Annotated in this window: 54 protein-coding genes (1 of these 54 cut by a window edge); 35 read left to right on the top strand and 19 right to left on the bottom strand. The window is 60.7% G+C overall.

Annotated elements, in window-relative coordinates; genetic code table 11:
• Together BFQ00_RS18970 and BFQ00_RS18965 are read right to left on the bottom strand one after the other, a co-directional pair.
• Window positions 1–321, bottom strand: partial view of an EscU/YscU/HrcU family type III secretion system export apparatus switch protein gene (locus BFQ00_RS18970; RefSeq protein WP_065934385.1) — the 5' portion only. The gene continues 9 nt to the left of window position 1, outside the view; the window shows 321 of its 330 coding nt (coding positions 1–321); it begins with the start codon at window positions 319–321; its stop codon lies beyond the left edge, outside the window.
• Window positions 318–1,895 carry a flagellar hook-length control protein FliK gene (locus tag BFQ00_RS18965; RefSeq protein WP_065934420.1) on the bottom strand — a complete coding sequence of 526 codons (1,578 nt, stop codon included), beginning with the start codon at window positions 1,893–1,895 and terminating at the stop codon, window positions 318–320. Before BFQ00_RS18965 ends, BFQ00_RS18970 begins: the two co-directional genes overlap by 4 nt.
• 200 nt (window positions 1,896–2,095) lie before the next feature.
• Between BFQ00_RS18965 and ccmA the strand changes: the two genes are divergently transcribed.
• The 10 genes from ccmA (at window position 2,096) to BFQ00_RS18915 (ending at window position 9,441) form a co-directional block, all read left to right on the top strand.
• Window positions 2,096–2,731 carry a cytochrome c biogenesis heme-transporting ATPase CcmA gene (ccmA, locus tag BFQ00_RS18960; protein WP_065934384.1) on the top strand — a complete coding sequence of 212 codons (636 nt, stop codon included), beginning with the start codon at window positions 2,096–2,098 and terminating at the stop codon, window positions 2,729–2,731.
• Window positions 2,728–3,396, top strand: coding sequence for a heme exporter protein CcmB (ccmB, locus tag BFQ00_RS18955; RefSeq protein ID WP_065885198.1), 669 nt, complete (start codon window positions 2,728–2,730; stop codon window positions 3,394–3,396). The genes ccmA and ccmB overlap by 4 nt, the downstream gene beginning before the upstream one ends.
• An 84-nt stretch (window positions 3,397–3,480) precedes the next feature.
• Window positions 3,481–4,236 carry a heme ABC transporter permease gene (locus BFQ00_RS18950; protein ID WP_065934383.1) on the top strand — a complete coding sequence of 252 codons (756 nt, stop codon included), beginning with the start codon at window positions 3,481–3,483 and terminating at the stop codon, window positions 4,234–4,236.
• Complete coding sequence (gene ccmD / locus BFQ00_RS18945; RefSeq protein ID WP_065885174.1) at window positions 4,233–4,409, top strand: heme exporter protein CcmD; 177 nt, start codon at window positions 4,233–4,235, stop codon at window positions 4,407–4,409. Before BFQ00_RS18950 ends, ccmD begins: the two co-directional genes overlap by 4 nt.
• Window positions 4,406–4,861 (top strand): cytochrome c maturation protein CcmE, encoded by a 456-nt coding sequence (gene ccmE / locus BFQ00_RS18940; protein ID WP_065894757.1) that lies wholly within the window; start codon window positions 4,406–4,408, stop codon window positions 4,859–4,861. Before ccmD ends, ccmE begins: the two co-directional genes overlap by 4 nt.
• Window positions 4,862–4,864: 3 nt before the next feature.
• Window positions 4,865–6,850, top strand: coding sequence for a heme lyase CcmF/NrfE family subunit (locus BFQ00_RS18935; RefSeq protein WP_065934382.1), 1,986 nt, complete (start codon window positions 4,865–4,867; stop codon window positions 6,848–6,850).
• Window positions 6,847–7,383 (top strand): DsbE family thiol:disulfide interchange protein, encoded by a 537-nt coding sequence (locus tag BFQ00_RS18930; RefSeq protein WP_065885177.1) that lies wholly within the window; start codon window positions 6,847–6,849, stop codon window positions 7,381–7,383. The genes BFQ00_RS18935 and BFQ00_RS18930 overlap by 4 nt, the downstream gene beginning before the upstream one ends.
• Complete coding sequence (locus BFQ00_RS18925; protein ID WP_057722736.1) at window positions 7,380–7,853, top strand: cytochrome c-type biogenesis protein; 474 nt, start codon at window positions 7,380–7,382, stop codon at window positions 7,851–7,853. Before BFQ00_RS18930 ends, BFQ00_RS18925 begins: the two co-directional genes overlap by 4 nt.
• Window positions 7,846–9,030: a c-type cytochrome biogenesis protein CcmI gene (gene ccmI / locus BFQ00_RS18920; RefSeq protein ID WP_065934381.1), complete on the top strand. Its 1,185-nt coding sequence runs from the start codon at window positions 7,846–7,848 to the stop codon at window positions 9,028–9,030. The genes BFQ00_RS18925 and ccmI overlap by 8 nt, the downstream gene beginning before the upstream one ends.
• 15 nt (window positions 9,031–9,045) lie before the next feature.
• Window positions 9,046–9,441 (top strand): hypothetical protein, encoded by a 396-nt coding sequence (locus tag BFQ00_RS18915; RefSeq protein WP_065898045.1) that lies wholly within the window; start codon window positions 9,046–9,048, stop codon window positions 9,439–9,441.
• 164 nt (window positions 9,442–9,605) lie between these two features.
• On the opposite strand, the gene BFQ00_RS18910 is transcribed toward BFQ00_RS18915, so the two are convergent.
• Complete coding sequence (locus BFQ00_RS18910) at window positions 9,606–9,881, bottom strand: DUF6124 family protein (RefSeq protein ID WP_065934380.1); 276 nt, start codon at window positions 9,879–9,881, stop codon at window positions 9,606–9,608.
• Window positions 9,882–10,358: 477 nt separating this feature from the next.
• On the opposite strand from BFQ00_RS18910, the gene phnN reads away from it, so the two are divergent.
• From phnN to BFQ00_RS18895, 3 genes are all read left to right on the top strand, one after another.
• The gene (phnN, locus tag BFQ00_RS18905) at window positions 10,359–10,925 is read left to right on the top strand and encodes a phosphonate metabolism protein/1,5-bisphosphokinase (PRPP-forming) PhnN (protein WP_065934379.1); all 567 of its coding nucleotides are present in this window, start codon (window positions 10,359–10,361) and stop codon (window positions 10,923–10,925) included.
• A 128-nt stretch (window positions 10,926–11,053) separates the two neighbouring features.
• On the top strand, window positions 11,054–11,242 hold the full coding sequence (locus tag BFQ00_RS18900) for a type II toxin-antitoxin system HicA family toxin (protein ID WP_065934378.1): 189 nt from the start codon (window positions 11,054–11,056) through the stop codon (window positions 11,240–11,242).
• Window positions 11,243–11,253: 11 nt separating this feature from the next.
• Window positions 11,254–11,658, top strand: coding sequence for a type II toxin-antitoxin system HicB family antitoxin (locus BFQ00_RS18895; protein ID WP_065894766.1), 405 nt, complete (start codon window positions 11,254–11,256; stop codon window positions 11,656–11,658).
• On the opposite strand, the gene BFQ00_RS18890 is transcribed toward BFQ00_RS18895, so the two are convergent.
• The 9 genes from BFQ00_RS18890 to gcl form a co-directional block, all read right to left on the bottom strand.
• On the bottom strand, window positions 11,655–12,851 hold the full coding sequence (locus BFQ00_RS18890) for an MFS transporter (RefSeq protein ID WP_065934377.1): 1,197 nt from the start codon (window positions 12,849–12,851) through the stop codon (window positions 11,655–11,657). The two genes, BFQ00_RS18895 and BFQ00_RS18890, sit on opposite strands and share 4 nt — an antisense overlap.
• Window positions 12,852–13,029: 178 nt before the next feature.
• Window positions 13,030–14,034, bottom strand: a complete 1,005-nt coding sequence (locus BFQ00_RS18885) for a sulfate ABC transporter substrate-binding protein (protein ID WP_065934376.1) — start codon at window positions 14,032–14,034, stop codon at window positions 13,030–13,032.
• Between the two features lie 95 nt (window positions 14,035–14,129).
• Window positions 14,130–14,954, bottom strand: coding sequence for an ion transporter (locus BFQ00_RS18880; protein WP_065885187.1), 825 nt, complete (start codon window positions 14,952–14,954; stop codon window positions 14,130–14,132).
• Between the two features lie 31 nt (window positions 14,955–14,985).
• Window positions 14,986–15,864, bottom strand: a complete 879-nt coding sequence (locus tag BFQ00_RS18875) for an urea transporter (RefSeq protein WP_065934375.1) — start codon at window positions 15,862–15,864, stop codon at window positions 14,986–14,988.
• Window positions 15,865–16,000: 136 nt separating this feature from the next.
• Window positions 16,001–17,416, bottom strand: a complete 1,416-nt coding sequence (gene pyk / locus BFQ00_RS18870) for a pyruvate kinase (RefSeq protein WP_065934374.1) — start codon at window positions 17,414–17,416, stop codon at window positions 16,001–16,003.
• Complete coding sequence (locus tag BFQ00_RS18865) at window positions 17,406–18,686, bottom strand: glycerate kinase type-2 family protein (protein WP_065934373.1); 1,281 nt, start codon at window positions 18,684–18,686, stop codon at window positions 17,406–17,408. The genes pyk and BFQ00_RS18865 overlap by 11 nt, the downstream gene beginning before the upstream one ends.
• A 176-nt stretch (window positions 18,687–18,862) precedes the next feature.
• Window positions 18,863–19,753 carry a 2-hydroxy-3-oxopropionate reductase gene (locus BFQ00_RS18860; protein ID WP_065885190.1) on the bottom strand — a complete coding sequence of 297 codons (891 nt, stop codon included), beginning with the start codon at window positions 19,751–19,753 and terminating at the stop codon, window positions 18,863–18,865.
• 170 nt (window positions 19,754–19,923) lie between these two features.
• Entirely contained in the window at window positions 19,924–20,706 is a 783-nt protein-coding gene (gene hyi, locus BFQ00_RS18855) for a hydroxypyruvate isomerase (protein ID WP_065934372.1), read from the bottom strand.
• Window positions 20,707–20,716: 10 nt separating this feature from the next.
• Window positions 20,717–22,492 (bottom strand): glyoxylate carboligase, encoded by a 1,776-nt coding sequence (gene gcl, locus BFQ00_RS18850; protein ID WP_065934371.1) that lies wholly within the window; start codon window positions 22,490–22,492, stop codon window positions 20,717–20,719.
• A gap of 257 nt (window positions 22,493–22,749) precedes the next feature.
• Here gcl and BFQ00_RS18845 point away from each other — a divergent pair, with 257 nt between their 5' ends.
• On the top strand, window positions 22,750–23,190 hold the full coding sequence (locus tag BFQ00_RS18845; protein WP_065934370.1) for a GlcG/HbpS family heme-binding protein: 441 nt from the start codon (window positions 22,750–22,752) through the stop codon (window positions 23,188–23,190).
• A gap of 644 nt (window positions 23,191–23,834) precedes the next feature.
• Here BFQ00_RS18845 and BFQ00_RS18840 read toward each other — a convergent pair.
• Window positions 23,835–24,440, bottom strand: a complete 606-nt coding sequence (locus BFQ00_RS18840) for a TetR/AcrR family transcriptional regulator (protein WP_065934369.1) — start codon at window positions 24,438–24,440, stop codon at window positions 23,835–23,837.
• 135 nt (window positions 24,441–24,575) lie between these two features.
• Between BFQ00_RS18840 and BFQ00_RS18835 the strand changes: the two genes are divergently transcribed.
• The gene (locus tag BFQ00_RS18835) at window positions 24,576–25,490 is read left to right on the top strand and encodes a DUF808 domain-containing protein (RefSeq protein WP_065934368.1); all 915 of its coding nucleotides are present in this window, start codon (window positions 24,576–24,578) and stop codon (window positions 25,488–25,490) included.
• Between the two features lie 55 nt (window positions 25,491–25,545).
• Here the strand turns inward: BFQ00_RS18835 and BFQ00_RS18830 are convergent, their stop codons facing one another.
• A complete protein-coding gene (locus BFQ00_RS18830; RefSeq protein WP_065884221.1) occupies window positions 25,546–26,334 on the bottom strand; it encodes an MlaA family lipoprotein in 789 nt (262 codons plus the stop codon).
• Window positions 26,327–27,625, bottom strand: coding sequence for a serine/threonine protein kinase (locus tag BFQ00_RS18825; protein WP_057722697.1), 1,299 nt, complete (start codon window positions 27,623–27,625; stop codon window positions 26,327–26,329). The genes BFQ00_RS18830 and BFQ00_RS18825 overlap by 8 nt, the downstream gene beginning before the upstream one ends.
• A 235-nt stretch (window positions 27,626–27,860) precedes the next feature.
• On the opposite strand from BFQ00_RS18825, the gene BFQ00_RS18820 reads away from it, so the two are divergent.
• Complete coding sequence (locus BFQ00_RS18820) at window positions 27,861–28,241, top strand: hypothetical protein (RefSeq protein WP_065894782.1); 381 nt, start codon at window positions 27,861–27,863, stop codon at window positions 28,239–28,241.
• 77 nt (window positions 28,242–28,318) lie between these two features.
• Here BFQ00_RS18820 and BFQ00_RS18815 read toward each other — a convergent pair whose 3' ends face one another.
• A complete protein-coding gene (locus BFQ00_RS18815) occupies window positions 28,319–29,872 on the bottom strand; it encodes a glycoside hydrolase family 17 protein (RefSeq protein WP_065934367.1) in 1,554 nt (517 codons plus the stop codon).
• Window positions 29,873–30,204: 332 nt separating this feature from the next.
• Here BFQ00_RS18815 and BFQ00_RS18810 point away from each other — a divergent pair, with 332 nt between their 5' ends.
• The 3 genes from BFQ00_RS18810 to BFQ00_RS18800 all read left to right on the top strand — a co-directional run bounded on the left by BFQ00_RS18810 (window position 30,205) and on the right by BFQ00_RS18800 (window position 33,276).
• Window positions 30,205–31,056 (top strand): glycine betaine ABC transporter substrate-binding protein, encoded by an 852-nt coding sequence (locus tag BFQ00_RS18810; RefSeq protein ID WP_065934366.1) that lies wholly within the window; start codon window positions 30,205–30,207, stop codon window positions 31,054–31,056.
• A gap of 253 nt (window positions 31,057–31,309) precedes the next feature.
• Window positions 31,310–31,621: a DUF485 domain-containing protein gene (locus BFQ00_RS18805; protein ID WP_057014105.1), complete on the top strand. Its 312-nt coding sequence runs from the start codon at window positions 31,310–31,312 to the stop codon at window positions 31,619–31,621.
• Window positions 31,618–33,276, top strand: a complete 1,659-nt coding sequence (locus BFQ00_RS18800) for a cation acetate symporter (protein ID WP_032889152.1) — start codon at window positions 31,618–31,620, stop codon at window positions 33,274–33,276. Before BFQ00_RS18805 ends, BFQ00_RS18800 begins: the two co-directional genes overlap by 4 nt.
• 251 nt (window positions 33,277–33,527) lie before the next feature.
• Here the strand turns inward: BFQ00_RS18800 and gltA are convergent, their stop codons facing one another.
• Complete coding sequence (gene gltA / locus BFQ00_RS18795) at window positions 33,528–34,817, bottom strand: citrate synthase (RefSeq protein WP_012723087.1); 1,290 nt, start codon at window positions 34,815–34,817, stop codon at window positions 33,528–33,530.
• A 365-nt stretch (window positions 34,818–35,182) separates the two neighbouring features.
• On the opposite strand from gltA, the gene sdhC reads away from it, so the two are divergent.
• From sdhC to BFQ00_RS18740, 11 genes are all read left to right on the top strand, one after another.
• Window positions 35,183–35,557 carry a succinate dehydrogenase, cytochrome b556 subunit gene (gene sdhC / locus BFQ00_RS18790; RefSeq protein WP_065884229.1) on the top strand — a complete coding sequence of 125 codons (375 nt, stop codon included), beginning with the start codon at window positions 35,183–35,185 and terminating at the stop codon, window positions 35,555–35,557.
• Window positions 35,551–35,919, top strand: a complete 369-nt coding sequence (gene sdhD / locus BFQ00_RS18785) for a succinate dehydrogenase, hydrophobic membrane anchor protein (protein ID WP_065884231.1) — start codon at window positions 35,551–35,553, stop codon at window positions 35,917–35,919. The genes sdhC and sdhD overlap by 7 nt, the downstream gene beginning before the upstream one ends.
• 3 nt (window positions 35,920–35,922) lie before the next feature.
• Window positions 35,923–37,695, top strand: coding sequence for a succinate dehydrogenase flavoprotein subunit (sdhA, locus tag BFQ00_RS18780; protein ID WP_065884233.1), 1,773 nt, complete (start codon window positions 35,923–35,925; stop codon window positions 37,693–37,695).
• 11 nt (window positions 37,696–37,706) lie between these two features.
• Window positions 37,707–38,411 carry a succinate dehydrogenase iron-sulfur subunit gene (locus BFQ00_RS18775; protein ID WP_003172807.1) on the top strand — a complete coding sequence of 235 codons (705 nt, stop codon included), beginning with the start codon at window positions 37,707–37,709 and terminating at the stop codon, window positions 38,409–38,411.
• A gap of 261 nt (window positions 38,412–38,672) precedes the next feature.
• On the top strand, window positions 38,673–41,504 hold the full coding sequence (locus tag BFQ00_RS18770; RefSeq protein WP_065894785.1) for a 2-oxoglutarate dehydrogenase E1 component: 2,832 nt from the start codon (window positions 38,673–38,675) through the stop codon (window positions 41,502–41,504).
• A 44-nt stretch (window positions 41,505–41,548) separates the two neighbouring features.
• On the top strand, window positions 41,549–42,775 hold the full coding sequence (odhB, locus tag BFQ00_RS18765; RefSeq protein WP_065934365.1) for a 2-oxoglutarate dehydrogenase complex dihydrolipoyllysine-residue succinyltransferase: 1,227 nt from the start codon (window positions 41,549–41,551) through the stop codon (window positions 42,773–42,775).
• A gap of 99 nt (window positions 42,776–42,874) precedes the next feature.
• A complete protein-coding gene (gene lpdA / locus BFQ00_RS18760; RefSeq protein WP_057722679.1) occupies window positions 42,875–44,311 on the top strand; it encodes a dihydrolipoyl dehydrogenase in 1,437 nt (478 codons plus the stop codon).
• Between the two features lie 204 nt (window positions 44,312–44,515).
• Entirely contained in the window at window positions 44,516–45,682 is a 1,167-nt protein-coding gene (gene sucC, locus BFQ00_RS18755; RefSeq protein WP_003190011.1) for an ADP-forming succinate--CoA ligase subunit beta, read from the top strand.
• Entirely contained in the window at window positions 45,682–46,563 is an 882-nt protein-coding gene (sucD, locus tag BFQ00_RS18750) for a succinate--CoA ligase subunit alpha (RefSeq protein ID WP_065884237.1), read from the top strand. The genes sucC and sucD overlap by 1 nt, the downstream gene beginning before the upstream one ends.
• 433 nt (window positions 46,564–46,996) lie before the next feature.
• Window positions 46,997–48,310 carry a branched-chain amino acid transport system II carrier protein gene (gene brnQ / locus BFQ00_RS18745; RefSeq protein ID WP_065934364.1) on the top strand — a complete coding sequence of 438 codons (1,314 nt, stop codon included), beginning with the start codon at window positions 46,997–46,999 and terminating at the stop codon, window positions 48,308–48,310.
• Window positions 48,311–48,627: 317 nt separating this feature from the next.
• On the top strand, window positions 48,628–49,368 hold the full coding sequence (locus BFQ00_RS18740) for a DUF599 domain-containing protein (protein WP_065934363.1): 741 nt from the start codon (window positions 48,628–48,630) through the stop codon (window positions 49,366–49,368).
• 83 nt (window positions 49,369–49,451) lie between these two features.
• Here the strand turns inward: BFQ00_RS18740 and BFQ00_RS18735 are convergent, their stop codons facing one another.
• A complete protein-coding gene (locus BFQ00_RS18735) occupies window positions 49,452–49,721 on the bottom strand; it encodes a hypothetical protein (RefSeq protein ID WP_065934362.1) in 270 nt (89 codons plus the stop codon).
• 156 nt (window positions 49,722–49,877) lie between these two features.
• Here BFQ00_RS18735 and BFQ00_RS18730 point away from each other — a divergent pair, with 156 nt between their 5' ends.
• The 4 genes from BFQ00_RS18730 (at window position 49,878) to BFQ00_RS18715 (ending at window position 53,590) form a co-directional block, all read left to right on the top strand.
• Window positions 49,878–50,354: a PaaI family thioesterase gene (locus tag BFQ00_RS18730; RefSeq protein WP_065934361.1), complete on the top strand. Its 477-nt coding sequence runs from the start codon at window positions 49,878–49,880 to the stop codon at window positions 50,352–50,354.
• A complete protein-coding gene (locus tag BFQ00_RS18725) occupies window positions 50,351–50,815 on the top strand; it encodes a PaaI family thioesterase (protein WP_065934360.1) in 465 nt (154 codons plus the stop codon). Before BFQ00_RS18730 ends, BFQ00_RS18725 begins: the two co-directional genes overlap by 4 nt.
• Window positions 50,816–50,890: 75 nt before the next feature.
• A complete protein-coding gene (htpG, locus tag BFQ00_RS18720) occupies window positions 50,891–52,795 on the top strand; it encodes a molecular chaperone HtpG (protein ID WP_065934419.1) in 1,905 nt (634 codons plus the stop codon).
• 66 nt (window positions 52,796–52,861) lie between these two features.
• Window positions 52,862–53,590: a dienelactone hydrolase family protein gene (locus BFQ00_RS18715; RefSeq protein ID WP_065934359.1), complete on the top strand. Its 729-nt coding sequence runs from the start codon at window positions 52,862–52,864 to the stop codon at window positions 53,588–53,590.
• Between the two features lie 211 nt (window positions 53,591–53,801).
• Here BFQ00_RS18715 and BFQ00_RS18710 read toward each other — a convergent pair whose 3' ends face one another.
• Window positions 53,802–54,218: an OsmC family protein gene (locus BFQ00_RS18710; protein WP_065884248.1), complete on the bottom strand. Its 417-nt coding sequence runs from the start codon at window positions 54,216–54,218 to the stop codon at window positions 53,802–53,804.
• Between the two features lie 169 nt (window positions 54,219–54,387).
• On the opposite strand from BFQ00_RS18710, the gene BFQ00_RS18705 reads away from it, so the two are divergent.
• Window positions 54,388–55,380, top strand: coding sequence for an amidohydrolase family protein (locus BFQ00_RS18705; protein ID WP_065934418.1), 993 nt, complete (start codon window positions 54,388–54,390; stop codon window positions 55,378–55,380).
• Window positions 55,381–55,587: the final 207 nt, after the last annotated feature.

Below are 55,587 nucleotides of genomic sequence, written 5' to 3'. Positions count from 1 at the left end.
ATCCCCACGCTCGGTGACATCGCGCTCCACCGGCCCCGCATCCGGGTCGTATCCCACGGGGAACTTGCCTTTCAGGGTCCACGCGAACGCAATGATCTCTGCGACTGTGCGGTACAACTCCTCTGGAATGCTGTCGCCCAGCTCCATGCGCGCCAGCAGCTTCACCAACTCGGCATTTTCATAGATGGGCACTTCGTTTTCCCGCGCCAGCTTGAGGATCGCTTCAGCCAAGGCCTCGTCGCCCTTGGCGGTCAGGGTGGGCGCTTGTTGGCCATCGTACTTGAGGGCAATCGCCTGGCGGGGAGGGGTAGCGTTCTTCATGCGGTTTCATCCACCCAGCGTTGTTCCAGTCCGGTTTTTGGCCCGCGCGGCGGGCTGCCGAGGTGGCAATCCAGGTCGCCGACGTCGAGCCCGGATGCCACCAGACGCTCGCGCAGGCTGCCCAAGTGATTTTCGATCAGGCTGGCGGTGAAGGCGCGGGTCGCCCACAACTGGCTGGACAGTTTGCCCTGGGTCAATTGCGCCTGCACCTGCAACGGCCCCAGCGGTTCCATATCGAACGCCAGTTCGACGCGCCAGAGCATGTGTTTGGCGTCTTTGCGGTCTTTGTGCTCGGGTTGCTCCTTGTCGGGCGCCGGCTCCTCGCGCTGGAACTTCACCTGCAAGGGGACGATGTCCTGCAGGCTGCGCATCGGGATTTCCAGTTGCCAGGTGGTTTGCAGGCGGCCGTCGGCGGTGGTGCCGGTCTGTTCCAGGCTCGACAGCTGATGGCTCTGCAATCGGGCAATCGCCCCGGCGGCCAGGCGCAGCAGGTTTTCCAGGTCGCCTTCGCCTTCAAGCTTGGCCATCAGCCGCTCGGGCAGTGGAAAGCTGACCGGGGCCTGCCGCGCGCTGACCTGGCCCAGCGTGTTCAGTGGGCTGCGCACAAAGTTGGGCAATACATGGGCCAGCGTGTTGGCCGCAAGAATGGCGTTCAGGTTGGTACTGGCAGGCAGGGCGGGCAGTAAGTCCGCGACAAGGCGCAGCAGTGCGCCCTTCATGTCCAGTGGCGGTATCTGGGGATTCTGCCCGGCGAGTAATCTGGCTTCCAGAAAGGCGCCGCTGTTCTGGATCACTTGAGCCAGGACTTTGGGGTTACTGACCTGTGCCAGGTCGGGCAATGCAGCGAGCAGACGGTCGGCGGCGGCGCGCAGGTCGGCGGACGTGCTGTCGCCACGGGGCAGGTTTTGCAGGGCGGTGAAGACCGCATCCAGGGAGCCCTGGCGACTTTGCTGGGTCGACAGTTGCTGGGTGACCGCCAATTGATCCTTGAGCCCGCTCAGCGGCACGAAATTGAGGGTCTGCGCGTTCTGTACCACTGCGCTGAGCAAACTGCCCACGCGCAGCGGTTGTGGGCTTTCCACCGTCAGTGTCGCGCCGGCCAGGGCGTTATTCAGCACCGTCACCAACGAACGATAGATCGCCGGTTGCGCCGTGCCCTGAGGCAGCATCTGGGTGGTCAGTACCTTGGCTTGCAACAGCGTACCTTCCGGGACCTTGGCCGTATCGATGCGGGTGAGGGCGGCGATGTTGGCACTCAAGGCCTGTTGCAGGCTGAGGGTCAGGTTGCCCGTTGGCGTCTGGCTCACCGCCACATTGCTGCCCAAGGGCAAGGGCTGGGCGCTGCTGGCCTGCACCAGTGTCTGGCGGCCGCCGTCCAGGGTCAGCTTGAGCAGCAACTGAAAGGCTTCACCGCCTTGTTTAAGGGCAATGACTTCGGCATTCGCGGTTTTCCCAGGGTCGATCAGCCCGACCTGCGGCTCCAGCAGTTTGAGCAGTGCCCCAGGCGCAGGCGCAGGGCTTTGCCCGGCTGGCGGGGTGGGAGGAAGCGTAGGAAGGTTGATCTCGCCGGTCATGGTGCGCATCGTCTCTGGGGAAATTGCTCTCTTTAGCGTAAGGCATCGCATGTATAATGCCGCCCGTCTGCAAAGAGAGCGCTAAAAACCTCACAACTATTTGATCCAGCTCTCTAAAATCGGTCGCCAAAGCCGTTATTGTGCTCCTTTCTATAACGGCCGCTGCACCGCCGACTTGAACCGTAAAGGCCCGCGATCTCTTGACCAGCCCTCTTCTTGAAGCCGTAGCGCTCTCCTGTGAACGCGACCTGCGCCTGCTGTTCGAGCACCTCGACCTGCGCCTGGCGGGCGGTGACATGGTGCAGGTCAGCGGGCCCAACGGCAGCGGCAAGACCAGCCTGTTGCGCTTGCTGGCCGGGCTGATGCAGCCGACGGCCGGGGTTGTGCGCCTCAACGGCAAGCCTCTCGCCGAACAGCGCACAGAACTGGCGCGCAGCCTCGTGTGGATCGGCCATGCCGCCGGTATCAAGGACGTGCTCACGGCCGAAGAAAACCTCAGTTGGCTCAGCGCCCTGCATCACCGCGCCAGCCGTGACGCCATTTGGCAGGCCCTGGCTGCCGTGGGCCTGAAGGGCTTTGAAGATGTTCCCTGCCACACCCTGTCCGCCGGCCAGCAGCGCCGGGTGGCCCTGGCCCGTTTGTACCTGCCGGGCCCGCCGCTGTGGATCCTCGACGAACCCTTCACCGCGCTCGATAAACACGGGGTCGCCCAGCTCGAGGAGCACCTGGCGAGGCACTGTGAGCAGGGCGGTACGGTGCTGCTCACCACCCACCACAGCCTGACGCGCCTGCCCGCCGGTTACCGTGAGCTGGATCTGGGACGGTGGTCGGCATGAGCGTATTCGCCCTGTTGGTTGCCCGCGAAGCACGCCTGTTGTGTCGTCGCCCGGCCGAACTGGCCAATCCGCTGGTGTTCTTTGCCATCGTGATCGCCTTGTTCCCGTTGGCGGTCGGTCCCGAGACTAAACTGTTGCAAACCTTGTCCCCGGGACTGGTGTGGGTCGCGGCGCTTTTATCCGTGTTGCTCTCGCTGGACGGGCTGTTTCGCAGTGATTTCGAGGACGGCTCCCTGGAACAGTGGGTCCTTTCGTCGCACCCGTTGCCACTTCTGGTACTGGCCAAGGTGCTGGCACACTGGGCTTTTTCCGGCCTCGCGCTGGTGTTGCTTTCGCCGCTGCTGGCGCTGATGCTGGGCTTGCCCGTCGAATGCTTGCCGGTGCTGCTCCTGTCCTTGTTGCTCGGTACGCCGGTGCTCAGCCTGTTGGGGGCGGTGGGCGCAGCGTTGACCGTCGGTTTGAAGCGCGGTGGCCTGTTACTGGCCCTGCTGATTCTGCCTTTGTACATCCCGGTTTTGATCCTCGGCAGCGGTGCGTTGCAGGCCGCGCTGATGGGGATGCCGGTGACCGGTTACCTCCTGTGGCTTGGCAGCCTGGCCGCCCTGGCGGTAACCCTGACACCCTTTGCCATAGCGGCCGGCCTGAAGATCAGCGTCGGCGAATAATGAGGTCTGGCCAGGCGTTACACGCTTGGCCAGTAAAGACCCTACGCTTCTTGCCATGACAAGAAGCAACCGTGAGAAACAGCAATGAACTGGACCTGGTTTCACAAGCTCGGCTCGCCCAAATGGTTCTATGGCATCAGCGGCAAACTGCTGCCGTGGTTGAGCGTCGCCGCCGTGTTGCTGATCGGCATCGGTCTGGTCTGGGGCCTGGCCTTCGCGCCGCCGGACTACCAGCAAGGCAACAGCTTTCGCATCATCTATATCCATGTGCCCGCCGCCATGCTGGCGCAGTCCTGCTACGTGATGCTGGCGGTATGCGGCATCGTCGGCCTGGTGTGGAAGATGAAGCTTGCCGACGTCGCCCTGCAATGCGCCGCGCCCATCGGGGCGTGGATGACCGCCGTGGCGCTGGTCACCGGCGCGATCTGGGGCAAACCCACCTGGGGTTCGTGGTGGGTGTGGGATGCGCGGCTCACGTCGATGTTGATCCTGCTGTTCCTGTACTTCGGCCTGATCGCCCTGGGCAATGCGATCAGCAACCGCGACAGCGCCGCCAAGGCCTGCGCGGTGCTGGCGATTGTCGGCGTGATCAACATCCCGATCATCAAATACTCGGTCGAGTGGTGGAACACCCTGCACCAGGGCGCCACCTTCACTCTCACCGAAAAACCGGCAATGCCGGTAGAAATGTGGGCACCGCTGCTGCTGATGGTGCTGGGCTTCTACTGCTTCTTCGGCGCCGTGCTGCTGATGCGCATGCGCCTTGAAGTGCTCAAGCGTGAGGCTCGCACCAGCTGGGTCAAGGCCGAAGTTCAAGCCTGCCTGGGAGCGCGAGGATGAGTTTTGCTTCTTTCAGTGATTTTCTCGCCATGGGCCATCACGGCCTGTATGTCTGGACGGCCTATGGCATCTGCCTGGCGGTGCTGGCCCTCAACGTCGCCGCGCCGCTGCTGGCGCGCAAGCGTTACCTGCAACAAGAGGCGCGTCGTCTGCGCCGGGAGACCGAAAAGTGAATCCGCTGCGTAGAAAGCGTCTGTTGATCATTCTCGCCATCATGGCCGGCGTCGGCATTGCCGTGGGGCTGGCCTTGAGTGCCTTGCAGCAGAACATCAACCTGTTCTACACCCCGACCCAGATTGCCAATGGCGAAGCGCCGGTCGATACGCGCATCCGCGCCGGCGGCATGGTCGAAAAGGGCTCCTTGAAGCGTTCCGCAGACTCCCTGGATGTGAGTTTCGTGGTCACCGACTTCAGCAAATCCGTGACCATCACCTACCGTGGCATCCTCCCGGACCTGTTCCGCGAAGGCCAGGGCATCGTCGCCCTGGGCAAGCTCAACGCCAGTGGCGTGGTGGTGGCCGATGAAGTGCTGGCCAAGCACGATGAAAAATACATGCCGCCGGAGGTGACCAAAGCCCTCAAGGACAGCGGCCAATCCGCCCCAACCCCTGCCAAGGAGGGCTGAGTCATGAACGCCGCTTTGTTTATTCCCGAACTTGGCCAGTTGGCGATGATCCTCGCCCTGTGCTTTGCCATTGTCCAGGCCGTGGTGCCGTTGCTCGGCGCCTGGCGTGGCGATCGCCTGTGGATGAGTCTGGCGCAGCCGGCCGCCTGGGGGCAGTTCGCGTTCCTGCTGTTCGCTTTCGGTTGCCTGACCTACGCCTTTATGACCGACGACTTTTCCGTCGCCTATGTCGCCAATAACTCCAACAGCGCACTGCCCTGGTACTACAAGTTCAGCGCCGTGTGGGGCGCCCACGAAGGTTCGCTGCTGCTGTGGGCGCTGATCCTCGGCGGCTGGACCTTCGCCGTGTCGGTGTTCTCCCGCCAGTTGCCGCAGGTCATGCTGGCGCGGGTGCTGGCGGTGATGGGCATGATCAGCATCGGTTTTTTGCTGTTCCTGATCATGACGTCCAACCCGTTCAGCCGCATCCTGCCGCAGATCCCCGTGGACGGGCATGACCTCAACCCACTGCTGCAAGACATCGGCCTGATCGTGCACCCACCGATGCTCTACATGGGCTATGTCGGCTTTTCCGTGGCGTTTGCCTTCGCCATCGCCGCCTTGCTCGGCGGGCGTCTCGATGCGGCCTGGGCGCGCTGGTCGCGGCCATGGACCATCGTCGCCTGGGCCTTTCTCGGCATCGGCATCACCCTCGGTTCGTGGTGGGCCTACTACGAACTCGGCTGGGGCGGCTGGTGGTTCTGGGACCCGGTGGAAAACGCCTCCTTCATGCCCTGGCTGGTCGGCACCGCGCTGATTCATTCGCTGGCCGTCACCGAAAAACGCGGCGTGTTCAAGAGCTGGACCGTGTTGCTGGCCATCGCGGCATTTTCCCTCAGCCTGCTCGGCACGTTCCTCGTGCGTTCGGGCGTGCTGACGTCGGTGCATGCGTTTGCTTCCGACCCTGCGCGCGGCGTATTCATCCTGATTTTCCTGCTGTTTGTCGTCGGCGGTTCGCTGACGCTGTTTGCCCTGCGCGCGCCAGTGGTCAAGAGCCAGGTTGGCTTTAACCTGTGGTCGCGGGAAACCTTGCTGCTGGGTAACAACCTGGTGCTGGTGGTGGCGGCGTCGATGATTCTGCTCGGCACCCTCTACCCCCTGGTGCTGGATGCCTTGAGCGGCGCCAAGCTGTCCGTCGGCCCGCCGTACTTCAACGCCTTGTTCATTCCGTTGATGGGCCTGTTGATGGTGGTGATGGCGGTCGGTGTGCTGGTGCGCTGGAAAGACACACCGGTGAAATGGCTGGCCGGCATGCTGATGCCGGTGCTGCTGGGCAGTGTGGCCCTGGCCGTGATCGCCGGGGTTGCCTACGGCGACTTCAACTGGGCGGTGCTCGCCACCTTCCTGCTCGCGGCCTGGGTGTTGCTGGCCGGCGTGCGCGATATCGCCGACAAGACCCGCCACAAGGGCCTGATCAAAGGCCTGCCGACCTTGACCCGCAGCTACTGGGGCATGCAGATCGCCCATATCGGCATCGCCGTCTGCGCCCTGGGCGTGGTGCTGTCGAGCCAGAACAGCGCCGAGCGCGACCTGCGCCTGGCGCCCGGCGAGTCCATGGACCTGGGCGGTTATCAGTTCATTTTTGACGGCGCCAGACACTTTGAAGGGCCGAATTTCACGTCAGACAAAGGCACCGTACGCGTGGTGCGCAACGGTCAGGAAATCGCCGTGCTGCACCCGGAAAAACGCCTGTACACCGTGCAGAGTTCGATGATGACCGAGGCGGGTATCGATGCCGGTTTCACCCGTGACCTGTATGTAGCGTTGGGTGAACCCCTGGGCGACGGCGCCTGGGCGGTGCGCGTGCATGTCAAACCGTTCGTGCGCTGGATCTGGTTCGGCGGCTTGCTGACCGGGTTGGGTGGTTTGCTCGCAGCGCTGGACCGGCGGTATCGGGTCAAGGTCAAGAGCCGGGTGCGTGAAGCGCTCGGCATGGGAGCGGCGGTATGAAGCGTGGATTGATGGTGTTGCCGCTGGCGGCGTTCCTGGTGGTGGCGGTGTTTCTCTATCGCGGCTTGTACCTGGACCCGGCCGAGTTGCCGTCGGCCATGATCGGCAAGCCGTTCCCGGAATTCTCGCTGCCCACTGTGCAGGGCGACAAGCAACTGACCCGCGCCGACCTGCTGGGCAAGCCGGCGCTGGTCAACGTGTGGGGCACCTGGTGCATCTCCTGCCGCGTCGAACACCCGGTGTTGAACAAACTCGCCGAGAAAGGCGTGGTGATCTATGGCATCAACTACAAGGACGACAATGCAGCAGCCTTGAAGTGGCTGGCCGAATTTCACAACCCGTACCAGCTGGATATTCGCGATGAAGACGGCAACCTGGGCCTGAACCTCGGCGTCTATGGCGCTCCGGAAACCTTCTTTATCGACGCTAAAGGCGTGATCCGCGACAAGTACGTCGGCGTGATCGACGAGGTGGTGTGGCGCGAGCAACTGGCTGCCAAGTACCAGGCGCTGGTCGACGAGGCCAAACCATGAAGCGTCTGTTAGTCGCGGCTGTACTGGCGCTGGGCCTGGCCGGCGTGGCCCATGCCGCCATCGACACCTACGAATTCGCCAACGACGGTGACCGCGAGCGTTTCCGCGAGCTGACCAAGGAACTGCGCTGCCCCAAATGCCAGAACCAGGACATCGCCGACTCCAACGCGCCCATCGCCGCCGACCTGCGCAAGGAAATCTTCCGCATGCTGGGGGAGGGCAAGGACAACCAGCAGATCATCGACTTCATGGTCGACCGCTACGGTGATTTTGTGCGCTATAAACCGGCGCTTACCGGCAAGACCGCGCTGCTCTGGTTCGGTCCCGCCGGGCTGCTGCTGACCGGCGTGGTGGTGATGGCCGTCATCGTGCGCCGTCGCCGCGCCGCACCTGCCGATGGCAGCGACGCGCTGTCCCCCGAAGAGCGTAAACGCCTCGACCAACTGCTGGACACCAAGACCGATGATTGATTTCTGGCTCGCAGCCGGCCTGCTGCTGTTGATTGCCCTGAGTTTCCTGTTGATCCCTGTGCTGCGCGGCCGTCGTGCCCAGCGCGAAGAGGATCGCACCGCGCTGAACGTGGCGCTGTACCAAGAGCGCGTCGCCGAACTGCAAGTGCAGCGCGACGACGGCGTCCTGGATGCGGCGCAACTCGATACCGGCCGTGCCGAAGCTGCGCGTGAGTTGCTGGCCGATACCGAAGGCGTGGACAAACCGCGCGAATCACGCCTGGGCAAGCCGCTGCCATTGTTGGCGGCGTTTCTCGTGCCGGTGCTGGGCGTTGCGCTGTACCTGCATTACGGGGCGAGCGACAAGGTCGAGCTGACCCGCGAGTTCTCCCAGCCGCCGGTGTCGATGGCCGACATGACGCAGCGCCTGGAACGTGCCGCAGTGGCCCAGCCGGATTCAGCTGAAGGCCTGTACTTTCTGGGCCGCGCCTACATGGCCCAGGATCGCTCCGCCGATGCCGCCAAGGTGTTTGAACGCAGCGTTGCCTTGGCCGGTCGCCAGCCGGAGTTGCTCGGGCAGTGGGCCCAGGCGCAGTATTTTGCCGACAACAAACAGTGGTCGCCCAAGGTTCAGGCGCTGACCGACGAAGCCTTGAAGCTCGATCCAAAGGAAGTCACCAGCCTCGGCCTGCTCGGTATTGCCGCCTTTGAAGGTCAGCGCTATCAGGAGGCTATCGACTACTGGAACCGTCTGCTGGCGCAACTGCCACCCGAAGACAATTCCCGCGTTGCGCTGCAAGGCGGCATTGATCGCGCTGCGGAAAAACTCAGGGAGAGCGGCGGCGCTGTCGCGCAAAAGGCCGTGCTGAAAGTGCGCGTAGACCTGTCCGCCGAGGTGAAAGCCAAGGCCCTGCCAGGCGACAGCGTATTTATCTTCGCCCGCGCCGTCAGCGGCCCGCCTGCGCCGCTCGCGGCCAAGCGTGTCACCGTGGCCGAACTGCCTGTTACCGTGGAACTGGGCGATGCCGACGCGATGATGCCGCAGTTGAAACTGTCCAACTTCCCTGAAGTCCAACTGGTTGCGCGCATATCCCGGGCAGGTGTTCCAACCGCTGGCGAGTGGATCGGCCGCAGCCAACCCTTGGCCAGCAGCATGACTGCGTTGCAGCAGCTGACCATCGACAGTCCGGACAAGTAATTTAAGGAAACGCCCATGAACGCATTTGCACGTATGACCCTGCTCAGCCTCGTCGTGGGATTGAGCGCCTGTGCGGTTCACCGGCCACCTCCGGGCCCCACCGGCCCGACCATCCCACCGTCGGGCCCGTCGACCCAGCCCGACACCAAACCCTCCGGCCCGGTGACCCCGCCGCCCAAACCGCTGCCGAGCAAATCGCCGACCTTCGCCCCACCCCCAGGCGCCGCCAGCCACTGGGACGGCAAGATGCAGGTGTACGTCCTCGACGACCAGCCCGACACGTTCTACCGCCAGCGCACCTACTACCGCTGGAGCAACGGCTGGAGCCGCTCCATCAGCCCGAACGGGCCGTGGGAAGAGACCAGCGTGCAGGGCGTGCCACCAGGGTTGAGCAAGCAATACGCGCAATGACAAAAGGCCACCTTCGGGTCGCCTTTTTCTTGCCTCTGATTGATCGTTCCCACGCTCCGCGTGGGAATGCATCCCGTGACGCTCCGCGTCACCAGTGCGCAAAAAGCAGGACGCGGAGCGTCCAGAGCGGCACTCCCACGCGGAGCGTGGGAACGATCTTGTTATCAAGCTACAGGACACTCCCGGTTCAACGCCTCATTCACCAACAACTGTGCAATTTCCATCATCTGCACGATCGCCAGCACCTGCTTGCGGCCTGAGCCATCCAGATGCTCGGCGCAGTCGTACGCACAGACTGTCGCCGACTCCAGCATTTCGCTGGCATTGCTTAACGCCGCTTCGGTGCCGAGGCCGGGACGGACGGTGAAGATGAGGTTGGGTGAGGTTTGTGAAAGGTCATCCGAGCGGAATGATGGGGGATTTGGCGTAACCTTTTTCATGCAGTCAGTCTCCATTCAGTTGGAGCTCACCACATCCGCGACCAAGCAGAAGGGTGGCGAGCTGTACGCAGGTTGGTCGACCAGGGAATGGAAACCCGGCAGGGCCCTGAGCCCTCCCGCGCACAGCCCGCCATAACGCGAGCACAAGAATGCCGCTTGCGCGGCACTGTGCGCCATTCTAACCCAGGCGACCAAGCCTGATCGCTGATGAGCAGCGACTGCGAGAGGCTAACGGTGCGTTATAGCAACTGCAAGCCACGCAGATCGTAGGAAAGTTCCTGGCTGGCTCAAGCGTTGCGCCGTCTGAAATGAGACGAGGAAAGCAGCGCAGCCATCCACGTCTGTCATGGCTCACGCTTTCCCGGTAAGGTGACCACCGCCGGCCTGGTTGCCGGGCAATCGCTGGATATACTCTGCGGTACCGGGCAAACCGGCACAGGGCCAACCCGTGCGAAAACAAGCAAAGAGAGTGGTGTGATGGCAGGCAGGTTGATCTATCTCATCGGGCCATCGGGTTCGGGCAAGGACAGCCTGCTGGATGCCGCACGCCCTCGGTTGGCCGAGCGTGGCTGCCGCATTGTGCGCCGCGTGATCACGCGTTCGGCGGAAGCGGTGGGCGAGGCGGCGCAAGGCGTGAGCCCGGCGCAGTTTGCAGCGATGCAGGCGCAGGGCGCGTTTGCCCTCAGTTGGCAGGCCAATGGGTTGTCCTACGGCATTCCCAAGGAGATTGACGAGTGGCTGGCGGCCGGGGAGGACGTGCTGGTCAACGGCTCGCGCGCGTACCTTGCGCAAACCCGCGAGCGTTATCCGACGCTGCTGGTACTGCTGCTGACCGTTGATCAAGCCGTACTGCGCCAGCGCCTGGTCGCGCGCGGGCGTGAGTCCCTGCTGGACATCGAGGAACGCCTGGCGCGCAACGCGCAGTTCACCGAGGCGCTGATCGCCGCCAATGGCGCGGGTTTATTCGTGCTGGATAACTCCGGCCCGCTGGAACACACGGTCGCGCGCTTGCTGTGTTGCCTGGACCACGCGCACTCGGCTTGAGCCTGAAGCGGCGCCGAACCTCTCATCAATATCCGGTAAAACAACCGTCAGTCAGGCTTGGCCATTCTGTGCTTGAATAAATATAACTCTAGGGTTACGTTTATTCAGTCCGAGCCAAGGAGGCGACGGTGCAAAGCAGACTATTGATCAAGGAGTTGCTGGAAGCGGGCTGGGTGCTGGATAGGGTCACCGGCAGCCATCACCTTTTCACCCACCGCTATAACCCGTACACGATACCGGTGCCCCATCCGAAGAAGGATCTGCCGTTGGGCACTGTGAGAAGCATCAGGAAACGCGCCGGGCTGTTTCAGTTTTAAGGAGAGCATGCATGCAATACCCAATCTGTATCGAATGGGGCGATGACTTCACCGCCACCGGTATCCAGATCCCCGATATTCCGGGCGCCGTCACCGCCGGGGACAGTTTCGAAGAGGCCTACAACGCGGCCGTGGAAGTGGCGCACCTCATGCTGCAGGAGATTGCCGCAGAGGGCGGGGTGATTCCAATGCCAACCTCGGTTGCCACTCATCACGCCCATGAAGACTACGCCGGTATGGGCTGGGGCATGTTGGAGCTGGATATCTCGCCCTATCTGGGCAAGACCGAGAAGGTCAATGTGACCTTGCCCGGTTATGTGATCCAACGCATCGACCGTTACGTGCGTGAACACAACGTCAAAAGCCGCTCGTCATTTCTGGCGGATGCGGCTTTGGAGAAGTTGGTGCGTTCTTAAGCGTTGGCGACCGCTACCTGCCGCGACGCACTGAGGAACCGCAACAACGCCACCAGTGGGAAAGCACTGCCCACCAGCATCACGCCCAGCCAACCGCCGTGTTCGTACACGCTGCTGGCAATCGCCGAGCCGAAGGCACCGCCAATGAAGATGCTGGTCATGTACAGCGCGTTCAGGCGGCTGCGACTATGGGCGTCGAGGGCGTAGACGGCACGCTGGCCGAGGACCATGTTCATCTGCACGCAGAAGTCCAGTACGACGCCCGTTACCGCCAGGCCGATCACGCTGTACAGCGGGTGCACGAAGGCCGGCAGGAAACTCAGCGCGCCCAGCAGCATCGCCAGCAACGAGGCGCGGTGGGTGTGACCGGCATCGGCCAGCCGCCCGGCAATAGGCGCGGCGATGGCACCGATGGCACCGACCAGGGCGAAAATCGCGATCTGGGTCTGGCTGAGGCCGTGGTTGCGCACCAGTTCCAGTGGCGCGGCGGTCCAGAACAGGCTGAACGCGGCAAACATGCAACCTTGATAAAACGCACGCTGGCGCAATACCGGCTGCTCACGCAGCAAGGTACCCAGCGAACCCAGCAACTGGCCGTAACTGGCGCTGTGCGTCGGTTGGCGCTTGGGAATGGTCAGCATCAACACCACACTGATAAACGCCATCAATGCCGCCGCCGCCATGAACATCGCCCGCCAGCCGAAGTGGTCCGCCACCACGCTGGACACCGGTCGCGCCAGCAGAATGCCCAGCAGCAGGCCGCCCATGATGCTGCCGACCACCCGGCCACGGGACTCGGCAGGCGCCAGGTGTGCGGCCAACGGGATCAGGATCTGCACCGACACCGAACTGAAGCCGATCAGCAGCGACACCAGCAAAAACAGGTTGGGTTGCTCGGTGAACGCGGCGCCCAACAGGCTGGCGATGGCCACCACCGTGGTGATGATCATCAGCCTGCGATTTTCCAGCAGGTCCCCCAGCGGCACCAGGAAGAACAGGCCCAGGGCGTAGCCGATCTGCGTGAGCGACACGATCAGGCTGGCCATTGCCGGGGAGAGGCCGATGTCCGGCGCGATCAGTTCGATAATCGGCTGCGCATAGTAGATGTTGGCGACGATGGCGCCGCAGCAAAACGCAAACAGCATGACCATGCCTCGGGTCATGGTGCCGGCAGCGTGGGGGGTAGCATTCATGGGGTTCTCATGCAGGCGAAGGACGATGGGAGGAGAGAGTAAAGACATCGGCCGGCGCTGAGTAGGCCGCTTGTGATGATAACGGTCATGCCGCGAAATAATGATTCAACGCCAAACCAATGTGGGAGGGGGCAAGCCCCCTCCCACAGTTCTGACTGTGTTTATTCAGCCCGAACGTTTATTGACCGGTGTAAATCTGGTCAAACACCCCGCCATCGTTGAAGTGGGTTTTCTGTACGGTGCGCCAGTCACCAAAGGTCTTCTCCACCGACAGGAAGTCGACTTTCGGGAAACGGTCGGTGTACTTGGCCAGCACCTTCGGGTCGCGCGGGCGCAGGTAGTTGTTGGCGGCGATTTCCTGACCTTCCGGCGACCACAGGTACTTCAGATAGTCTTCGGCGGCCACGCGGGTGCCTTTTTTCTCGACCACTTTGTCCACCACCGATACCGGCGGCTCGGCTTCGGCGGACACGCTTGGATAGATCACTTCGAACTGATCGCGGCCGAATTCACGGGCGATCATTTCCGCTTCGTTTTCAAAGGTCACCAGTACATCGCCGATCTGGTTGGTCATGAAAGTGGTGGTGGCGGCCCGGCCACCGGTGTCGAGCACCGGCGCTTGTTTGAACAGTTTGCCGACAAAGGCCTTGGCCTTTTCTTCATCGCCGCCGTTCTTCAGCACATAACCCCAGGCCGACAGGTAGGTGTAGCGGCCGTTACCCGAGGTCTTCGGGTTGGGCACGATCACTTGCACGCCGTCCTTGAGCAGATCCGGCCAATCTTTCAGGGCTTTCGGGTTGCCCTTGCGCACGATAAAGACAGTGGCCGAGGTGAACGGCGCACTGTTGTTCGGCAGGCGGGTGACCCAGTTGTCCGGTACGAGCTTGCCGTTGTCGGCCAGGGCGTTGATGTCGGTCGCCATGTTCATGGTAATCACGTCCGCCGGCAGGCCGTCGATCACCGAGCGCGCTTGTTTGCTGGAGCCGCCGAAGGACATCTGCAGGGTCAGCTTGTCATTCGGGTGCTCGGCGTCCCAGTGCTTCTGGAAGGCGGCGTTGTAGTCTTTGTAGAAATCACGCATCACGTCGTAGGAGACGTTGAGCAGAGTGACCGGAGCCGCCTGGACGGCGCCGGCCAGGGCCAGGCCGGCGGCCAGGAGGGAGGCGCTGAGGATGTTTTTCACTGCTCATTCCTTGTTGTTCGAGAGAAGGGGGAGGCACAATGCCAGCGACTATAGCCGGGGCTGCATAGTCGCTTAAAGATTAAAAAGAACTTTGCTTATTCCACTTTCTTAAACAGGTTGCTGCCACAGCGTGAACAAAACGCCGCATTCGGCTCGTGGCTGTTCTTCTTGCACACCGGACAATCGGTCTGCAGCTGTTCACCGCGCATGGCACTGGCCAGCTCGGCCGTGAATATCCCGGTCGGCACGGCAATAATCGAGTAGCCGGTAATCATCACCAGCGAGGAAATCACCTGGCCCAGCGGGGTCTTGGGCACGATATCGCCAAAGCCCACGGTGGTGAGCGTCACGATCGCCCAATAGATGCCCTTGGGAATGCTGGTAAACCCGTGCTCCGGGCCCTCGATCACGTACATCAGGGTGCCGAACACTGTCACCAGGGTGCACACGCTGACCAGGAACACCACGATCTTCTGTTTGCTGCCGCGCAGCGCCGCCATCAGGTAGTTGGCCTGCTTGAGGTACGGACTGAGCTTGAGGACGCGGAAGATCCGCAGCATGCGGATGATGCGGATAATCAGCAGGTACTGCGCGTCGCTGTAGTACAACGCGAGGATGCCGGGCACGATCGCGAGCAGATCCACCAGCCCGTAAAAACTGAAGGCGTAGCGCAATGGCTTGGGCGAGCAGTACAGGCGCAGGCCGTACTCGATGGCGAAGATCAGCGTGAAGCCCCACTCGATATAGGCCAGCACGTCAGCGTAGTTCTGGTGAATTTCGTCGATGCTGTCGAGCATCACGATCACCAGGCTGGCGAGGATGATCAACAACAGGATGCCGTCAAAGCGCCGCCCGGCGACGGTGTCGCTTTGGAAAACCATCACGTAGAGCCGCTGGCGCCAGTCGTTGTTGCTGTCCATAAATCCCGCTCGAATTGAATATCGGCAAAGCCTAGGGGGATTCGTACGGACTGTCCATGCGCGGCTTGCGCAGTATTCGCTGGCTGGCGCGCACCAGCCAGCAGGTCAGAATGAAGGGCGCCGTCAGCGCCGGCAGGTGCAGGGCGGCGAAGCCGGGGGTGAGCATGATTGCCAGGACGATGCCGATCAGCGGCAACCAGGGCTCGCGGCGTGCCTGGCTCAGTGCCAGGGCGGCGAGCGCCGGGTTATAGCTGTGCAGGCCGAGCAGGGCGCCGCTGGGTTCGCCCAGCAGCAAGGCGACCGGCACGCCGGCGATGGCGCCGGTGAGTGCCCATACGGCGGCGCGCCGATCAGCCAGCAGCAGGCCGAGCGCAATCAAGGCTCCGGCCAGGGGCTGGTCCAACAGCATCGCTTGCGCCAGGCCGGTGAATGGCGCAGCGATTACCGTCAGGGGCTCGGGCTCGCTCAGGGCCAAGGTCGCGGGCGCGATGATGTTGCCCAGCAACAACCAGCCCAGGCCGACAAAGGGTGTGGTGTAGGCGGGCAGGTCCTGAGGTTGGGCGGCGTATTTCGACCACTGCCGCACCAGCATCGCGCTCAAGCCGCCACAGGCCAGGATCAGCGGCGGCACCAGGGCCGACCAGGCGAGATGCTGGCTGATCAACACACCCAGCAATACGCCGTTGTAGCTGTACAGCCCGGCCTGGCGTTCGGCCTTGGGGTAGCCCCGGCGCTGCGCCGTGAGCAAGCCTGCGACGCCACCCAGCAATGCGCCGCCGAGCAACCCCGGCGCGCCGATCAGGATCGCCAACAGGCACAGCAGGCCGCACAGCGGATGGCGCTGGAGAAAGATCTGGCTGAAGCCGTTGAGCAGGGCTTCGGCCCAGTCGGGGCAGGTTGGGTTGTGCATTGGGGGGCGTCAATGAGACCGAGTTGTGCCTATCGGGGGCAAGCCCCTCCCACATTGGCCTGCATTCACAATCGCAACTATGTGAACCCAATCAAGTGTGGGAGGGGGCTTGCCCCCGATGAGGCCCGAACAGACGTTAAATCAGGGTTTCGATACGCAAGGAATTGGTCGACCCCAACTGCCCGAACGGCACCCCCGCAGTAATCACCAACGTATCCCCACGCTGCGCCATGCCCTGAGCCTGGGCGATCTCAAGCGCGGTGGAACACACCTCATCCACCTGCCGAAGCCGATCATTGACCACCGAGTGCACCCCCCACGCCACGCTCAAGCGCCGCGCCGTGGACAGGTTTGGCGTGAGCGTGAGGATCGGCGCCACCGGCCGCTCCCGTGCCGCGCGCAGGCTGGAGGCGCCCGACTCGCTGTAGTTCACCAGCACCGCCACCGGCAGGATGCTGCTGATGCGGCGGATCGCGCAGCTGATGGCGTCCGACACCGTGGCATCCGCCCCGGGCCGGCTGACATCCAGCTGGGCCTGGTAATCCGGGCCGTTTTCCACCTGGCGGATGATCTTGCTCATCATCTGCACGGCTTCCAGCGGGTATTCGCCCGAGGCCGTTTCGGCCGACAGCATCAGCGCATCCGCCCCTTCGGCCACCGCATTGGCCACGTCGGTGACTTCGGCGCGGGTCGGTGCCGGAGAGAAACGCATGGACTCGAGCATCTGGGTCGCTACCACCACCGGTTTACCCAGTTGGCGGCAGGTCTTGATGATGTCCTTCTGGATGTGCGGCACGCTTTCGGCCGGCACTTCCACGCCCAGGTCGCCACGGGCCACCATGATCGCATCACTCAATTCGGCGATTTCGCGCAGTTGTTGCACCGCCGAGGGCTTCTCGATCTTGGCCATCAGGAAGGCCCTGTCGCCGATCAGCGCGCGGGCTTCGCGGATATCTTCCGGGCGCTGCACGAACGACAGCGCCACCCAGTCCACGCCCAGCTCCAGGCCAAAGCTCAGGTCGCGACGGTCCTTGGCGGTCAGCGGGCTGAGTTGCAACAGTGCCTGGGGCACATTCACACCTTTGCGGTCGGACAGCTCGCCACCATTGAGCACGGTGGTGTCGATGGCGTCGGCGTGCCGGGTGATGACGCGCAAGCGCAGCTTGCCGTCGTCCAGCAACAGGTCCATGCCGGGCTCCAGCGCCGCGATGATTTCCGGGTGGGGCAGGTTGACCCGGCATTGATCGCCCGGTGTTTCATCCAGGTCCAGGCGCAGCGCCTGGCCGCGCACCAGTTGCACCTTGCCCTCGGCAAAGCGCCCGACGCGCAGCTTGGGCCCTTGCAGGTCCATGAGGATGCCCAGCGGGTAATTCAGTTGGCGCTCTACCTGGCGAATCCACTGGTAACGCTGCGCGTGATCGGCGTGATCGCCGTGGCTGAAGTTGAGGCGAAAGATATTCACCCCGGCCTGCACCAGCTCGCGGATGCCATCGATTCCATCGGTGGCCGGGCCCAGGGTGGCGAGGATTTTGACCTTCTTGTCAGGCGTCATGTTTGGCGGTCTCAAGGATCAGGATGGCGCGGAAGTCGTTGACGTTGGTGCGGGTCGGCTCGGTGACGATCAAGTCGCCCAGGGCGGCGAAATAGCCGTAGCCGTTGTTGTTATCCAGCTCGTCGCTGGCGCTCAGGCCCAGGGCTTCGGCACGGCGGTAGCTGCACGGGGTCATGAGCGCGCCGGCGTTGTCTTCCGAGCCGTCGATGCCATCGGTGTCGCCGGCCAGGGCGTACACGCCTGGCAGGCCCTTGAGGCTGTCGGTGAGGCTGAGCAAAAATTCCGCGTTGCGCCCGCCACGGCCATTGCCGCGCACGGTGACGGTGGTTTCGCCGCCGGAGAGGATCACGCACGGCGCCGCCAACGGCTGGCCGTGCTGCACGATTTGCCGGGCGATGCCGGCGTGCACCTTGGCCACCTCGCGCGCTTCACCTTCAAGGTCGCCGAGGATCAGCGGGCTGAAACCGGCCTGGCGCACTTTCACCGCCACCGCTTCCAGGGATTGCTGCGGCCGGGCGATCAATTGGAAATGGCTGCGGGCCAGCATCGGGTCGCCGGGCTTGACGGTTTCCGAGGCGGGGTCTTGCAGCCAACGGCGCACCGAGGCCGGGATGTCGATGCCGTAGCGCTTGAGGATCGCCAGGGCCTGTTGCGAGGTGCTGGGGTCACCGACTGTGGGGCCGGAAGCGATTACCGTGGCCAGGTCGCCCGGCACATCGGAAATGGCGTAGGTGTAGACCGTGGCGGGCCACGCGGCCTTGGCCAACCGTCCACCCTTGATCGCCGAGAGATGCTTGCGCACGCAGTTCATCTCGCCAATGGTGGCGCCGGACTTGAGCAGGGCTTTGTTGAGGCTTTGCTTGTCGGCCAGGGTGATGCCGGCGGCGGGCAGGGCGAGCAAGGCGGAGCCGCCACCGGAGAGCAGGAAGATCACGCGATCGTCTTCGTTCAGGTCACCGATCAGCTCCAGCACGCGTTTGGCCACGGCCAGGCCGGCAGCGTCGGGCACGGGATGCGCGGCCTCGACCACTTCGATTTTCTTGCACGGTGCACCGTGGCCGTAGCGGGTGACGACCAGGCCGCTGACCTCGCCCTGCCAGCAGTGCTCCACGACCAGCGCCATGGCGGCGGCGGCCTTGCCGGCGCCGATCACGATCACACGGCCACTGCGGTCGGCGGGCAGGTAAGGTTCAAGGACTTGCCGGGGGTGGGCGGCATCGATGGCTGTGGCAAACAGCTCGCGAAGCAGGTGTTGCGGATCGACCGACATAAGCGGGCTCCGGGAGATTCTTGTTATTAGAGATGCAACAATCCAGCTATGAAATGAGGGCTAAATGTGGGAGGGGGCTTGCCCCCGATAGCAGTGTTTCGGTCACATCATCCATACCTGACACACCGCAATCGGGGGCAAGCCCCCTCCCACACTGGATTGCATTCCAAGGTGGGTTACTTGTCGCGAATCGAGAAATTCGCCATATGCTCCAGGCCCTTGATCAGCGCCGAATGGTCCCAGTTGCCGCCACCAAGCGCGGCACAGGTGCTGAACACTTGCTGGGTGCCGGCGGTGTTCGGCAGGTTGATCCCCAACTCCTTGGCCCCGGCCAGGGCCAGGTTCAAGTCCTTCTGGTGCAGGTTGATGCGGAAACCCGGGTCGAAGGTGCCCTTGATCATGCGTTCGCCATGCACTTCGAGAATTTTCGACGACGCAAAGCCGCCCATCAGCGCTTCACGCACCTTGGCCGGGTCCGCGCCATTTTTCGAGGCGAACAGCAGCGCTTCGGCCACCGCCTGGATATTCAGCGCGACGATGATCTGGTTGGCGACCTTGGCGGTCTGGCCATCGCCGTTGCCGCCGACTAGGGTGATGTTCTTGCCCATGGCCTGGAACAGCGGCAGGGCGCGCTCGAAGGTCTGCGGCTCGCCACCGATCATGATGCTCAGCGTGCCGGCCTTGGCGCCGACTTCACCACCGGACACCGGGGCATCCAGGTACTGCGCGCCGGTCTCGTTGACCTTGGCCGCGAACGCCTTGGTGGCGGTAGGGGAGATCGAACTCATGTCGATCACCACTTTACGGGGCGACAGCCCGGCGGCCACGCCGTCGGCCCGGAACAGCACGTCTTCGACCTGCGGGGTATCCGGCACCATCACAATGATGAACTCGGCTTCCTGGGCCACTTGCTGCGGGTTGGCCAGCGCCACCGCGCCGGCAGCGATCAGCTCGGCAGGCGCTTTGCCGTGATGCTCGGAAAGAAACAATTGATGACCTGCTTTCTGCAGGTTGGCGGCCATGGGTTGGCCCATGATACCGGTGCCGATAAATCCGATTTTAGCCATGATCAAAATCCTCTTTTTATTCGATAGCGGACTTGCTGAAGCCTGCCAGACACTGCCGGTCCAATGTGGGAGGGGGCTTGCCCCCGATTGCGGTGTGTCAGATGTAGATGATGTGACTGAACCACTGCTATCGGGGGCAAGCCCCCTCCCACATAAGCTGCCGGTGTCTGTTAGATGGCGTTATGGGTTTTGAGCCAACCCAAACCCGCTTCGGTAGTGGTCAGCGGCTTGTATTCACAGCCAACCCAACCCGTGTAGCCAATCCGGTCCAGATGCTCGAACAGGAACCGGTAATTGATCTCTCCCGTCCCCGGCTCATGACGCCCCGGGTTATCCGCCAGCTGGATATGGTTGATGACCCCCAGGTGCGTCGCCATGGTCCGGGCCAAATCGCCTTCCATGATCTGCATGTGGTAGATGTCGTATTGCAGGAACAGATTGTCACTGCCCACCTGCTCGCGAATCGACAGGGCCTGGGCGGTGTTGTTCAGGTAGAAGCCGGGGATATCGCGGGTGTTGATCATCTCCATCACCAGCTTGATGCCCGCGGCCTGCAACGCGTTGGCGGCGTACTTGAGGTTGGCGACGAAAGTCTTTTCCACGGTTTCGTCATCCACGCCTTGCGGCGCAATGCCCGCCAGGCAGTTGACCTGGGTATTGCCCAGCACCTGGGCGTAGGCGATGGCCAGCTTGACCCCGGCGCGGAATTCTTCGACCCGGTCGGGGTGGCAGGCCAGGCCGCGCTCGCCTTTGGCCCAGTCCCCGGCGGGCAGGTTGAACAGCACCTGGGTCAGACCGTTGGCGTCGAGTTGCGCCTTGATGTCGGCTGAACTGAATTCATACGGGAACAGGTATTCCACACCTTCGAAGCCCGCATCGGCGGCCGCTTTGAAGCGGGCAAGGAAATCCTGTTCGGTAAACAGCATGGACAGGTTGGCGGCAAAGCGCGGCATAGGGTTCTCCTTAATCGAGCAGGGAAATGGCGGTCGGTGCGTCGTTGCCGACCAGGGCCAGGTCTTCGAATTCGTTGACGGCGTTGATCTCGGTGCCCATGGAAATATTGGTCACCCGTTCCAGAATAATCTCAACGATCACCGGCACCCTGAATTCTTCGATCATTTCCTGGGCGCGGCGCAGCGCCGGCTGGATCTGGCCCGGCTCGAACACACGCAGCGCCTTGCAACCCAGGCCCTCGGCGACGGCCACATGGTCGACGCCATAGCCGTTGAGTTCCGGGGCGTTGAGGTTGTCGAAAGACAGCTGTACGCAGTAGTCCATTTCAAAGCCGCGTTGTGCCTGGCGGATCAGCCCCAGATACGAGTTGTTCACCACCACGTGGATATACGGCAGCTTGAACTGGGCGCCGACGGCCAGTTCTTCGATCATGAACTGGAAGTCGTAGTCGCCCGAGAGCGCCACCACCTTGCGGCTCGGGTCGGCCTTGACCACCCCGAGCGCCGCCGGAATGGTCCAGCCCAATGGGCCCGCCTGGCCGCAGTTGATCCAGTGGCGTGGCTTGTACACATGCAGGAACTGCGCGCCGGCAATCTGCGACAGGCCGATGGTGCTGACGTAACAGGTGTCTTTGCCGAACACCTGGTTCATCTCTTCGTACACCCGTTGCGGCTTGACCGGTACGTTGTCGAAGTGAGTCTTGCGGTGCAGGGTGGCCTTGCGCTGCTGGCAGTCATGCAGCCAGGCGCTGCGGTCCTTGAGCTTGCCGGCGGCTTTCCACTCGCGGGCCACTTCGATGAACATCGTCAGCGCGGAACCGGCGTCGGACACGATGCCCAGGTCCGGCGTAAACACGCGGCCGATCTGCGTCGGTTCGATGTCGACATGGATGAACTTGCGGCCTTCGGTGTACACCTCCACCGAACCGGTGTGGCGGTTGGCCCAGCGGTTACCGATACCCAGGACCACGTCGGACTTGAGCAGCGTTGCATTGCCATACCGATGGGACGTCTGCAGGCCGACCATGCCCACCATCAGCGGGTGATCGTCGGGGATAGTGCCCCAGCCCATCAGGGTCGGAATCACCGGGATGCCCGTCAGTTCGGCGAATTCCACCAGCAATTCGCTGGCGTCGGCGTTGATCACGCCGCCGCCGCTGACCAGCAAGGGGCGCTCTGCCTGGTCGAGCACGGCCAGGGCCTTCTCCACCTGAATGCGGGTGGCCAAAGGCTTGGCCAGGGGCAGCGGTTGGTAGGCGTCGATGTCGAATTCGATCTCGGCCATCTGCACGTCGAACGGCAAGTCGATCAAGACCGGGCCGGGGCGGCCGGAGCGCATCTCATAAAAAGCTTTTTGAAACGCGTAGGGCACCTGGCCGGGCTCCAGGACGGTGGTCGCCCACTTGGTCACCGGCTTGACGATGCTGGTGATGTCCACGGCCTGGAAGTCTTCCTTGTGCATCCGGGCGCGCGGCGCTTGCCCGGTGATGCACAGGATCGGGATCGAATCGGCCGAGGCGCTGTACAAGCCGGTGACCATGTCGGTGCCCGCCGGGCCCGAGGTGCCGATGCACACGCCGATGTTGCCGGCCTTGGTGCGGGTGTAGCCCTCGGCCATGTGTGAGGCGCCTTCAACGTGGCGAGCAAGGACGTGATCGATGCCACCCACCTTCTGCAAGGCCGAATACAACGGGTTGATCGCGGCGCCCGGGATACCGAAGGCGGTGTCCACCCCTTCACGGCGCATCACCAGGACGGCGGCTTCGATTGCTCTCATTTTGCTCATGGTTTTGGTGCCTCTTGCGTTTTGTAATTGTATACAAGTGGTGTCTGAGCAAAGTGTATTCACGGCGAGCGGCGTAGGTCAATGCATTTCATACACTGAGCTTTGCGTTCGTCTGAATCACTTTTTTCGACGTATGGAAGCTTTGTTTGAAAATATTGTATACAAAAACAAATATCATTGTGTTCTATTTGTTCGATCCGGCATCTGATCAAACAGACGTTCCAACGTATTCCCAATAACAAAAGAAGGACGGCACCATGAGCGCTTTAACCTTGAAGATTGCCACCCAACTGGCCAGCCAGGCCCTCGCTGCGGGCCGCACCATTGCCGCCGCGCCGCTGACCATCGCGGTGCTCGACAGTGGCGGGCACTTGGTCACCCTGCAACGCGAAGACGGCGCGAGCCTGCTGCGCCCGCAGATCGCCATCGGCAAAGCCTGGGGCGCGATTGCCCTGGGCAAAGGCTCACGCCTGCTGGCGCTGGATGCGCAGCAGCGGCCGGCGTTTATCGCGGCGCTGAACAGCCTGGGGCAGGGCAGTGTGGTGCCGGCGCCGGGTGGGGTGTTGATTCGCAATCAGGACGGCGTGGTGCTGGGGGCGATCGGGATCAGCGGGGATACGTCGGATATTGACGAGCAGTGCGCGATCACGGCGATCGAGGGGGTGGGGTTGATGGCGGATGCCGGGGTGTCCGCTTGAGTATTGAGTGACTGTCTGGGCCTCATTGGGGCATAGGTATCTACACAACTCAGCAGCGCCCAACCCTAACCACGATGCGAAGCGAGCCGCTCCTGATCTTGATCTGCTTTTGATCTTGATCTCAGGTGCCCCGTTAAACCACGCTGGCCGAACGCAGGCTTGAATCCGTGGGCAACCCGGCAGGACGCCGGGTTAGCCGCACTGGGCCAGGGATGGCCCATTGCGGCGGCCCACGGATTCAAGCCTGCGTTCGGGCACACCGAGCCTAGGCGAGGTGCCGAGTGGTGGGGCAAGAGCGTTTTGCTTACTTTTGCGCTTTTCAAAAGTGAGCCGCTGTAAAAGCGGAACCCATAGCAGCCGTTACCGCAGAAACGGATATGCACTCGATCTAATCCAACACCCTGGTCGGCCCAGAGGCCGCCATCGGGGGCAAGCCCCCTCCCACATTTGGACCGGGATCGACACCAACATCCTGGTCGGCCCAGAGGCCGCCATCGCGAGCTAGCTCCCTCGCCACATGTCGGTGTCATATCAAAGCTGTGTAGATAGCTATCCCCCTCCCACACTTCACCGATGTTCACTTTGAGAATGCGGTCAAATGTGGGAGGGGGCTTGCCCCCGATTGGCACAGGCACTGCGGTCTATCAGTCCGGCTCACACCCCTTGAGCACCAACCGAATAATGGTCTGCGCCGCCGCCTCATAATCGGCCTCATCCAACTTGGCCTTACCGGTCACCGCCGAGATCTGCCAGTCGAAATCCGCGTAGGTTTGGGTCGCCGCCCAGATACTGAACATCAGGTGATTAGGCTCGATCTTCGCGATGAGGCCGCGCTCCACCCAGTTCTGAATGCAGTCGATATTGTGCCTGGCCTGGGCATTGAGCTGTTCGACCTGCTCGGCGCTGAGGTGCGGCGCGCCGTGCATGATTTCGCTGGCGAACACCTTGGAAGCAAACGGCAAGTCGCGGGAGATGCGGATTTTCGAGCGGATATAGTTGCTCAACACTTCCTTGGGATCGCCCTCGGGGTTGAACGGCGTGGAAGCGGCCAGGATCGGCTCGATAATGCTCTCAAGCACCTCGCGGTAGAGGTTGTCCTTGGACTTGAAGTAATAGTAGACGTTGGGCTTGGGCAGCCCGGCCTTGGCGGCGATGTCGCTGGTTTTGGTCGCGGCGAAGCCCTTGTCGGCAAACTCCTCGCTCGCCGCCCGCAGGATCTTTTCTTTGTTGCGCTCGCGAATGCTGCTCATAAACCAGAGATTTCCTTGCCGGTACAGGCGGTTGCGCATGGTAGCACCGGCCATCCGCGCGCCTCAACAATGTGCCCGCTCAGCAGTGCGCCGCGCTATGCTCGCCTCATCTCTCACTCAACGGATACCCGATTCATGGCAGGAAGCAGCTTGTTGGTTTTGCTCGACGATATCGCCGCGGTACTCGATGACGTTGCACTGATGACAAAAATGGCGGCGAAGAAGACTTCGGGTGTACTCGGCGATGACTTGGCGCTCAATGCCCAGCAAGTCTCCGGCGTGCGCGCCGAGCGGGAAATTCCCGTGGTGTGGGCGGTGGCCAAGGGCTCGTTCGTCAACAAGTTGATCCTGGTGCCGACCGCACTGTTGATCAGCGCCTTCGCCCCCTGGGCGGTGACGCCGCTGTTGATGCTGGGCGGCGCCTACCTGTGTTTCGAAGGGTTCGAAAAACTCGCGCACAAATTTCTGCACAGCAAGGCTGAAGACCAGGCCGGACACGCGCAGTTGACCGAAGCGGTGGCCGACCCGGCGACCGACCTGGTGGCCTTCGAAAAGGACAAGATCAAAGGGGCGATCCGTACCGACTTCATTCTGTCGGCCGAAATCATCGCCATCACCCTCGGTATCGTGGCCGATGCGGCGTTGACGCAGCAGGTGATCGTGCTGTCGGGCATCGCCATCGTCATGACCGCCGGCGTTTACGGGCTGGTGGCGGGTATCGTCAAGCTGGATGACTTGGGGCTGTGGCTGACACAGAAACCGGGCCAAGTGGCACGCAGTATCGGCGGCGCCATCCTCAGTGCAGCGCCCTACATGATGAAGAGCCTGTCGGTGATCGGTACGGCGGCGATGTTCATGGTCGGCGGCGGCATCCTCACCCATGGCGTGCCGGTGGTGCATCACTGGATCGAAACCGTGAGCCAGAACAGCGGGGCGCTGGCGTGGTTGATGCCGACGTTGTTGAATGCGGTGGCGGGGATTATTGCAGGGGCTGTGGTGTTGGCCGTGGTCAGCGTGGTCGGCAAGGTTTGGAAAGCGTTCAGGGCATGAAGTAACAGGCATAAAAAAGGCCATTCGATTGAATGGCCTTTTTTGTGTGTGTCGTTTACTCGGCAATCTGCAACTTGCGCGACTCGGTGTAGATGTAGCGCACCTTCTCATACTCGAATGGCGAGTTCATCTGCCCATAGCGGAAGCTGGTCTGGTAGCGCCTGTCCACGGCGCGCAGGGCCCAGATTTCCGGGTGGTTGGAGCTGACTTCGGAGACGTTGAGAAAGTTGATCTGCGACTCGGCGGTGTAGTCCACCAGCAGGCCACCGGTGTCGCGCAGGTTCGACGGGCCGAAGATCGGCAGCACCACATAGGCGCCGCCGGGCACGCCGTAGAAGCCCAGGGTCTGACCGAAGTCTTCGCTCTGGCGCGGCAGGCCCATGGCGGTGGCCGGGTCCCACAGGCCGGCGATGCCGATGGTGGTGTTGACGAGCAGGCGTCCGGTGGTCTCCAGGGAACGATGGCCCTTGAGTTGCAGCAGGCTGTTCAACAGGTTGGGCACGTCGCCCAGGTTGTTGAAGAAGTTGCTCACGCCGGTGCGCAGGAAGCTTGGGGTAACGTAGCGGTAACCGTCCACCACCGGCAGGAACACCCACTGGTCGAAGCGATAGTTGAAGTGGTAAACGCGGCGGTTCCACGACTCCAGCGGGTCATACACGTTGAGCGCGGTCAGCGACGAGCGCTCGAATTCACGCTGGTCCAGGCCTGCGTTGAACTTGAGCTTGGTCAGCGGCTCCTTGAAGCCGTCGGCATCGACCTTGACCGGTTCGTGGGCCTTGCTGTTGTCGGCATTGGCCACGCCTGCGCACATCAGTGCGGCAAGCAGCAGAAGATATTTAGCCACGGAAGAACTCCAGCATGGCGTCGGCGTTGACGCGGTAATTGAGGTTGCCGCAGTGGCCGCCCAGCGGGTAGACGGTCAAGCGATCGCCGAAGGTTTTACGCAGGAAACCCAGATCGCCCGGGCCAAGGATCACGTCGTCGGCATTGTGCATCACGGCGATCTTCGGGCTGGCGTGCAGGTAGTCCTTGAGCGCATACAGGCTCACCTGGTCCACCAGTTGCAGCAGACTGCCGCCGTCGGAACGGGCGCGCCACATCGGGATCACCTGTTCGGTGAGGTAGCAGTCGAAGTCGCACTGCAGGGCACGCTTGAGGAACGGCGTGAGGCTGGTGCCTTCGGTGATCGGGTATTTGGGCGGGATGATCAGGCCGCGGCGGTTGATCAGGTCCGAAGTAAAGGCGATATCGGCAGCCGAGAAGCGGAACGAGGTGCCGATCAGCATGGCCATCTGTTCGTTGGTCAGATGCTGCTTGGACTGCTGGAAGTCGTAGAGCAGGGCGTCATTGAGGTCAATGTAGCCCTTTTGCTGGAAGTAGCGGGTCAGCTTGCTCAACACCAGTTCATAGAAGGTGGTGGTGTTGTTGATGCCCTTGACCTCGGTCTGGACCAGCTTGTCGAGGTTGGTGATCGACGTGTAGAGGTTGACCGGAGGGTTGAGCAGCAGCACTTTCTTGAAGTTGAAGCTGCGACGGGTTTCGTCGAGCTTGCTGACAAAGGCGGCATCCAGGGCGCCCAGGCTGTAGCCGGTGAGGTAGAAATCAGTCACCGGCAACGAAGCGTTCTGCGCGCGCACGGCCTGCATCACGCGGTACATGTCTTCGGCGTCTTCCTGGGTGATACCCGGGGTGGCGAAGCGCGATGCGGCGCTGATGAAGTCGAAGCTGGTCGGCGATGACAACTGCACCACGTGGTAGCCGGCCTGGTAATACAGCTTCTTGAGGTATTCGTTGATGCTGCTGTCGAAGCGCGCACCGGTACCGGCGATCAGAAAGATCAACGGCGCGGCGCGGTCCTGCTTGGCGATGCGGTAGGTGAGTTTCTTCACCGCCCAGAAGTTGTCCGGCAGGCTGAACTCGCGCTCGGGACGCATGTTCAAGGTGTAATCGGATTGATTGATCTCGTCGTCAGTCGGCAACGTGGGCCGAAGATCGGGTGGAGTGGTGGCAATGGTCGCTTCGAACGGGTTCGTCAAAGGGTAGCCATAGCTGGCCTGGTCGATATCGACGGCCAGTGCTGACGCACTCAAAAAAAGGCTGCCCAGCAAGGCAGCACAGCGCAAGGAACGGAGCATGACTTGATCCCTAAGAGGAAAGGTGCTGAATGAAATTCGCAGGCTATGACCACCGCGTTGCCACCGAAGTGCCAGCCTTCGGCACGAAAAGTCGGAAAAAAACGTCGGAATCGGAGTAATAGCTGGCAGACGATACACTTTGCCACGCATTGATGAACAGATATCTGCGCAGACACCTTGCTAACGGCCGCCGGGGGATTAAGCTGAGCGCCGTTTTTGCCTATCGGAGTGCCCTATGTCCCGTCGTTTGCCATTGATCCTGCTGCTTATCGCCCTGCCATTATGGTTGGCGGCCAGTTATGCCGCGCGGTATGGCTTTATGGAGGATGGGCAGTGGGTCGGCATTTGTGCTGATGAAGCCAGCCGCTGGGAATGCCAGGTGCGTTCGAACCTGGGGTTGATGATTCATTTCAAGGTGCTGGGTTGGGCGGCGTTGATCACGTCGGTGCTGGGGTTTTGCGTGCCGGGCCGTGCGGGCTGGGGCCTGGCGGTGTTGGGGTTGGTGTTCGGGTTGCCGGCGTTGGCGTTGTACAACACTACGTTTGCGGTGTTTGCGGTGGTGATTGCGGGGTTGCGGTTGGTCCGTAGGAGCGAGCTTGCTCGCGAGAATCGTTAATGATAACGCGGGGAGTCTGAGGCCCCGCGTTGCACTGGCGTTCTTCGCGAGCAAGCTCGCTCCTACAGGGTGGGGTGTTAAGCCCTGCGCACCCGCAAGCAACGCCACAAAGCCACAACCATAAGCAGGCTCACCACCGCCCACCCCCAAGCCTGCTGATTCAACAAGCCTTCACGGTACAACTGCGGCGCAATGCCCGCACCGATGATAAAGGCCAGCAGCGCAATCTCCCGACGCGGCCCGGTCACCGGGCGCACCAGGTACACCAGGGCCGGCAGTACCAGTGCCGCGCTCGGGAAGCTTCGATAACGCGGATCGAACACCAACGCGAGCATCATCACAGCGCCGGCAAACCCGGCAATCGCCACCAGCCAGCCTGCCCGTTGCTCCAGCCAGTTGAACGCCCGCTCACGCCAGCCATCACGGGCGCCGAGCGCCAGTGCGGCGTGGGCCAGTACCAGCAGGTTCAATACCAGCAACAAGCCGGCCCACACCCACTCATCATTAAAACGAGCAGTCACGCGGGTCAGTTCAGCCCAGGTGCCGATAGAGCACGCCGCGATCGCACCGAGCCATGGCAGTGCAAGGGCCGCGCGGGTTGTACGGACTCGTCCGCCCAGTACCAACGTCCCCAACAGAATCATCCCGCCGACGCCCAGCCATAGCGGCCAGTACGGCACATTGGTCACCGGCCCTGCGAGGATGCCCTTGTCCTGGCGGTCTGCATCGAACAGCCCCCAATAACCGCCCACGGCCCCTTCACTGGCGCGTTTCCACGGCTGGTCAAAGGCTTCAATCAGGTTGTAGCGCCAGCCATTGGCTTCGGCCATGGCGACAAAGCCGCGCATGAACCTGGCTTCATTGACCCGGCTCGGCACGGCGGTTTCGCGCTGGCGTCCTTCGCTGGGCCAGCCGGTTTCGCCGATCAGAATGTCCTTGGGCGCGAACTTGTGGCCGAAGGTCTGGCGTACATCGCCTACATGCTTGAGCGCCTGGTCGATGCCGGATGGCTCATCTTCCCAGTACGGCAGCAGGTGGATGGTCAGGAAGTCCACCGCCGGGGCGATTTCCGGGTGCTGCAGCCAGAATTCCCACACATCGGCGTAGGTGACCGGCTGCTTGATCTGGCGCTTGACGGTCTGGATCAGCGTCACCAGCTGTCTAGCGGTGACCTCTTTGCGCAACAGCGCCTCGTTGCCGACGATAACCGAGGTCACCACGTCCGGGTTGGCATTGGCGGCCGTGATCAACTCGTCGATTTCCTTTTGAGTCGCTACCGGGTCGCTGCTCACCCAGGCCCCGGCCATCACCTTCAGGCCATGCTTGCGCGCCATCTGCGGCAACGCTTCGAGGCCGGTCATGGAGTACGTGCGAATGCATTCAAAGCGTGTGGCCAGCAGGGCCAGGTCGGCGTCCATGCGTTCGGGGCGCAGCTGGAAGGGCTGGTCGAACGGCGATTGGTCCTTGTCGAACGGCGTATAGGACGCACATTGCAGCTTGTGGCTGGCGCTCGCTACATCCGGCAGCACCACCGGCCGGCCGAGGCCATACCAGTAGCCGACAAGGGCGAGCACACCCAGGATCAAAGCAAGAAAATAGGGCAGGGCGGGGAAGCGGGCAGTCGCGGGCATGGTCGGCTTATCTGGGAGAGCAAAGGCGCGCATCTTACCCGGATTTGGCGCGTGCCAGTGCGGCTGCATAATTTTGACATGCAAACTTCGGGCGTGATTCTGGCGATAACTCCTACAAAACGTCCTGCTGGCGATGTGATGTCGTTTCCTGCTCAACCAAGGTCGCTGACAGAGCAGGGTAAAGGCCTCGGCAGGTTGATGATAAAACCGTCAGTACTCCACTGATGCCTCAGCGACCGGATCGATGCGCGTGAAGGGGGCGCGGTGCACCGTATAAAAACAGGTTGACGTCGCTCGGCATTCGTCGGGCGCAGCACTTTCGGGGAAGTAATATGAAGATGCGACGACTCTTGGGCGCAGCTGCCACTCTGGTAGTTGCGATGGGCTCCACACTGGCCAGTGCCGACAGCAAAACCCTGAGCATCGGCTATGTGGATGGCTGGTCCGACAGCGTGGCCACCACCCATGTGGCGGCTGAAGTGATCAAGCAAAAGCTCGGCTATGACGTGAAGCTGCAAGCGGTCGCCACCGGGATCATGTGGCAGGGTGTGGCCACCGGCAAGCTCGATGCCATGCTGTCCGCCTGGCTGCCGGTGACCCACGGCGAATACTGGACCAAGAACAAGGACAAGGTGGTCGACTACGGCCCCAACTTCAAGGATGCGAAAATTGGCTTGATCGTGCCGGAGTACGTCAAGGCCAAGTCCATCGAAGACCTCAAGACCGACACCACCTTCAAAAACAAGATCGTCGGCATCGACGCCGGTTCAGGCGTGATGCTCAAGACCGACGAGGCCATCAAGCAATACGGGCTCGACTACAAACTGCAAGCCAGTTCGGGCGCCGCAATGATCGCCGAACTGACCCGTGCCGAAGACAAGCAGGATTCCATCGCGGTCACCGGTTGGGTGCCGCACTGGATGTTCGCCAAGTGGAAACTGCGTTTCCTGGATGACCCGAAAGGCGTTTATGGTGCTGCTGAAACCGTCAACAGCATCGGCAGCAAGGGCCTGGAGGCGAAAGCGCCGGAAGTGGCGGCTTTCCTGAAGAAATTCCAGTGGGCCTCCAAGGATGAAATCGGTGAAGTCATGCTGGCGATCCAGGAAGGTGCCAAGCCGGACGCAGCGGCCAAGGATTGGGTCGCCAAGCACCCTGAGCGTGTAGCCGAGTGGACCGCTAAGTAAATTCCCCGATGTACCTGTGGGAGGGGGCTTGCCCCCGATTGCGGCATGTCAGTCACAGCTATTTTGACTGACCCACCGCTATCGGGGGCAAGCCCCCTCCCACATTGATTTTTGTCCCCCGCAAATCTTCCTGCGTTCTCACAATCCCTCGCTACACTCGATCTAAGACTAAGGTCGTCTGGAACCTGTTCCGCAGCCGCATACAGTGGCCATGTTCCAATAATAAAAAAGCTGTGCTGCGAGGATAAAAACAATGAACGACAGCATTTACCTCTCGATTCAAAACAGCCCGCGTTTCAAGGAGCTGGTCAGGAAAAGGGAAAGGTTCGCCTGGATTCTCTCGGCGATCATGCTAGGGCTTTACTCCGGATTCATCCTGTTGATCGCCTACGGGCCCCAAGTGCTGGGGGCCAAGCTCAGCCCTGGTTCATCCATCACCTGGGGCATCCCCATCGGGGTCGGGCTGATTGTCTCGGCCTTCATCCTCACCGGCATCTATGTACGACGCGCCAACGGCGAATTCGACGACCTGAACAATGCGATTCTCAAGGAGGCTGCGCAATGATCCGTCGTCTATTGGCTGTATTCGGCGCTTCAGTCTTTGCGCCCGCCGTTTGGGCGGCCGATGCATTGACCGGTGAAGTGCACAAGCAACCGCTGAATATTGCAGCGATCCTGATGTTCGTGGCCTTTGTCGGCGCGACGTTGTGCATCACCTACTGGGCCTCCAAGCGCAACAACTCGGCGGCCGACTACTATGCGGCCGGCGGCAAGATCACCGGTTTCCAGAACGGCCTGGCGATTGCCGGCGACTATATGTCGGCCGCGTCCTTCCTGGGGATTTCCGCGCTGGTGTTCACCTCCGGCTATGACGGCCTGATCTACTCGATCGGCTTCCTGGTGGGCTGGCCGATCATTCTGTTCCTGATCGCCGAGCGCCTGCGCAACCTGGGCAAGTACACCTTTGCCGACGTGGCGTCCTATCGCCTGGGGCAAACCCAGATCCGCAGCCTGTCGGCCTGTGGCTCGCTGGTGGTGGTGGCGTTCTACCTGATCGCGCAGATGGTCGGCGCGGGCAAGCTGATCCAACTGCTGTTCGGCCTCGATTACCATGTAGCGGTGATCCTGGTGGGCATCCTGATGTGCATGTACGTGCTGTTCGGCGGCATGCTGGCGACCACCTGGGTACAGATCATCAAGGCAGTGCTGCTGCTGTCCGGTGCCTCGTTCATGGCGCTGATGGTGATGAAGCACGTCAACTTCGACTTCAACATGCTGTTCTCCGAGGCGATCAAGGTTCACCCTAAAGGTGAAGCGATCATGAGCCCCGGCGGCCTGGTGAAAGATCCGATCTCGGCGTTCTCCCTGGGGCTTGCCCTGATGTTCGGGACTGCGGGCCTGCCGCACATCCTGATGCGCTTCTTCACGGTGAGTGACGCCAAGGAAGCGCGTAAGAGCGTGCTGTATGCCACCGGCTTTATCGGCTACTTCTATATCCTGACGTTCATCATCGGTTTTGGCGCGATCCTGCTGGTCAGCACCAACCCGGCGTTCAAGGACGCGGCCGGTGCTCTGCTCGGCGGCAACAACATGGCGGCGGTGCACCTGGCCAACGCGGTGGGCGGCAGTATCTTCCTGGGCTTCATCTCGGCCGTGGCCTTCGCCACCATCCTTGCGGTGGTTGCCGGCTTGACGCTCGCAGGTGCCTCGGCGGTGTCCCACGACCTGTACGCCAGCGTGATCAAGAAAGGCAAGGCCAACGAGAAGGACGAGATTCGCGTGTCGAAGATCACCACCATCGCCCTGGCGGTGTTGGCTATCGGCCTGGGGATTCTGTTCGAAAGCCAGAACATTGCGTTCATGGTCGGCCTGGCGTTCTCGATTGCCGCCAGCTGTAACTTCCCGGTACTGTTGCTTTCCATGTACTGGAAAAACCTCACCACCCGTGGCGCCATGATTGGTGGCTGGCTGGGCCTGGTCAGTGCCGTGGGCCTGATGGTGCTGGGTCCGACCATCTGGGTCTCGATCCTGCACCATGAAAAAGCCATCTTCCCGTACGAGTACCCGGCACTGTTCTCGATGATCATTGCGTTCGTCGGTATCTGGTTCTTCTCCATCACCGACAAGTCGGCGGCGGCGGAGAAAGAGCGTGCGCTGTACTTCCCGCAGTTTGTGCGTTCGCAGACGGGCCTGGGGGCGAGTGGGGCGGTTAACCACTAAGCTTTTAGAGGGATAAGAAATGCCCCGGTCGAAAGGCTGGGGTATTTTTTTGTCTGGGGATTTGTGGTGCCTGGGCTGGCCTCATCGGGGGCAAGCCTCCTCCCACATTTGACTGCATTCACAGGTTCAGATGTGTGAACCCAATCCAGTGTGGGAGGGGGCTTGCCCCCGATGAGGCCAGCTCAGGCGACACAAATAAAAACGGCCTCCACTAAGGGAGGCCGTTCTCAGTACAGCTTGCAGCTAATTGCTTACTTGCGATCTTCCAGCTTGGTGATATCACGCGACTCGTAGCCGGTGTACAACTGGCGCGGGCGGCCAATCTTGTACGGGCTCGAGAGCATTTCCTTCCAGTGGGAGATCCAGCCCACGGTCCGCGCCAGGGCGAAGATCACGGTGAACATGCTGGTGGGAATGCCGATCGCCTTGAGGATGATCCCCGAGTAGAAGTCGACGTTCGGGTACAGCGAGCGTTCGATGAAGTACGGGTCGGTCAGGGCGATCTCTTCCAGGCGCATGGCCAGTTCGAGTTGCGGATCGTTCTTGATGCCCAGTTCCTTCAACACTTCGTCGCAGGTCTGCTTCATGACGGTGGCGCGCGGGTCGCGGTTCTTGTAGACCCGGTGACCGAAGCCCATCAACTTGAACGGGTCGTTCTTGTCCTTGGCCTTGGCGATGAATTTGTCGATGTTCGAGACATCGCCGATTTCATCGAGCATGGTCAATACGGCTTCGTTCGCACCGCCGTGGGCAGGGCCCCACAGTGCGGCGATACCGGCGGCGATGCAGGCGAACGGGTTGGCACCCGAAGAGCCTGCCAGACGTACGGTAGAGGTGGAGGCGTTCTGTTCGTGGTCGGCGTGGAGGATGAAGATCCGATCCATGGCCTTGGCCAGCACCGGGCTGATCGGTTTGATCTCGCACGGCGTGTTGAACATCATGTGCAGGAAGTTTTCCGCGTACGTCAGGTCGTTGCGCGGGTACATCATGGGTTGGCCCATGGAGTACTTGTAAACCATTGCGGCCAGGGTCGGCATCTTGGCAACCAGGCGGATCGCGGAAATTTCGCGATGCTGCGGGTTATTGATGTCCAGGGAGTCGTGATAGAAGGCCGACAGGGCGCCGACCACACCGCACATGACGGCCATCGGGTGGGCGTCGCGACGGAAGCCGTTGAAGAAGGTCTTCAACTGCTCGTGAACCATGGTGTGGTTCTTCACGGTGCTGACGAACTGGGCTTTCTGCTCGGCTGTTGGCAATTCGCCATTTAGCAGCAGGTAGCAGGTTTCCAGATAGTCCGACTGTTCGGCGAGTTGCTCGATCGGGTAGCCGCGGTGAAGCAGAATGCCATTATCGCCATCGATATAGGTGATCTTCGACTCGCAAGAGGCGGTCGACATGAAGCCTGGGTCGAAAGTGAAACGGCCCGTGGCCGTCAGGCCCCGTACGTCGATAACATCGGGACCAACGGTGCCGGTTAAAATGGGCAGCTCGACGGGGGCTGCGCCCTCGATGATCAACTGCGCTTTTTTGTCAGCCATGTGGCCTCCTATTTATGCTTCAAATCATCAGACAGACCCCCCACGCAGGGCCCGCACCACTATAGTGAGATAAATTCAGATGTCAATTTGCCTAAAGTCTTGCTCCAGAAGGCTTTAACCGTACTTTTTCGTCGAAATTGCCTGCCATTTACGCCTTTTATCCCGTCAGCGCAATCAGCTATTAGGGTGAGGTGTGCGCGTTGTCATTAGTAACCTAACTGTCTATACTCGGCCACCGACCGCCAAGGGCTTTTGGGCTTGCTTTCATTGGGGGTCGCACTCCCTGGGTGGTGCTTACCTGACCAGTCGCACTCCCCAACAACTTTGCCCTGATTGTTAGGGGCTCTTCAGTGTGAAAAAAAGCCGTGAATAGCCAACGACCTGTAAACCTAGACCTAAGGACCATCAAACTCCCCATCACCGGCGTTACGTCGTTCCTGCACCGTGTTTCCGGCATCATCCTGTTCCTGGGCCTGGGCATCATGCTTTACGCATTGAGCAAATCCCTGGGTTCCGAGGAAGGTTTTGCCGAGGTGAAGGCAACCTTGACCAGCCCGCTGGCCAAGTTCGTAGCATGGGGCCTCCTGTCCGCTCTGCTGTATCACCTGGTAGCCGGCGTGCGCCACTTGATCATGGATGCGGGTATCGGTGAGACGCTGGAAGGCGGCCGCCTGGGCTCGAAAATCATCATCGCCATTTCCGTGGTGCTGATCGTTCTGGCAGGAGTTTGGATATGGTAACCAGCGTAACGAATCTGTCGCGTTCGGGCCTCTATGACTGGATGGCACAGCGTGTGTCTGCGGTCGTTCTCGCGGCTTATTTCATTTTCCTGATCGGATACCTCGTCGCAAACCCGGGCATCGGCTTTGAGCAGTGGCACGGCCTGTTCGCCCACAATGCGATGCGAATCTTCAGCCTGCTGGCCCTTGTCGCCCTGGGCGCTCACGCCTGGGTCGGCATGTGGACCATCGCGACCGACTACCTGACGCCAATGGCGCTGGGCAAGTCCGCGACCGCAGTCCGTTTCCTCTTCCAGGCAGTATGCGGCATCGCGATGTTCGCTTACTTCGTCTGGGGTGTGCAGATTCTTTGGGGTATCTGATTCATGGCTAACATTCCAACTATTTCATTCGACGCCATCATTATTGGTGGCGGCGGTGCCGGCATGCGCGCTGCGCTGCAGCTGGCCCAGGGTGGCCACAAGACCGCCGTGATCACCAAGGTGTTCCCGACGCGTTCGCACACTGTATCGGCCCAGGGTGGCATCACCTGCGCCATCGCTTCCGCCGATCCGAACGATGACTGGCGCTGGCACATGTACGATACCGTCAAGGGTTCCGACTACATCGGTGACCAGGACGCTATCGAATACATGTGTCAGGAAGGCCCGGCTGCGGTGTTCGAGCTGGACCACATGGGTCTGCCGTTCTCCCGTACCGAGCAAGGCCGTATCTACCAGCGTCCATTCGGCGGCCAGTCGAAGGATTACGGTAAAGGCGGGCAGGCTGCCCGTACCTGCGCCGCGTCCGACCGTACCGGTCACGCGCTGCTGCACACCCTTTATCAGGGCAACCTGAAAGCCGGTACCACGTTCCTGAACGAGTACTACGCTGTCGATCTGGTGAAGAACGGCAAGGGCGAGTTCGTCGGTGTGATCGCCATCTGCATCGAAACCGGTGAAACCACCTACATCCGCGCCAAGGCGACTGTCCTGGCGACCGGCGGTGCAGGCCGTATCTACGCGTCCACCACCAATGCCCTGATCAACACCGGTGACGGCGTCGGCATGGCCCTGCGTGCAGGCGTGCCGGTGCAGGACATCGAAATGTGGCAGTTCCACCCGACCGGCATCGCCGGCGCCGGTGTACTGGTGACCGAAGGTTGCCGTGGTGAAGGTGGTTACCTGATCAACAAGCACGGCGAGCGTTTCATGGAGCGTTATGCTCCGAACGCGAAAGACCTTGCCGGTCGCGACGTTGTGGCCCGTTCGATGGTTAAAGAGATCATCGCCGGCAACGGCTGTGGCCCGAACGGCGACCACGTGCTGCTCAAGCTCGATCACCTGGGCGAAGAAGTGCTGCACAGCCGTCTGCCAGGTATCTGCGAGCTGTCCAAGACCTTTGCTCACGTTGACCCGGTGGTTGCTCCGGTTCCGGTGGTTCCGACCTGCCACTATATGATGGGCGGCGTGCCGACCAACATTCATGGCCAGGCCATCACCCAGAATGCCGAAGGCGTGGACGAGATCATTCACGGCCTGTTCGCGGTAGGCGAAGTGGCTTGCGTATCGGTTCACGGTGCCAACCGCCTGGGCGGCAACTCGCTGCTCGACCTGGTGGTATTCGGCCGCGCTGCCGGCCTGCACCTGGAAAAAGCCCTGACCGACGGCATCGAATACGATGACGCCACCGACGCCAACATCGAAGCCGCCCTGGCGCGCCTGAACGCTCTGAACGAGCGCACTGACGGCGAAGACGTGGCAACCCTGCGTCGCGAGCTGCAAAGCTGCATGCAGAACTACTTCGGTGTGTTCCGTACCGGCGAATACATGCAGAAGGGTATCGCCCAGTTGGCCGACCTGCGCGCACGCATCGCCAACGTCAAGATCAACGACAAGAGCCAGGCGTTCAACACCGCTCGGATCGAAGCCCTTGAGCTGCAGAACCTGCTGGAAGTGGCTGAAGCGACGGCGATCGCCGCCGAGGTTCGCAAGGAATCCCGTGGTGCTCACGCCCGTGAAGACTTTGAAGACCGCGACGACGAGAACTGGTTGTGCCACACCCTGTACTTCCCGGGTGACAAGCGCGTGACCAAGCGTGCCGTGAACTTCTCGCCGAAGACGGTGCCGACGTTTGAACCGAAGATTCGGACTTACTAAGGGTGGCTGCCATGTTGAAAGTCAGTGTTTATCGCTACAACCCTGATCAGGACGCCGCGCCGTTCATGCAGGAATTCCAGGTCGATACCGGCGGTAAAGACCTGATGGTGCTGGATGTATTGGCACTGATCAAAGAGCAGGACGAAGGTTTCTCCTATCGTCGCTCTTGCCGTGAAGGTGTGTGCGGTTCCGACGGCATGAACATCAACGGCAAAAACGGCCTGGCGTGCATCACGCCGCTGTCGGCCGTGGTCAAGGGCAACAAGCTGATCGTTCGTCCACTGCCAGGTTTGCCGGTTATCCGTGACCTGGTCGTCGATATGAGCATCTTCTACAAGCAATACGAGAAAGTTAAGCCGTTCCTGCAGAACGACACGCCGGCTCCGGCCATCGAGCGTCTGCAGTCCCCGGAAGAGCGCGAAAAACTCGACGGCCTGTACGAGTGCATCCTGTGCGCTTGCTGCTCGACGTCGTGCCCGTCCTTCTGGTGGAACCCGGACAAGTTCCTGGGCCCGGCTGCGCTGCTGCAAGCCTACCGCTTCCTGGCAGACAGCCGTGACACCAAGACGTCCGAGCGTCTGGCTTCACTGGATGACCCGTTCAGCGTATTCCGCTGCCGCGGGATCATGAACTGCGTCAACGTATGTCCCAAAGGCCTGAACCCGACTAAGGCCATTGGTCACATCCGTAACATGCTGCTGCAGAGCGGCGTGTAACTGACGTTGCAGTAAAAGCAGGACCGTTGTGCCCGTAAATGCTGCGGCGCAGGCTTCAACCGGCGCCGTAGTTTTAACTTGAGCAGCGACTTACAAAGCCGCGGCTCTTATTTTGAAGAAATGAGACAAGCAGGGGCATTCGGGTTGGTACCCGAACTATCAGCGTGATCCTAGTGGCTTGTTCTGGTCGCTGCACTTGGCCTTTTGCAAGCAAACTCGGTGTTTTCGCCGGTGGTGTCCCCAAATCGAGGGTGACCAAGCATGCAAGAAAGCGTGATGCAGCGCATGTGGAACAGCGGCTATCTTTCAGGTGGTAACGCTGCCTATGTGGAAGAGCTTTATGAGCTCTACCTGCACGACCCTAACGCTGTGCCAGAAGAATGGCGCACCAAATTTCAGACGTTGTCTTCAGACGGCAACGCTGCCACCGATGTATCGCATGCTGCGATTCGCGATCATTTCGTGTTGCTGGCAAAGAACCAGCGCCGCGCCCAACCGGTTTCCGCCGGCAGCGTGAGCAGTGAGCACGAGAAGAAGCAAGTTGAAGTGCTGCGACTGATCCAGGCTTACCGGATGCGCGGCCACCAGGCGGCCCAGCTTGACCCGCTGGGGCTCTGGCAGCGTCCTGCACCTGCTGACCTGTCGATCAATCATTACGGCTTGACCAATGCCGATCTTGATACGACCTTCCGTGCCGGCGACCTGTTCATCGGCAAAGAGGAAGCGAGCCTACGCGAAATTCACGAAGCGTTGCAGCAGACATATTGCCGCACCATCGGCGCCGAGTTCACGCACATCACCGATTCCGAGCAGCGCCATTGGTTCCAGCATCGCCTGGAAGGCGTGCGTGGCCGTCCGGTCTTGTCCGCCGATGTGCGCAGCCATCTGCTCGAGCGCGTGACCGCCGCTGAAGGTCTTGAAAAATACCTGGGTACCAAATACCCGGGCACCAAGCGTTTCGGCCTGGAAGGCGGCGAAAGCCTGATTCCGATGCTCGACGAGCTGATCCAGCGTTCCGGTTCCTATGGCACCAAGGAAGTCGTGATCGGCATGGCTCACCGTGGTCGCCTGAACGTGTTGGTCAACACCTTCGGCAAGAACCCGCGCGAGTTGTTCGACGAGTTCGAAGGCAAGAAGAAGGTCGAGCTGGGTTCCGGTGACGTTAAATATCACCAGGGCTTCTCGTCCAACGTGATGACCACCGGCGGTGAAGTTCACCTGGCCATGGCATTCAACCCATCCCACCTGGAAATCGTTTCCCCGGTGGTCGAGGGGTCGGTGCGTGCGCGCCAGGATCGTCGTAACGACGCTACCGGCGAGAAGGTCCTGCCGATTTCCATCCACGGTGACGCGGCATTCGCCGGTCAAGGCGTGGTCCTGGAAACGTTCCAGATGTCGCAGACTCGCGGCTTCAAGACCGGCGGCACGGTTCATATCGTCATCAACAACCAGGTTGGCTTCACCATCAGCAACCCGCTGGATGCGCGCTCTACCGAGTACGCCACCGACGTTGCCAAGATGATCCAGGCGCCGATCCTGCACGTGAATGGCGATGATCCGGAAGCCGTACTGTTCGTGACCCAACTGGCTGTCGACTACCGCATGCAGTTCAAGCGTGACGTGGTGATCGACCTGGTGTGCTACCGCCGTCGCGGTCACAACGAAGCGGACGAGCCAAGCGGCACCCAGCCGTTGATGTACCAGCAGATCACCAAGCAGCGCACCACCCGTGAGCTGTACGCCGAAAGCCTGACCAAGGCCGGCGTGCTGGATGATGCGCGTGTCCAGGCGAAGATCGACGAATACCGCAATGCGCTGGATAACGGCCTGCATGTGGTGAAAAGCCTGGTCAAGGAACCGAACAAAGAGCTGTTCGTTGACTGGCGTCCGTACCTGGGCCACACCTGGACTGCGCGCCATGACACCAGCTTCGACTTGAAGACGTTGCAGGAGTTGTCTGCCAAGTTGCTGGAAATCCCTGAAGGGTTTGTGGTTCAGCGCCAGGTTGCGAAGATCTACGAAGACCGTCAGAAGATGCAAGCCGGCGGCCTGCCGATCAACTGGGGTTACGCCGAAACCATGGCGTACGCGACCCTGGCGTTCGAAGGTCACCCGATCCGCATGACCGGCCAGGACATCGGCCGCGGTACGTTCTCGCACCGTCATGCCGTATTGCACAACCAGAAAGACGCGGGCACCTACATCCCGTTGCAGAACCTGTACGAAGGCCAGCCACGTTTCGACCTGTACGATTCGTTCCTGTCCGAAGAAGCCGTGCTGGCGTTCGAATACGGCTATTCCACCACCACGCCTAACGCGCTGGTGATCTGGGAAGCCCAGTTCGGCGACTTCGCCAACGGTGCCCAGGTGGTTATCGACCAGTTCATCACCAGCGGTGAGCACAAGTGGGGCCGTCTGTGCGGTCTGACCATGCTGCTGCCACACGGTTATGAAGGTCAGGGCCCCGAGCACTCCTCGGCCCGTCTGGAGCGTTACCTGCAGCTGTGCGCCGAGCACAACATCCAGGTGTGCGTGCCGACGACCCCGGCGCAGATCTACCACTTGCTGCGCCGCCAGGTGATCCGCCCGCTGCGCAAGCCACTGGTCGTGCTGACTCCGAAATCGCTGTTGCGTCACAAACTGGCCGTTTCGACCCTGGAAGATCTGGCCGAAGGTTCGTTCCAGACCGTTATTCCGGAAATCGATACGCTGGACGCCGCCAAGGTCACTCGCCTGATCCTGTGCAGCGGCAAGGTCTATTACGATCTGCTGGAAAAACGCCGTGCCGAAGGCCGCGAAGACATCGCCATCGTGCGTATCGAGCAGCTTTACCCGTTCCCGGAAGATGACCTCATGGAGATCATCGCGCCTTACACCAACCTCACGAATGTGGTGTGGTGTCAGGAAGAACCGATGAACCAGGGCGCGTGGTACAGCAGCCAGCATCACTTGCGTCGCAGCATCGGCAACCACAACAAGGCCCTGGGCCTGGAGTATGCCGGTCGTGATGCGTCTGCTGCACCTGCCTGTGGTTATGCGTCGATGCACGCCGAGCAGCAGGAAAAACTGCTGCAAGCTGCTTTCACTGTTTAACGCCTTCGCGCTGACTGAAACCGAATTTTAAGGACCTACAGATAATGGCTATCGAAATCAAAGCCCCGTCATTCCCGGAATCGGTTGCCGATGGCACCGTTGCCACCTGGCACAAGAAACCAGGCGAGGCCGTCAAGCGTGACGACCTGATCGTCGACATCGAGACTGACAAAGTCGTGCTGGAAGTGCTTGCCGAAGCCGACGGCGTGCTGGGCGCAATCGTGGCCGAAGAGGGCGCTACCGTCCTGTCGAACCAGGTATTGGGCTCGATCGAAGAGGGCAGCGCTGCTGCTCCTGCTCCTGCCGCCGCCGCTTCACCGGCTGCCGCTTCCGCACCTGCCGCCGCTCCGGCTGCGGGTGGCGAAGATCCAATCGCTGCACCGGCTGCTCGCCAGCTGGCTGAAGAAAACGGTATCAACCTGGCGTCCATCAAGGGCACCGGCAAAGACGGCCGTGTTACCAAGGAAGACGTGGTGGCTGCGGTTGAAGCCAAGAAAAACGCTCCGGCTGCCGCACCGGCCAAGGCTGCCGCTCCGGCCGCCGCCGCGCCTGTGTTCGCTGCCGGCGACCGCACCGAGAAGCGCGTACCGATGACCCGTGTGCGTGCCACCGTGGCCAAGCGCCTGGTTGAAGCACAATCGAACATGGCGATGCTGACCACGTTCAACGAAGTCGACATGACTGAAGTCATGGCGCTGCGTTCGAAGTACAAGGATTTGTTCGAGAAGTCCCATAACGGCGTGCGCCTGGGCTTCATGTCGTTCTTCGTGAAAGCGGCCACTGAAGCGCTGAAACGCTTCCCGGCAGTCAACGCTTCCATCGATGGCGCCGACATCGTCTACCATGGCTATGCAGACATCGGCGTTGCCGTGTCCAGCGACCGTGGCCTGGTGGTTCCGGTTCTGCGTAACGCCGAGCTGATGAGCCTGGCCGAAATCGAAGGCGGCATCGCCGGCTTCGGCAAGAAAGCCCGTGACGGCAAGCTGACCATCGACGAGATGACCGGCGGTACGTTCACCATCACCAACGGTGGTACCTTCGGTTCGATGATGTCGACGCCGATCGTCAACCCACCGCAAGCCGCGATCCTGGGCATGCACAACATCATCCAGCGTCCAATGGCCATCAACGGCCAGGTCGTGATCCGCCCAATGATGTACCTGGCGCTGTCTTACGATCACCGTCTGATCGATGGTAAAGAAGCCGTGACGTTCCTGGTGACCATCAAGAACCTGCTGGAAGACCCGGCTCGCCTGCTGCTGGATATCTGATTGAAGCAGCCCCAGGTTGCGAGCTACAAGCTGTAGGAAAAAGCAGCTTGGCTTGCAGCTTGGGGCTAGAAGCTTGTCGCAAATAGAGGATCTATTTTCATGACACAGAAATTTGACGTTGTAGTGATTGGTGCAGGCCCTGGCGGCTATGTTGCCGCCATCAAGGCTGCACAACTGGGCCTCTCGACTGCTTGCATCGAAAAATACACCGACAAGGAAGGCAAACTGGCGCTGGGCGGTACCTGCCTGAACGTCGGTTGCATTCCTTCCAAGGCGCTGCTGGACAGCTCCTGGAAATTCCACGAAGCCCAGGATGGTTTCGCGATCCACGGTATCAATCATGCCGGCGTGACCATGGACGTGCCCGCGATGGTCGGCCGTAAAGCCAACATCGTCAAAGGCCTGACTTCCGGCGTTGCCACCTTGTTCAAGGCCAATGGCGTGACTTCCCTGCAAGGCCACGGCAAGCTGCTGGCCGGCAAGAAAGTTGAAATCACCAAGCCGGACGGCTCGGTTGAAGTCATCGAAGCCGAAAACGTGATCCTGGCACCCGGTTCGCGTCCAATCGATATTCCACCGGCTCCAGTCGATCAGAACGTGATCGTCGATTCGACCGGCGCCCTGGAATTCCAGGCCGTGCCCAAGCGCCTGGGTGTGATCGGCGCCGGCGTCATCGGCCTGGAGCTGGGTTCGGTATGGTCCCGCCTGGGTTCGCAAGTGACCGTGCTCGAAGCCCTGGACACCTTCCTGCTGGCCGCCGACACCGCCGTGTCCAAGGAAGCCTACAAGACCCTGACCAAACAGGGTCTGGACATCAAGCTGGGCGCGCGCGTTACCGGTTCCAAGGTCAACGGCGAAGAAGTTGTCGTGACCTACACCGACAAGGAAGGCGAGCAGACCATCACCTTCGACAAGCTGATCGTAGCCGTCGGTCGTCGCCCCGTGACCACCGACCTGCTGGCCTCCGACAGCGGCGTGAGCATCGATGAGCGTGGTTTCATCCACGTTGACGATCATTGCGCAACCACCGTACCGGGCGTTTATGCGATCGGCGACGTGGTTCGTGGCATGATGCTGGCCCACAAGGCTTCCGAAGAAGGCATCATGGTGGTCGAGCGCATCAAGGGTCACAAGACCCAGATGAACTACGACCTGATTCCATCGGTTATCTACACCCACCCGGAAATCGCATGGGTCGGCAAGAACGAACAGCAGTTGAAAGCTGAAGGCGTTGAAGTTAACGTCGGCACCTTCCCGTTCGCCGCTTCTGGCCGTGCCATGGCAGCCAACGACACCGGTGGTTTTGTCAAAGTCATCGCTGATGCCAAGACTGACCGCGTATTGGGCGTCCACGTGATTGGTCCAAGCGCTGCAGAACTGGTTCAGCAAGGCGCTATCGGTATGGAATTCGGCACCAGTGCCGAGGACCTGGGCATGATGGTCTTCTCCCATCCAACCCTGTCCGAAGCGTTGCACGAAGCAGCGTTGGCAGTGAATGGCGGCGCCATCCACATCGCCAACCGCAAGAAGCGCTGAGCGAGATAATAAGAAACCACGGCGGAGTTGCCCGTCGTGAGCCTTGCGCGCAAGACTCACCGCGGAATATCCGCTGGACGCAGCCTTGTGCAGCTTTACGGGCCATAAGCCCCGCAGGTTGCGCAAGCAGCAGTCACAGGTGGTGCGGCACTCATAATGAGCGCAGCGCCGAATGCGCAGTACCTAACGAAGACGGTAAAAAGCATGAATCTTCACGAGTATCAGGGTAAGCAGCTGTTCGCTGAATACGGCCTGCCAGTTTCCAAGGGCTACGCAGTAGACACCCCGGAAGCAGCAGCAGAAGCTTGCGACAAAATCGGCGGCAGCGAGTGGGTTGTCAAAGCCCAGGTCCACGCCGGTGGTCGCGGTAAAGCGGGCGGCGTTAAGCTGGTTCGCAGCAAAGAAGACGCCAAGGCCTTCGCACAGCAGTGGCTGGGCAAGCGTCTGGTGACTTACCAGACTGATGCCAATGGCCAGCCAGTCACCAAGATCCTGGTTGAATCGTGCACTGATATCGCTAAAGAGCTGTACCTGGGCGCTGTCGTTGACCGTTCGAGCCGTCGCATCGTGTTCATGGCGTCCACCGAAGGTGGCGTGGACATCGAGAAGATCGCTCACGAAACCCCGGAAAAAATTCTGAAGGCCACTATCGATCCACTGGTTGGCGCTCAGCCATTCCAGGGTCGCGAGCTGGCTTTCCAGCTGGGTCTGGAAGGCAAGCAAGTTGCCCAGTTCGCCAAGATCTTCGTCGGTCTGGCCAAACTGTTCCAGGATCACGATCTGGCCCTGCTGGAAGTGAACCCGCTGGTGATCAAGGCTGACGGCGATCTGCACTGCCTCGACGCCAAGATCAACATCGACGCCAACGCCATGTACCGTCAGCCAAAGCTGAAGACTTTCCACGATCCGTCGCAAGACGATCCGCGCGAAGCGCACGCTGCCAAGTTCGAACTGAACTACGTAGCGCTGGAAGGTAACATCGGCTGCATGGTCAACGGTGCCGGTCTGGCCATGGGTACCATGGACATCGTCAACCTGCATGGCGGCAAGCCAGCCAACTTCCTCGACGTAGGCGGTGGCGCTACCAAGGAACGCGTAACCGAAGCGTTCAAGATCATCCTGTCCGACTCCAACGTCGCAGCAGTACTGGTCAACATCTTCGGCGGCATCGTTCGTTGCGACATGATTGCCGAAGGCATCATCGGTGCAGTGAAAGAAGTCGGCGTTAAAATCCCGGTTGTTGTTCGCCTTGAAGGTAACAACGCTGAACTGGGCGCTAAAGTACTGGCAGAAAGCGGTTTGAACATCATCGCGGCTACCAGCCTGACCGACGCTGCTCAACAAGTTGTCAAAGCTGCGGAGGGCAAGTAATGAGCGTCCTGATCAATAAAGACACCAAAGTTATCTGCCAGGGTATTACCGGTTCGCAAGGTAGTTTCCACACCCAGCAAGCCATCGAGTACGGCACCCAGATGGTTGGTGGCGTAACGCCGGGCAAAGGCGGCACCGAGCACCTGGGCCTGCCAGTGTTCAACACCGTGAAAGAAGCAGTAGAAGCCACTGGCGCCACCGCCAGCGTGATCTACGTTCCAGCTCCTTTCTGCAAGGACTCGATCCTGGAAGCGGCCTTCGGCGGCATCAAGCTGATCGTGTGCATCACCGAAGGCATTCCTACCCTGGACATGCTGGATGCCAAGGTTAAGTGCGACGAACTGGGTATCACCCTGATCGGCCCTAACTGCCCAGGCGTGATCACCCCAGGCGAATGCAAGATCGGCATCATGCCGGGTCACATTCACTTGCCAGGTAAAGTCGGTATCGTTTCCCGTTCCGGCACCCTGACCTACGAAGCTGTGAAGCAGACCACTGACGCCGGTTTCGGTCAGTCGACTTGCGTCGGCATCGGTGGTGACCCGATCCCGGGCTCCAACTTCATCGACATCCTGAAGCTGTTCCAGGAAGACCCGAAGACCGAGGCGATCGTGATGATCGGTGAGATCGGCGGTTCGGCTGAAGAAGAAGCGGCTGCCTACATCAAGGCACACGTGACCAAGCCGGTTGTGTCCTACATCGCTGGTGTGACTGCCCCTGCGGGCAAGCGCATGGGCCATGCTGGCGCAATCATCTCCGGCGGCAAAGGCACTGCAGACGAGAAATTCGCTGCGCTGCAAGACGCAGGTGTGAAAACCGTGCGTTCGCTGGCAGACATCGGCAAGGCCCTGGCCGAGCTGACCGGTTGGGCCGTCAAGTAAGCCTCGCGCTTAGCTGACGCTTCACCCCACAAAGGCGACCTTCGGGTGGCCTTTGTGCATTCTGGGCTCAGCAAAGTACCTGAGCTTGGTGAAGATCCAAATGTGGGAGGGGGCTTGCCCCCGATTGCGGGGTGTCGGTCATGATCATGTGACAGAACCACCGCTATCGGGGGCAAGCCCCCTCCCACATTTGATTGCATTGTCAGATTAAGTATGAAAACGCGACATTTGAATGTCGCTTATCGGACAGTACGCCCCGCAACAGTGCGTTTGTCGGTCTAATTCTGTACTCTAGCCGCCTCTTTATGCGCCCGTATCCCAAAAGGAAGCTGCGCGCCAGACCGGTCGGCCCCCATAAGGGCCGGCGGTATTTCCCTCATCCACAGGGAATCCCCCTCTAAATTCCGATTCAGTAGTGTGGTATTTCCTCAAAATGAAAGTGTTGAAAAGCCAGGATATCCTGGCGTTGGGCTTTATGACCTTTGCCCTGTTCGTGGGCGCCGGCAACATCATCTTCCCGCCTATCGTTGGTTTGCAGTCCGGGCCTCACGTGTGGATGGCGGCCCTGGGGTTCCTGATTACGGCAGTCGGCCTGCCGGTCGTCACCGTGATCGCGTTGGCCAAGGTCGGCGGCGGTATGGATGCGTTGAGCAGCCCGATCGGCAAGATCGCCGGTGGCCTGCTGGCGGCTGCGGCGTACCTGGCGGTAGGGCCGCTGTTCGCCACGCCGCGCACGGCCACCGTCTCGTTCGAAGTGGGCCTGGCGCCGCTGACCGGGGAAAGCCCGCTGGCGCTGTTCCTCTACAGTTCGTTGTACTTTCTGGTGGTGTTCTTTGTCTCCCTGTATCCGGGTCGACTGTTGGATACCGTCGGCCGTTTTCTCGCGCCGCTGAAGATCATCGCGTTGGCCATCCTCGGCGTTGCCGCGTTTGCCTTGCCGGCCGGTGAGGTCGGTGTCGCCACGCCGGAATACGTCGCTGCGCCGTTCTCCCAGGGCTTTATCAATGGCTACCTGACCATGGATACCCTCGGCGCGCTGGTATTTGGCATCGTCATCGTCAACGCGATTCGCTCCCGTGGCGTTGAGTCGCCCAAGCTGATCACGCGTTACGCGATCATTGCCGGGCTGATTGCCGGCGTAGGCCTGGCGCTGGTGTATGTCAGCCTGTTCCGTCTGGGTTCGGGCAGCCATGAAGTCGCCGCCGGGGCGGCCAATGGTGCCGCTGTATTGCACGCCTATGTGCAACATACCTTCGGTTCCCTGGGCAGCGGCTTCCTCGCTGTGCTGATCTCCCTGGCGTGCCTGGTGACCGCTGTGGGCCTGACCTGTGCCTGCGCCGAGTACTTCAGCAAAGTCCTGCCGCTGTCCTACAAGACCCTGGTGGTGATCCTCGCGCTGTTCTCGCTGTTCGTGTCCAACCTGGGCCTGACCAAGCTGATCGCGTTTTCCATTCCGGTGCTTACTGCGATCTACCCGCCGTGCATCGTGTTGGTGGCTTTGAGCTTCTGTAAAGACTTCTGGCAGGAGCAGGGCCGTATCGTGGGTCCAGTGATGCTGGTGTCCTTTATCTTCGGCTGCATTGATGCACTCAAGGGCGCGGGCCTGGCCGATTGGATGCCGGCGCAGCTGGCTAATTTGCCATTGAGCGAGCAAGGCCTGGCGTGGCTGGTGCCGTCGGTGATGGTGCTGGTTGTGGCGGTGGTGGTTGATCGCATGTTGGGCAAGCGCAGCGAAGCCATCGCTTAATAGCGGTTCAACGCATTACCGAAATGCCCCGTATCAATCGATACGGGGCATTTTTTATGCTTGAGAGGCTACGACCTTCTAAAGTTGAAATACTTAAAAAATGTGGGAGGGGCTGGCCCTAATGCCAGTCAGGTAGGAGCGAGCTTGCTCGCGAAAAACTCACAGCCACCGCGTTCATTCAGAAAGCACGCGTTATCGTTGACGTTTTTCGCGAGCAAGCTCGCTCCTACAGACGGCGAGCAGCAAGCAATCGGGGGCAAGCCCCCTCCCACATTTTGAAAGCATTCAGTTATCCAACACCGTGTAAAAGGACCCACATGTCGTTTGTCCAAACCAATCAAGCCCATCTGCTTGCCGCCCTATGGTTCATTCTGTGCTGGGGCGGCTATACCCGTTACGCCACCTGGAAGGCCCGGGACACCGCCTGCCTGGCCAGCGTATTGCACCTGTATCGCGAAGACTGGATGCGCCGCATGCTGCTGCGCGATAACCGCATCGCCGATGCCAGTGTGATCGGTAACCTGGAGCGTAACGCCTCGTTCTTCGCCTCCAGCACGTTGATTATCCTCGCCGGCATCCTGACCGTGCTGGGCGCCTCGGAGCGAGCCGTGTCATTGCTGGCGGATATCCCCTTGGTACAGCAGGCCTCCCAGGGCATGTCGGAAATCAAGTTGCTGTGCCTGGCGCTGGTGTTTGTCTACGCGTTCTTCACCTTCAGCTGGTGCATGCGCCAATACAACTTCGCCGCCGTGCTGGTGGGCTCGGCACCGATGATTGGTGAGCGGCATGTGTCGGAGCAGGAGCGCAATGCATTTGCCTTGCGCGCGGCGCGGGTGATTTCGATGGCGGCCAACCAGTTCAACTTCGGCTTGCGGGCGTATTACTTCGGCATGACCATGCTGGCCTGGTTCGTCAGCCCCTGGTTGTTCATGTTGATGAGCAGCGGGGTGGTGTTGGTGCTTTACCGCCGTGAGTTTCACTCCGACGTTTTGCAGGTGATGGTGTATACGCCGACGAATATGCACGCCCAGGACCCGGCAAAAGAGAGCGTGACTTAAAAGCCTGCATAAACAGCAGACAAAGAAAAGCCCGCTCTATAAGCGGGCTATCTTTTACTGCACTACAGCTTTACGCCATGCAATTACTGCTTCGCAGGCTCTGCAGGTGTGGTAGCAGGTGTGGCAGGTGCAGCTTCTTTAGCGGCGGCAGCATTCGATTCAGCCTGAGCTTTGGCAGCTTCAGCGTTTTCTTTTGCAGCGTCGTTCACTTTATCCTGTGCTTTCGCCATGTCTTGCTGAGCTTGCTCAGAATGTGCGGCGGCGTCTTGGGCTTTGTCTTCGGATTTCTTGTCGCAGGCAGCCAGGCCAAGGGCAGCGGCCAGCATCATGGAAATAGCTAATGTGTTGCGCATGGGTGTTTCTCCTTATTGAAGATATCTACTGGCCTTTCGAACTCAAGGGGCCAGCATTAGTTCCTTTTGTTCCACAGATATATAAAGCTTTTTCGCCAGGAACTTTCCAAATTATTACCTATCCTGCTCCCCCACACTAATAAGAATTTAAAAACCATGACCCAGACCCCCTTGTTAGACCGAGCCACCCGCTTTGTTTCGGCGCTTCGCCACTGCCATGTACTGGGGATAACCGTCCACGCAGCGACGGGGGAGGGCATGACGCTGGTGCTGCCCTATGGCGCGCACATAGTGGGTGATCCCCGCAGCGGCATCATCCACGGTGGTGCGCTGACGTCATTGATGGACACCGCCTGCGGCCTGGCCACGCTGTGCGTACTGCCCGAGTTCGAGGTCTGCCCGACCCTGGATTTGCGCATCGACTACATGCATCCCGCCGAGCCGCATAAGCCGGTGTATGGCTTTGCCCAATGCTACCGGGTAACCACCGATGTGATCTTCACCCGCGGCTTTGCCTATCAGGACGACCCGCAGCAGCCCATTGCCCATGTGGTGGGCACATTCATGCGCATGGGCAAGCATCTCAAGGGCAGCCAGGGCATGAGCGGCGCGATCAAGGGAGAACAGGCATGAGCCATCAATTCAAGACGCATCTGGAGCAAGCACTTGAGCGCGGCAATTACGCGGCACTGCTCGATCTGGTTCCCTACGCAAAGCTGATTGGCGTCGAATGCACACGCTCGGGGGACGAACTGTTGTTTTGCCTGCCGGCCAACAAAGACAATATTGGTAACCCTATATTACCGGCGCTGCACGGCGGGGTAATCGCCGGCTTCATGGAACTGTCGGCGGCCTTGCACTTGCTGGTATTCACCGGCGCCCCTGGCCTGCCGAAAATCATCGATTTTTCCCTGGATTACCTGCGCGCCGGCCAGTTTCGCGACACCTACGCCACCTGCCAGGTGTGCCGCCAGGGCAGGCGTGTCGCCAATGTGGCGGTCACCGCCTGGCAAACGGCCCCCACTGAACCGATTGCCACCGCTCGCGCCCATTTCAAGATCGAGGAATTGCCGCCCTTGAAATCCCGGTCTTAGCCCCCAACTTTGATGACAACCCGCCGCCAACCCTTTCGGGCGCGGCCACTGCCATCCAATTGGAGTTTGATGACCATGAGTGTGGAAACTCAAAAGGAAACCCTGGGCTTCCAGACCGAGGTGAAGCAACTGCTGCACCTCATGATCCATTCGCTGTATTCCAACAAGGAAATTTTCCTTCGCGAATTGATCTCGAACGCCTCTGACGCTGTCGACAAATTACGTTTCGAAGCCCTGTCCAAGCCTGAGTTGCTGGAAGGTGGCGCCGAACTGAAAATCCGTGTGAGCTACGACAAAGACGCCAAGACCGTCACCCTCGAAGACAACGGTATCGGCATGAGCCGTGAGGACGCGATCACCCACCTGGGCACCATCGCCAAATCCGGCACCGCAGATTTCATGAAGAACCTGTCGGGCGACCAGAAAAAAGATTCTCATCTGATCGGCCAATTCGGCGTGGGTTTCTATTCGGCTTTCATCGTCGCCGACAAGGTTGAAGTGTTCAGCCGTCGTGCCGGCCTCGACGCCAGCGAAGGCGTACACTGGGCATCCAAAGGTGAGGGCGAGTTTGAAATCGCCACCCTCGACAAGCCTGATCGGGGCACCCGTATCGTGCTGCACCTCAAGGATGGTGAAGACGAATTCGCCGATGGCTGGCGCCTGCGCAACATCATCAAGAAGTACTCCGACCACATCGCCTTGCCGATCGAGCTGCCCAAAGAGCAGGCTGCCGGCGAAGGTCAGGAGAAGCCGGCCGAGGAATGGGAAACCGTCAACCGCGCCAGTGCCTTGTGGACCCGTCCGCGTACCGAGATCAAGGACGAGGAATACCAGGAGTTCTACAAGCACATCGGTCACGACTACGAAAACCCGCTGAGCTGGAGCCACAACAAGGTCGAAGGCAAGCTGGAATACAGTTCGCTGCTCTACGTGCCGGCGCGTGCGCCGTTTGACCTGTACCAGCGCGAAGCGCCGAAGGGCCTGAAGCTTTACGTACAGCGTGTGTTCGTGATGGACCAGGCAGAATCGTTCCTGCCGCTGTACCTGCGCTTTATCAAGGGTGTGGTCGACTCCAATGACCTGTCGCTGAACGTGTCGCGGGAGATCCTGCAGAAAGACCCGATCATCGATTCCATGAAGTCGGCGCTGACCAAGCGCGTACTCGACATGCTGGAAAAACTGGCGAAGAACGAGCCTGAAAAATACCAGGGCTTCTGGAAAAACTTCGGCCAGGTCATGAAAGAAGGCCCGGCGGAAGATTTTGCCAACAAGGAAAAAATTGCCGGCCTGCTGCGTTTTGCTTCGACTCAAGGTGAAGACGGCGAACAGGTTGTGTCGCTGGCCGACTACCTGGCACGCGCCAAGGAAGGTCAGGACAAGATCTACTACCTCACCGGCGAAACCTACGCTCAGGTCAAGAACAGCCCGCACCTGGAAGTCTTCCGCAAGAAAGGCATCGAGGTCCTGCTGCTGACCGACCGTATCGATGAGTGGCTGATGAGCTACCTCACCGAGTTCGACGGCAAATCCTTTGTGGACGTGGCACGCGGCGACCTGGACCTGGGTAATCTGGACTCCGAGGAAGACAAGAAAGCCGCCGAGGAAGTCGCCAAGTCCAAGGAAGGCCTGGTTGAGCGGATCAAGGCATCCCTGGGTGAGGCGGTCAGCGAAGTGCGGGTTTCCCATCGCCTGACCGACTCTCCGGCGATCCTGGCCATTGGCGAGCAGGACCTGGGCATGCAGATGCGTCAGATCCTTGAAGCCAGCGGCCAGAAGGTGCCGGATTCCAAGCCGATCTTCGAATTCAACCCGGCTCACCCACTGATCGAGAAACTCGACGGTGAGCAGAGCGAGGAGCGTTTTGGCGACCTGTCGCACATCCTCTTTGACCAGGCGGCCCTGGCCGCTGGCGACAGCCTCAAGGACCCGGCCGCTTATGTGCGCCGACTGAACAAGCTGTTGGTTGAACTGTCGGTTTAACACCGTTGTAGAAAAAACCCGCTTCGGCGGGTTTTTTCGTTCAATCCCTCTCAACTGGAGAAAATGATGAGCCAAGTCACAGTACGTTCCGTGGTCTATCAGATTGATGGCCAGTCTTATGAAAGCCGCCTGGCGTTCGATGCCAGCCACCAGGGCCCGCTGCCGGGGCTGCTGATGGCGCCGAACTGGATGGGCGTGAGCGCGGGCGCCGAAGAGATCGCCAGGAGCGTTGCCGGCAAAGGCTACGTGGTGCTGATTGCCGACTTGTATGGGCAAACGGTGCGGCCGACCAATGGCGATGAAGCTGGCGCGGCGATGATGCCGTTGAAAAATGATCGTGCGTTGTTGAACAAGCGTATGCACGCGGCCTTTGAACAACTGCAAGGCCAGACCGAGGCAGCGGTGGATACGTCGAAACTGGCGACCTTCGGTTTCTGCTTCGGTGGCTGCTGCTCCCTGGAATTGGCCCGTACCGGCGCGCCGGTGAGAGCGGCTATCTCGTTCCACGGCACCCTCGACACGCCGAACCCCGCGGATGCGAAGAACATCAAGGGTTCAGTGCTGGTGCTGCATGGCGCGTCCGATCCACTGGTACCGAAAGAACAACTGCCGGCGTTCGAAGATGAAATGAACGCAGCGGGTGTGGATTGGCAACTGCTCAGCTATGGTGGCGCGGTGCATTCCTTCACGGACCCCCATGCCAATGTGCCGGGCAAGATGATGTACGACGCCAGGACCGCTGCGCGGGCGTTCCAGTCGATGCACAATTTGCTGGATGAAGTGTTCAAGGGCTGATTCTTCGGCGCCTGTTCGGGACTCATCGGGGGCAAGTCGAATCGTCGCACCGCCCCTCCCACACTTGAATTGTGAATACATCCAAAATGTGGGAGGGGGCTTGCCCCCGATGGCTATTTCACAGGCAACTCAATTCTTTCTGACGCCCCTGCACAGTGGGCCAATCCCCAGCCGCCCATCGCTGGCGCGCCTGCTCGAACGGAAGTTCGCGTTATTGGCTGAAGGCGCCCTCCGAAAGTGTTGTCTCAATGCTGACTTCGGCCGTGGTCATCAGTTTGTGCACCGGGCACTTGTCGGCGACGCGGTGCAGCTCATCACGCTGAGCGTCGGTGAGCACGCCCTTGAGGGTCAACTTGACGTTGAGCGTGTATTTACCTTTTTGCTCTTCGGCGGCGTCGTGGGTAACTTCTACCGTAACGCCGGTGAGCGGAATGTCTTTCTTCTGTGCGTAGAGTCTGACGGTCAAGGCTTTGCACGACGCCAGCGCGGCATCGAAATAGTCGTGAGGAGAGGGGGCGGAATCATCACCGCCCAGGCTCTTGGGCAGGTCGGTAAACAGCTCGTGGTTGTTGATGGCGACGCTGTGACGGAAATTTTCGGCGTTCAGCGTATTGACGGTAACAGGCATGGCGAACCTCACAAGGTTTGGATGACGGTCATGCAGTAATAGAGCATGCCGGCACCTGGGGGTTCCAGGTTTTTGTCCTTGCTGAACCCTGATGCGCGGGGCAGGGTCTACCCGTATCAGTTCCTATCGAGGTATCACCGTGCTCTGGACCCGTGTGAGTTTTGCCCTGATGCTCGCCGCCAGCAGTCTTGCCGCGCAGGCCCGCGACTATGCCTACAGCGACGCCCACCTGCATTACGTGGACTTTTTCCAGGAAACCGCGGGCATGGACAAGCTGCTCAAGGCCATGACGGAAAATCGCATCGAGCATGTGATGATTTCCGGCATTCCCGTGGCCAAGAAATGGCACGAGGACGAACCCAAGCGCCCGCGCTATTACGCAGGCGACGATGCCGATGCCTACTGGTACAGCGCCACCGATGTGATCGTCGCCGCTGCGGTCAATAAGCTCGCCCCGGAACAGCGCCGGCACTTTCATCCGTTCCTGGCCGGTTTCAATCCCAACGACAAAAACTCTGCCGCCCACATCCAGCGCATGCTCGACCTCAACCCAGGGCTGTGGCAGGGCATTGGCGAAGTGTTTACCCGCCACGACGATCTCACCGCGCTGACCTCGGGTGATACGCCACGCGCCAACAACGAGGCCATGACGCGCATCTATCACTTGGCGGCGGAGAACGACCTGCCGGTGATGCTGCACTCCAACATCACCTCCAAGCGCGAGCGCAACCCGTTGTACCTGGCCGAAGTCGAGCAGCCGTTGCGCAACCACCCGCACACACGCTTCATCTGGGCCCACGCCGGTACCAGCAAGGAGATTCACCGCCATCAGGTGCAAATGGATTTCCTGCTGCCTACCCTGAGCCGCCTGCTCGAGGCTTACCCCAACCTGTATATCGACCTGTCCTGGAGCGTGCTCACGCCCTACCTGCTGGATGATGCGGGCAAGCCCAGGCCGGAGTGGGTCAAACTGGTGGAGCGCTTCCCTGATCGCTTCATGCTGGGCTCTGACGTGGTAGGGCGTTTCAACAAGCTGGGTAAGGAAATGCGCGGTTTTGACCCTTTCCTCGACGCATTACCTGAAGACATCGCCCACAAGGTCGCGCGGGATAACTTTCTGGCCATCCTGCCCAAGTCGACCCGCAATGAGGGCGTGCATTGAGGTCGGGTTTTGGTGTTGTGTAATTGAGGTGATCCTATCGCGCATAGGTATCTTCACAACGGTGTAGCGCCCAACGCAAACCGCGATGCGAAGCGAGCCGCTCTTGATCTTGCTCTGCTTTTGATCTTAGGCGCCCCGTTAAACCACGCTGGCCGAACGCAGGCTTGAATCCGTGGGCAACCCGGCAGGACGCCGGGTTAGCCGCAC

The organism is Pseudomonas sp. 28 E 9 (assembly GCF_900004785.1).
Lineage (GTDB): Bacteria > Pseudomonadota > Gammaproteobacteria > Pseudomonadales > Pseudomonadaceae > Aquipseudomonas > Aquipseudomonas orientalis_A.
Note: the sequence above shows the minus strand (reverse complement) of the source record. Positions and strands in the feature narration are given on the sequence as shown.

Coding starts and splice junctions, on each gene's coding strand:
- BFQ00_RS18965 (WP_065934420.1), bottom strand. CDS start 1,895: ATGACCGGCGAGATCAACCTTCCTACGCTTCCTCCCACCCCGCCAGCC.
- ccmB (WP_065885198.1), top strand. CDS start 2,728: ATGAGCGTATTCGCCCTGTTGGTTGCCCGCGAAGCACGCCTGTTGTGT.
- BFQ00_RS18950 (WP_065934383.1), top strand. CDS start 3,481: ATGAACTGGACCTGGTTTCACAAGCTCGGCTCGCCCAAATGGTTCTAT.
- ccmD (WP_065885174.1), top strand. CDS start 4,233: ATGAGTTTTGCTTCTTTCAGTGATTTTCTCGCCATGGGCCATCACGGC.
- BFQ00_RS18935 (WP_065934382.1), top strand. CDS start 4,865: ATGAACGCCGCTTTGTTTATTCCCGAACTTGGCCAGTTGGCGATGATC.
- BFQ00_RS18930 (WP_065885177.1), top strand. CDS start 6,847: ATGAAGCGTGGATTGATGGTGTTGCCGCTGGCGGCGTTCCTGGTGGTG.
- BFQ00_RS18925 (WP_057722736.1), top strand. CDS start 7,380: ATGAAGCGTCTGTTAGTCGCGGCTGTACTGGCGCTGGGCCTGGCCGGC.
- ccmI (WP_065934381.1), top strand. CDS start 7,846: ATGATTGATTTCTGGCTCGCAGCCGGCCTGCTGCTGTTGATTGCCCTG.
- BFQ00_RS18915 (WP_065898045.1), top strand. CDS start 9,046: ATGAACGCATTTGCACGTATGACCCTGCTCAGCCTCGTCGTGGGATTG.
- BFQ00_RS18910 (WP_065934380.1), bottom strand. CDS start 9,881: ATGAAAAAGGTTACGCCAAATCCCCCATCATTCCGCTCGGATGACCTT.
- phnN (WP_065934379.1), top strand. CDS start 10,359: ATGGCAGGCAGGTTGATCTATCTCATCGGGCCATCGGGTTCGGGCAAG.
- BFQ00_RS18895 (WP_065894766.1), top strand. CDS start 11,254: ATGCAATACCCAATCTGTATCGAATGGGGCGATGACTTCACCGCCACC.
- BFQ00_RS18890 (WP_065934377.1), bottom strand. CDS start 12,851: ATGAATGCTACCCCCCACGCTGCCGGCACCATGACCCGAGGCATGGTC.
- BFQ00_RS18880 (WP_065885187.1), bottom strand. CDS start 14,954: ATGGACAGCAACAACGACTGGCGCCAGCGGCTCTACGTGATGGTTTTC.
- BFQ00_RS18875 (WP_065934375.1), bottom strand. CDS start 15,864: ATGCACAACCCAACCTGCCCCGACTGGGCCGAAGCCCTGCTCAACGGC.
- pyk (WP_065934374.1), bottom strand. CDS start 17,416: ATGACGCCTGACAAGAAGGTCAAAATCCTCGCCACCCTGGGCCCGGCC.
- BFQ00_RS18865 (WP_065934373.1), bottom strand. CDS start 18,686: ATGTCGGTCGATCCGCAACACCTGCTTCGCGAGCTGTTTGCCACAGCC.
- BFQ00_RS18860 (WP_065885190.1), bottom strand. CDS start 19,753: ATGGCTAAAATCGGATTTATCGGCACCGGTATCATGGGCCAACCCATG.
- hyi (WP_065934372.1), bottom strand. CDS start 20,706: ATGCCGCGCTTTGCCGCCAACCTGTCCATGCTGTTTACCGAACAGGAT.
- gcl (WP_065934371.1), bottom strand. CDS start 22,492: ATGAGCAAAATGAGAGCAATCGAAGCCGCCGTCCTGGTGATGCGCCGT.
- BFQ00_RS18845 (WP_065934370.1), top strand. CDS start 22,750: ATGAGCGCTTTAACCTTGAAGATTGCCACCCAACTGGCCAGCCAGGCC.
- BFQ00_RS18840 (WP_065934369.1), bottom strand. CDS start 24,440: ATGAGCAGCATTCGCGAGCGCAACAAAGAAAAGATCCTGCGGGCGGCG.
- BFQ00_RS18835 (WP_065934368.1), top strand. CDS start 24,576: ATGGCAGGAAGCAGCTTGTTGGTTTTGCTCGACGATATCGCCGCGGTA.
- BFQ00_RS18825 (WP_057722697.1), bottom strand. CDS start 27,625: ATGCTCCGTTCCTTGCGCTGTGCTGCCTTGCTGGGCAGCCTTTTTTTG.
- BFQ00_RS18820 (WP_065894782.1), top strand. CDS start 27,861: ATGTCCCGTCGTTTGCCATTGATCCTGCTGCTTATCGCCCTGCCATTA.
- BFQ00_RS18815 (WP_065934367.1), bottom strand. CDS start 29,872: ATGCCCGCGACTGCCCGCTTCCCCGCCCTGCCCTATTTTCTTGCTTTG.
- BFQ00_RS18810 (WP_065934366.1), top strand. CDS start 30,205: ATGAAGATGCGACGACTCTTGGGCGCAGCTGCCACTCTGGTAGTTGCG.
- BFQ00_RS18805 (WP_057014105.1), top strand. CDS start 31,310: ATGAACGACAGCATTTACCTCTCGATTCAAAACAGCCCGCGTTTCAAG.
- BFQ00_RS18800 (WP_032889152.1), top strand. CDS start 31,618: ATGATCCGTCGTCTATTGGCTGTATTCGGCGCTTCAGTCTTTGCGCCC.
- gltA (WP_012723087.1), bottom strand. CDS start 34,817: ATGGCTGACAAAAAAGCGCAGTTGATCATCGAGGGCGCAGCCCCCGTC.
- sdhD (WP_065884231.1), top strand. CDS start 35,551: ATGGTAACCAGCGTAACGAATCTGTCGCGTTCGGGCCTCTATGACTGG.
- sdhA (WP_065884233.1), top strand. CDS start 35,923: ATGGCTAACATTCCAACTATTTCATTCGACGCCATCATTATTGGTGGC.
- BFQ00_RS18775 (WP_003172807.1), top strand. CDS start 37,707: ATGTTGAAAGTCAGTGTTTATCGCTACAACCCTGATCAGGACGCCGCG.
- BFQ00_RS18770 (WP_065894785.1), top strand. CDS start 38,673: ATGCAAGAAAGCGTGATGCAGCGCATGTGGAACAGCGGCTATCTTTCA.
- odhB (WP_065934365.1), top strand. CDS start 41,549: ATGGCTATCGAAATCAAAGCCCCGTCATTCCCGGAATCGGTTGCCGAT.
- lpdA (WP_057722679.1), top strand. CDS start 42,875: ATGACACAGAAATTTGACGTTGTAGTGATTGGTGCAGGCCCTGGCGGC.
- sucC (WP_003190011.1), top strand. CDS start 44,516: ATGAATCTTCACGAGTATCAGGGTAAGCAGCTGTTCGCTGAATACGGC.
- sucD (WP_065884237.1), top strand. CDS start 45,682: ATGAGCGTCCTGATCAATAAAGACACCAAAGTTATCTGCCAGGGTATT.
- brnQ (WP_065934364.1), top strand. CDS start 46,997: ATGAAAGTGTTGAAAAGCCAGGATATCCTGGCGTTGGGCTTTATGACC.
- BFQ00_RS18740 (WP_065934363.1), top strand. CDS start 48,628: ATGTCGTTTGTCCAAACCAATCAAGCCCATCTGCTTGCCGCCCTATGG.
- BFQ00_RS18735 (WP_065934362.1), bottom strand. CDS start 49,721: ATGCGCAACACATTAGCTATTTCCATGATGCTGGCCGCTGCCCTTGGC.
- BFQ00_RS18730 (WP_065934361.1), top strand. CDS start 49,878: ATGACCCAGACCCCCTTGTTAGACCGAGCCACCCGCTTTGTTTCGGCG.
- BFQ00_RS18725 (WP_065934360.1), top strand. CDS start 50,351: ATGAGCCATCAATTCAAGACGCATCTGGAGCAAGCACTTGAGCGCGGC.
- htpG (WP_065934419.1), top strand. CDS start 50,891: ATGAGTGTGGAAACTCAAAAGGAAACCCTGGGCTTCCAGACCGAGGTG.
- BFQ00_RS18715 (WP_065934359.1), top strand. CDS start 52,862: ATGAGCCAAGTCACAGTACGTTCCGTGGTCTATCAGATTGATGGCCAG.
- BFQ00_RS18710 (WP_065884248.1), bottom strand. CDS start 54,218: ATGCCTGTTACCGTCAATACGCTGAACGCCGAAAATTTCCGTCACAGC.
- BFQ00_RS18705 (WP_065934418.1), top strand. CDS start 54,388: ATGCTCGCCGCCAGCAGTCTTGCCGCGCAGGCCCGCGACTATGCCTAC.